Origin of the sequence: Bacillus sp. FJAT-29937, assembly GCF_001509555.1 — a bacterium.
In the GTDB taxonomy this organism is placed as follows: domain Bacteria; phylum Bacillota; class Bacilli; order Bacillales; family Cytobacillaceae; genus Cytobacillus.
The window spans coordinates 1-55,004 of the sequence record NZ_LMAS01000018.1 but is presented as its reverse complement, the minus strand read 5'-3'; the positions used below and the strand labels follow the sequence as shown (position 1 = coordinate 55,004).

The following is a 55,004-nucleotide window of genomic DNA, read 5'->3' as shown; positions in this document are numbered from 1 at the left end:
TAAGCTTTTCAGCGCCGATGGTAGTTAGGGGCTGTCCCCTTGTGAGAGTAGGACGTCGCTAGGCAAAAGAAAGAACAGCTGTAATGGCTGTTCTTTTTTTGTTTGGCCATTTTTTATTTTTGTTTGGCGGACACCAGGTACGTTAATAGTACAAAAATGGGGTAAATGTTAATGTTTGAGGACACAGCTTCCGCTAATTCATTTATTTTCAGTGATTTCCTTGTGTTTTTTGATAATAGCGAACCCTGTGTCCGTATAGCCTCTAAAATAGATCATTTAATGAAAATAACGGATTCAGTGTCCGCACAAATCCCCTCAACTATCCATTTCTACAAAATTAACCAAAGCAAAAATAAAAAGCCCCAAATGGAGCCCACATTAAGAAAGTAATTCTGGATTTGTGATTTTTTTCAGCTGTTTTAAATAATACTTATATTTTGGATTGCTTGTATCTGTAGCAATTAAATCACTTTCGCAATCTGTACAGATAAAAGAAGTGTATAGATGTATGCCTCTTAATTTTGTTTGCTCGCAAATGACACACTTTTCCCCTATATGCTTCTTTGCTAATAGCGAACTCAATAACTCCACCTCCATACACCAATTCTGTCCTAATTTACCATGTTGTATACAATCCTTTGAAAATTCAATTAAAAAGATTACTTGATTACTAATGTATGATAAAAGATGAATTTGGTTGTATGTCTTATTCAATTCTTTCCCATTGGCTTTTGTATTAGAAAGTATCGCAGTTCACTTCTATTTGGTAAAATAGATGGGATGATGAACAATATATTTGGTGATTATAGATGAATCAAAATAAAATGCCTATATTTGACGCTTTAAAAGCTCATATCGAACGCAGCCCTGTCTCCTTTCATGTTCCTGGACATAAATATGGAGGCCTTCTTCCTGATGGAGTGAAGGGTTATTTTCAGGAATTATTAAAGCTCGATGCAACAGAGCTTAATGGACTGGATGATCTTCATTCTCCAGAAGGGATTATTTTAGAAGCTGAAGACCTGCTGTCCCACTTCCATGGCACAAAAAGAAGTTTTTTCTTAGTGAATGGCTCAACTGTTGGAAATTTGGCGATGATCATGGCCGCAATTGCAGAAGATGATACTGTGCTTGTCCAAAGAAATTGCCACAAGTCGGTTTTAAATGGAGTACAGCTTGCAAAGGCCCATCCTGTTTTTCTAGGTCCGGATTTCGATGAGGAATGGGGTGTCGCAGGTGGGATATCTCTTCAAACTGTGAAATTGGCTATGGATGAGTATCCTGATGCAAAGGCCATTATTCTTACATATCCCAATTACTATGGGATGGTTAATGATATAGAGGAAATCATTCAGTATTCTCATACTAAAGGGATTCCCGTTTTAATTGATGAGGCACATGGTGCTCATTTTGCAGGAAACGAAATATTCCCACGGTCAGCTGTGCAATTAAGGGCTGATATAGTTGTTCAGTCAGCTCATAAAACACTTCCTGCTATGACAATGGGAGCCTATCTTCATTTTAATAGTGAAATTCTTTCAGAAAGAAGAGTCAGTGACTATCTTCAAATCCTGCAATCCAGCAGCCCCTCCTATCCCATTATGGCGTCATTAGATATGGCGAGGCACTATTTGGCTGCTTATTCAAATGAGGATGCAAGTGATCTTCTTCTAAAGATAGCTGAATTTAGAAAGAAATTGCAGCAAATAAGGGGCATTCAAGTACTGGATTACCAAAATGGCAAAGGGGATCCGCTCAAAATAACGATTCAATCCACCACATCATTGAGTGGATATGATTTGCAGAGCTTGCTCGAGGGCATAGGAATCTTTGCTGAAATGGCTGACCCCTATAATGTACTGCTTGTTTTTCCTTTATTAAAAAAAGATATGGATTTTTCTATCGAAGAGATAATTAAGCGTTTTGAGACAGCTCTTCAACCGATCCCAAATACGCGGAGGAGCAAGATAGTAAACAGCATTGACAAACCGGGAATTTCAAAGCTGAGCTTAAGTGTGGAGGAGATGAGAAGCATAACAAGCCAATCCATCCCCTTGGAAGAAGCAGTCGGTCAAATAAGTGCACAATTGCTTATTCCTTATCCTCCGGGTATCCCATTATTATTTCCTGGGGAAAAAATTCGAACGGAAGATATCGATTTTATTAAATTACTGCTGAAAACAGGCGCCAGATTTCAAGGCGGAGACAGTTTAAAATCTGGAAGAATAGACATATTTCCCAAATAATTTAATATATTATGATTGAATCATCTTGGAGGTTAGCGATTTGAAAAAAGGTATTTTTATAACGATGGAGGGTCCTGATGGGGCTGGGAAAACAACCATCATTAACATGCTTGGCTCAAGACTAGAAGCAGAAGGCTATCAGGTTATGCAAACGAGAGAGCCGGGTGGAATTGATATTGCTGAGCAAATTCGAAATGTCATTCTGGACAAGAACAATACAAAAATGGACCCCCGAACCGAGGCCTTATTGTATGCGGCGGCACGAAGGCAGCATCTTGTTGAAAAAGTCATGCCAGCTCTTGAAAAAGGTTATGTTGTTTTATGCGATCGATTTATTGATAGCTCCCTAGCTTATCAAGGCTATGCGAGAGGATTAGGAATGGATGAAGTGTTTTCTATTAATCAATTCGCCATTGAGGGAATGATGCCCCAAGCGACGTTCTATTTTGATATTGAACCAGAGGCAGGTCTTGAAAGAATCAACCGGCACAAGGACCGGGAAGTCAATCGTCTTGATCTTGAAAATGTAGAATTTCACCACAATGTACGCGAAGGTTACTATAAGCTAATAGAAGGTCATCCTGAACGGATTTATAAGATAGATGCGTCTCAATCAATAGAAGAAGTTTATAAGGCAGCTGAAGAAAAGATAAAAGAGATAATCCATCAGGAAGAATAAATGGAGGAGGGTGACTATTTATATGCGTATCACCCTCTTTTTTGCACCCAAGAATTTAGTCATGATGGATAAAGCATGTTAGTTCGTTAAAAAATTGCTATAATGAATGTAGTAAGGTAATTTTAGAAAAGTGGAACAAATGAAAGGGGATGAGAGAATGAAACTAATATTAGCGGTTATTCAAGATCAAGACAGCAATAAATTAATGAATGCATTGGTAAATAATAATTTCCGGGCAACAAAACTTGCGAGTACTGGCGGCTTTCTAAAATCAGGGAATACAACCTTTATGATTGGAACAGAGGATATTCGTGTTGACAGGGCACTGCAAATTATTAAGGAAAATTGCAAATCGAGAGACCAGCTAGTGGCCCCTATCTCTCCCATGGGAGGAAATGCTGATTCATATGTTCCCTATCCAGTTGAGGTCGAGGTCGGCGGAGCAACCGTCTTTGTACTGCCAATTGAAAATTTCCAGCAGTTTTAATAGAATTTTATTATAAAGAATTAAAGTGGTGATGACAGTGGTCAAAACGTGGGAAGACCTAGAAAGCATGCAGCCTGTTGTTTTGAAAATGTTTAAAAATAGCATCTTGAAGGATAGGCTTGCCCACGCTTATTTGTTTGAAGGAATGAAAGGAACTGGCAAACGGGATGCCGGAAGTCTTTTAGCCAAAAGTGTTTTTTGCCACTCACCCATTCAATGCTATATGCCTTGTGAGGCTTGTGTAAACTGCAAAAGAATTAATAATGGGAATCATCCTGATGTTCATTTTGTTGAACCAGATGGACTGTCCATAAAGAAGGCTCAAATTCAGTCTCTTCAAGAGGAATTTTCGAAAACAGGTGTGGAATCCAGGAAAAAATTATATATGATTGTTCATGCTGATCGAATGACTGTAAATGCTGCCAACAGCTTACTTAAGTTTCTTGAAGAACCACATCCTCATACAATGGCGATTCTGATGACAGAGCAGGCACAGAAAATACTCCCTACTATTCTTTCTCGCTGTCAAACTATTTCATTTCAGACGTTATCACCTGAAAAAATGATTGAAAGTCTTAAACTAAATGGGGTATCGGCGCAAACGGCTCCATTAATTGCCCAACTTACCAATAATATAGATGAGGCAATTGAGTATAGTCAGGATGATTGGTTTGTACAAGCACAAAAAATAGTGTTAAAATTATATGAAGTGCTTAAGAAAAGTCCTTTAGAGGCGATGGTGGCTCTTCAGGATGATTGGTTTAAGCATTTTAAAGAGAAAGAACAGTTAGATATAGGTCTTGATTTATTACTTCTAATCTTTAAGGATTTATTATATATACAGCTCGGCAAGGAAGGTCAAATTGTTTATCTAAATGAGAAAGCACGGTTAGAACAGTTTGCGTTGCAATCCTCTAGCAGACAAGTATCGGAGCAGATGACAGCTATTTTGGAAGCAAAGAGGAAATTGCATGCAAATATGAATCCGCAGCTGTTAATGGAACAGCTTGTGTTGAAATTGCAGGAGGGGTCTTCATTTGTATGATGTAGTAGGAGTCCGCTTTAAAAAAGCGGGCAAGATATATTATTTTGATCCCGGCGGGCTAGAGATAGAGAGGGATGACTTTGTCATTGTGGAAACAGTCCGTGGTGTGGAATATGGCAAGGTTGTTGTTCCACCGAAAAAAGTGGATGAGCATGATGTCGTTCTGCCCTTAAAAAAGGTTCTGCGCATCGCGGATCAAAAGGATAAAATGATTGTCGAAGAAAATAAGCAGGCTGCGAAAGAAGCTTATGAGGTTTGCAGTGAAAAAGTTAGTACTCATCATTTAGATATGAAACTAGTTGATGTTGAATATACATTTGACCGAAATAAAGTCATCTTTTACTTTACGGCTGATGGAAGAGTAGACTTCCGGGAGCTCGTTAAGGATCTTGCAGCGATTTTCCGTACAAGAATAGAATTGCGTCAAATAGGTGTGAGGGATGAAGCAAAAATGCTAGGCGGCATTGGCCCTTGTGGAAGAATGCTATGCTGTTCTACTTTTCTAGGCGACTTCGATCCAGTGTCCATTAAGATGGCAAAGGACCAGAATCTCTCCCTGAACCCAACAAAAATATCTGGCTTATGCGGACGCCTGATGTGCTGTTTGAAATATGAAAATGATGAATATGAAGAAGCAAAAGCCCAGCTGCCTGACCTTGGTGAATGGATCCAGACACCAGAAGGTCCTGGCAAAGTAGTAGGGTTAAATATTTTAGAACGGGTGCTGCAAGTGGATGTAACGGCTGCTGAACGCGTACTTGAATATACTTTAGAAGAATTAGTAAAACAGGGTGCTGTATCAGTTCAATCCACAGATTAATGAGGTGGAAACGTGGATAAAAAAGAAATTTTTGATTCAGTAAGTAATATGGAAGCCCAAATTGGACAGTTATATCAACAGCTAGGTGAGTTAAAGCAGCATTTGGCAGAAATACTAGAAGAGAATAATGCTTTAAAGCTGGAAAACGAGCATTTAAGACGCCGTTTGGAATTAACGACAGATCAAGAAAAGACGACAGTAAAAAAGGGGTCGACAGCCGCCTCGTCGGTGGATTCCGCTGATTATAGAACAGCTGATATTGGAGAAGGCTATGATAATCTTGCCCGTCTTTATCAAGAGGGTTTTCACATATGTAACCTCCATTTTGGAAGCCCGCGAAAAGAGGGAGATTGCCTGTTTTGCTTGTCTTTTCTTAATAAGAAGTAATTTTTTGGCCTTCCTCTTAAAGGGAAGGCTATTTTTCACATGGAGGAAAGAAAATGGATATATTAAAAGGGGACGAGCGTTTAGATTATTTGCTTGCGGAGAATCTGCGTATTATTCAAAGCCCGACTGTGTTCTCCTTTTCACTTGACGCCGTTTTGCTTGCCAGGTTTGTTCATGTGCCGATTCAAAAGGGCCGATTAATCGATCTATGCAGTGGGAATGGTGTGATTCCGTTATTTTTGAGCATGAGATCAAAAGGCTCTATTGTAGGGGTTGAAATTCAGGAACGGCTTTTTGATATGGCAAAGAGAAGCATCGAATATAATCAATTGGAAGATCGGCTTCAGATGATACACGGGGATATTAAGGAGATCACAAAGGAGCTTGGCTTTGGAAAGTTTGATGTTGTTACTTGTAACCCGCCTTACTTTCCGACTCCCTCATCGGAAGAAATTAATGAGAACGAGCATTTAGCCATTGCCCGCCATGAAATTCTCTGTACACTGGAGGATTCGATAAAGGCTTCAAGCGATTTAGTTAAGCAGGGCGGAAAGGTAGCGTTTGTCCATCGGCCAGGAAGGCTCTTAGATATTGTGACACTGATGCGAAAATATAAATTGGAGCCAAAGAAAGTCCAATTTGTTTATCCGAAGCAAGGGAAGGAAGCAAATACATTATTAATAGAAGCAACTAAATACGGCAGTCCCGATTTAAAAATCCTGCCCCCTTTAATTGTCTACCAGGATAATAATGAATACACCCCTGAAATAAGGAAGATTTTATATGGAGAATAATCACCTTTTCTATGTGCTGCAGTGCAGGGATCATTCGTTGTATGCAGGCTATACGAATAATCTAGAAAAGCGGATCATGCTTCACAATGAAGGAAAAGGGGCAAAGTATACAAGGGGGAGAGGACCGGTCAGGCTTGTATTCTCAAAAGCGTACGATAATAAAAGTGATGCCTTAAAGGCAGAATATGAATTTAAGCAATGGCCGAGAAAAAAGAAAGAAGAATACCTCATTAATGAGACAGGTGGTACATATGTGGCAGCAAAAAAGCTTTGATAAGGAAGACAGTAAGGGAATTTTGTATTTAGTGCCGACCCCTATTGGGAATTTAGAGGATATGAGCTTTCGGGCGATACGTATAATGAAGGAAGCAGACTTTATTGCGGCTGAGGATACAAGAAATACGAAGAAGCTATGCAATTATTTTGAAATAGATACCCCGATCATTAGCTATCATGAACATAATAAAGCGGTGAGTGGAGAGAAATTATTAGAAAAATTGGCAGGTGGAGCGAAGATTGCGCTTGTGAGTGATGCTGGAATGCCAACGATTTCTGACCCAGGGTATGAGCTGGTCACTGCTGCAGTGGCGGAGAAATTGACAGTTGTTCCGCTTCCAGGTGCGAATGCGGCTTTAACTGCACTTATTGCATCAGGACTTAACCCGCAGCCCTTCTATTTCTATGGATTTTTAGAGCGGAAAAAGAAAACGAAAAGAAAAGAGCTTGAGGAGCTTTCAAAAATTACCGCCACTACGATTCTATACGAAGCCCCACATCGTTTGAAAGAAACCCTTACACTTATTGAAGAACAAATGGGGAATAGAAAGATCGTTCTTTGCCGCGAATTGACAAAAAAGTTTGAGGAGTTTATTCGCGGGACCGTGAAAGAGGCTTTAGAATGGGCAACATCTGAAGAAATTAGAGGAGAATTTGTTCTGATTCTTGAAGGTTCATCAGAGAAAGAGCAAGAAGAGGGAGAGATTTGGTGGGAGGATTTATCCATTGAGGCTCATGTGGAACATTATATGAATGATAGCGGAATGAATAGTAAAGAAGCGATTAAGCAAACAGCAGCCGACCGAGGCATGAATAAGAAAGAGGTTTACCATGCCTTTCATGTTAAATCAAATGAGAACGAAGAGTAAAAAAAGAAGCTTCTCTGCGCAGAGAAGCTTCTTTCTATTATTTTACAAGTTCAAATCGGTTTTGAATTTCACTTAATAATTGTTCTGCACCTTCACGGCTAACAATTAGCTTGCCATTAGCTAATTGGATGTTATCGTCAGAAACTTCCCCAGTTACTAGGCAAGTCATGTTTGGCTTGTATTTCTTAAGGATGATGCGATCGTCATCTACGTAGATTTCTAAAGCATCCTTTTCAGCAATATCCAATGTACGTCTTAATTCGATAGGAATAACCACGCGACCAAGTTCATCAACTTTACGAACAATACCTGTAGATTTCATATTAAAATTCTCCTCCCAAATCTTAAAATATATATTTCTATAATTGTACTTTCGCCAATATTCGACAAAATCTTTATTAATTCAATAATACCAGCGTTTCCCAAATACGTCAATTACTTTATTTTTAATTTAATTAGAAGTTTTTACCTAATCCTACAAAGGTGATAACATCAAGGTTTGCTGAAATTAAAACGAATTTCCATGTTCGTTTGGTGAAAATTTGAACCTTTTGGATATAAAATATTATTATTATCAAAAAAATAATATTCGACAAATATCAACAGGACTCACACCATTTAACATAATAAAATACGAGAAGGAATTTACTTTTATAGGGATAAAGGTTTCGCAAATAAATTGAGGCCCTTGTCAAAAAAGTCCATGCACAATTGCAAACAAGCCAGCGAATTCATTTCAGTTAAATCAAATAAGCGGTGTCACACAATTTTAGGCCTTCAGTCATTCTATATTTGTTGCACAAATACTAAATATTAGGTATATTTTGATGGTATAAGAGGTTATGCTGACTTAATGAGTCGGTTTGCCCACATAGGTTCTAATTATGATAAGAAGCCTATATTTGGCACGTATTTCAGTTTAATCTCGTCCATTGTAAGGTCGGGATTTTTTTAGCTAAAGAGGAGGGGATATTGTGGGAGGTAAAAAGACGTTTTATCTTACTACACCAATTTATTATCCAAGCGGAAATTTACATATAGGCCACGCCTATACAACGGTAGCTGGCGATGCAATGGCTCGCTACAAGCGTTTGCGCGGATTTGATGTCATGTATTTGACAGGTACGGATGAGCATGGTCAAAAGATCCAGGAAAAAGCGGAGGAAAGTGGAGTTACACCCCAAAGCTATGTAGATGAAATTGTCGAAGGAATTCAGGTGCTTTGGAAAAAGCTTGATATTTCCTATGATGATTTCATTCGCACAACACAGGATCGCCATAAAGAGGTTGTTCAAAAAATCTTTGCTCAATTATTAGAGCAAGGAGATATTTATCTTGGGGAATATGAAGGATGGTATTGTACGCCATGTGAATCGTATTTCACAGAGCGCCAGCTGAAAGACGGGAACTGTCCGGACTGCGGAAGACCCGTTAACAAAGTAAAGGAAGAATCCTACTTCTTTAAGGTAAGTAAATATGCAGACAGATTGCTGCAATATTACGAAGAGAATCCTTCGTTTATTCAGCCGGAATCGCGTAAAAATGAGATGATTAACAACTTCATTAAGCCAGGCTTAGAAGATCTTGCGGTTTCTAGAACAACCTTTAATTGGGGAATTGAAGTTCCTGGCAATCCGAAGCATGTCATTTATGTGTGGATTGATGCTTTATCGAACTATATTACAGCTTTAGGCTACGGAACAAAGGATCCATCCAAATACGAAAACTACTGGCCGGCAGACGTGCATTTGGTAGGAAAGGAAATTGTTCGTTTCCATACGATTTATTGGCCAATCATGCTGATGGCTTTAGATTTGCCCCTGCCTAAAAAAGTGTTTGCCCATGGCTGGTTATTAATGAAGGATGGCAAAATGTCCAAATCTAAAGGAAATGTCGTGGACCCTGTCACCTTAATTGACCGTTATGGTTTAGATGCATTGCGTTATTATTTATTGCGTGAAGTTCCATTTGGATCGGACGGTGTGTTTACACCGGAAGGCTTCGTAGAAAGAATTAATTTTGATCTTGCGAATGATTTAGGAAACTTGTTAAATCGGACGCTGGCAATGGTAGATAAGTATTTTGGCGGGGTAATTCCAAAATATACTGGCTCAAATAGTGAGTATGATCAGTCCTTGCTTCAAGCAAATAAGGAAACGGTTCAGAAATATGAAGAGGCAATGGAAAATATGGAGTTTTCCGTAGCTTTATCGACCATTTGGCAATTAGTGGCCAAATCGAATAAATATATCGATGAAACACAGCCATGGTCACTGGCAAAGGATGAGGCAAAGACTGCTGAACTTGAAAGTGTAATGGCACATTTAGCAGAATCGTTAAGAAGAATCGCTATTCTCATCCAGCCGTTTTTAACAAGAGCGCCAAAGGAAATCTTTGCGCAGCTGAATGTAAATGAAGACAGCTTAACGGCTTGGGAGAGTTTAGAAGGATTTGGTTTAATTCCGGAAGGGACAAAAATCGCCAAAGGCGATCCTATTTTCCCTCGTCTTGATTTAAATGAAGAGGTAGAGTATATCAAAACAAAAATGCAGGGTTCAACACCAAAAGTGGATGAAGTGAAACAAGAGGAAAAGCCTGACAGTGAGGAAATCACCATTGATGACTTTATGAAGGTTGATCTGCGGGTAGCACAGGTTATTCATGCAGAACCAGTAAAAAAGGCAGATAAACTCCTTAAGCTTCAGTTAGATTTAGGTTATGAAAAGCGGCAAGTCGTTTCTGGAATTGCTCAATTTTACAAACCAGAGGACCTTATCGGCAGGAAACTTATTTGCGTAACGAATTTAAAGCCTGTTAAACTTCGTGGAGAGCTTTCAGAAGGAATGATCCTTGCCGGAAGCAAGGACGGAGAACTATCACTAGCAACCATAGCTGAATCGCTTCCATTAGGGGCTAGGGTGAAATAAATGATTTATAACATAGAAATGTTTCACGTGTAACATTAAACGTCAAACATTTCTATGTTTTTCTTTTATAAAATAATAATTTCTCACAAGATTAACGATAATATCAATGATATGAACGTGAAAGTATGGAATTTGTTATTTTTCAATAATGAATAAAGTAAGGCAATGCTATATTTGGAAAGTTACCCACTGATTGTATCAATTGTTACATATATGAAAGAAATGTTACCAAAATATAATTTATGTAAAGAGGGGAATTTTTGATGTTTTTCGACACCCACGCACATTTAAATGCCGAACAATATAATGATGATCTAAGAGAGGTTATTGACAGAGCATTGGAAGAAGGAGTATTCCGTATGGTTGTTGTTGGCTTTGACCGTCCAACCATTGAAAAGGCAATGGAACTGACAGAGCAATATGAATTTATTTACGCAAGTATTGGCTGGCACCCGGTTGATGCCATCGATATGACTGACGAGGATCTCCAATGGATTGAGGAGCTCTCAAGTCACCCGAAGGTTGTAGCACTTGGCGAAATGGGGCTTGATTATCATTGGGACAAGTCTCCAAAGGAAATTCAGAAGGAAGTATTTAGAAAACAAATTCAACTGGCGAAAAAGGTAAAGCTGCCAATTGTCATTCATAATCGGGATGCAACAGCAGATATCGTAGCTATTTTGAAGGAAGAGGGAGCAAGTGAAGTCGGCGGGATCATGCATTGCTTCAGCGGCAGCCCAGAAACGGCCAAGGAATGTGTAGAGATGAATTTCTATATTTCACTTGGCGGACCTGTCACCTTTAAAAACGCGAAGAAACCGAAGGAAGTAGCGGAAGTTATCCCAATGGACAAGCTATTAATCGAGACAGACTGCCCATATTTAGCCCCTCATCCTTATCGCGGGAAGCGGAATGAGCCTAGCTATGTGAAACTAGTAGCAGAACAAATTGCAGAAATAAAAAAGATCCCAGTTGAAGAAGTCGCAAGAATAACAACCGAGAATGCCAAAAGAATATTCGGCATAATTTGATAAAGAATTTTGTCGATTTTCTAGGGTACTTGTCCTATTTTTTCCTAGTTCTAAAAAGTTCTACATTTCCTTGTCCCATCATAGGATAACCATGTCGATAAGTCTCTCTTTCCTTTCACAAAAAGATTTTGCATAATAGGAAATACGTTTAGGAGAGGGCGGTGCTAAAAAAAGGAAAGTGAGAGAGAGTTGACAAAACTGTAAGATAGTCTATATAATCACTCCGAGAGAAAAGGAGGCGTTTTTCATCGTATTTCAAAACATGAAAAACCTGTTTTCCGAGTCTTTGAGTAAGAAGAGAATTGTCATTATTACTACTAGTTTCATAGTTTTTGCAGCTGCTCTAGGCTTCTTTATATTCGAATCAACAAAGAAAACGGTGGCAATGACATTAGACGGTCAGGAAAAGGTCATTAAAACACATGCGGGAACGATTCAAGAGCTTTTTAATGATTTAGACATTTCTTTACGAAAAGAGGATTATGTGTCGGTATCTCTTGACACGAAGGTGAAGGACAATTTAGAGATTGTTTGGGAGCCGGCAAAACAGGTTCACATTGTGAAAGACAACGAGAAGAAAACGATTTGGACAGTGTCCAAAACAGTAGAAGAGCTTTTGAAAGAACAGGAGATTACGATAACTGATCATGATAAGGTTCAGCCAAATCTCGAAGAGCAAATAAAAAATAAACTTGAAATAGTTGTCAATAAAGCTTTTGCTTTAACATTGTCGGATGGCGGGAAAGAGCAACAGGTTTGGTCAACTTCGACTACGGTCGCTGACTTTTTATCACAGCAGGGGATTTCGCTAAACGAACTAGATCGTATTGCACCCGGAGCGGATACAGTTGTCAAAAAAGACGACAAAATCCAAATCATTCGAGTAGAAAAAGTCACCGATGTTGTGGAAGAACCAATTAAATTTGCTGTTGTAACAAAGAAGGACAGCAGCCTGGCTAAAGGTTCCGAAAAGATCGTTAATCAAGGCAAAGAGGGCTTATTAACGAAGGAATATGAAGTTGTATTAGAAAACGGCAAGGAAGTTTCAAGAACATTATTAAACGAGAAAACCGTTCAGGAAAAACAAGATAAAGTGGTTGCTGTTGGAACGAAGCCTTTAGCTGTTAATAGGGTTGCATCCCGCGGCGAAACAGGCGGGACGGAAATCTATGTGTCCTCAACGGCATATACAGCTCATTGTAACGGCTGTTCAGGCAAAACCGCGACAGGCATTAATCTGCGTGCTAATCCCGATGCGAAGGTGATTGCAGTAGATCCTAGAGTCATCCCTTTAGGCACGAAAGTTTATGTAGAGGGCTACGGGTATGCGATTGCTGCGGATACCGGCTCTGCTATTAAAGGAAACAAAATCGATGTGTTTTTTGCTACTAAGGGAGAAGCTTATCGCTGGGGACGCAAAACAGTGAAAATTAGAATCTTAAATTAAATTTTTTCAAAGTGCAGGGGACCCCTAAATCCTCTGCATTTTTTCTTTTTTTCTTTCTTTCGACTTTTCATATATAATTAAAATCGTTATTTAACCAATCATATATACAGACGTATAAGGTTACAAAAATGTTTCAACTTTTTCTCAAATATTTTATTTTTATTTTAAATGTCTCTAAATGTCTCTAAATGAAATGTGGAACCAGATAACAGGAGGGTTTATGAAAATAAAAGAAATCATCGTGGTCGAAGGGAAGGATGATACGACTGCGATTAAAAACGCACTCGATGCGGATACAATTGAAACAAATGGCTCTGCCATCAATCAAGAAACATTAGAAAAAATAAAGCTTGCCCAAAAGACAAGAGGGGTCATTGTATTTACTGATCCAGATTATCCGGGGAAGAAAATCCGTCATACAATCAAAGAGCATGTACCTGGCTGCAAGCATGCATTTATAGAAAAAAAGGATGCTTTACATAAATACGGGAAGGGTGTTGGTGTCGAACACGCTTCCCCTGAGATGATACGGCAGGCTCTTCGCGAGGCCCACCTCATGCATGAAGAGGTGAAGGAAGTCATCACTCAAGAGGACTTGCTTGCTGCTGGCCTAATTGGCGGCACCGGAGCAAGAGAAAGAAGAGAGAAGCTAGGAAGGCTTTTAAAAATTGGATTTACAAATGGAAAGCAGCTGCATAAAAGTTTGATGATGTTCCAAATTAGCAAAGAAGAGTTTGCGGCGGCTATTCAGGCGATCCTTCAGGAGGAAGAACATGCATAAAGATATAGCAACCCCGGTAAGAACCCGTGCTATCCTTGAAAAATACGGGTTTTCCTTTAAAAAGAGCTTAGGACAAAATTTTTTAATTGATACGAATATTCTCAGAAGAATTGTCGATCATGCCGAGTTAACAGAAGAATCGGCAGCGATTGAAATTGGCCCTGGGATTGGTGCTTTAACAGAGCAGCTGGCGAAAAGAAGCAAAAAGGTAGTGGCTTTTGAAATTGATCAGCGGCTATTGCCGATTTTACAAGACACCCTTTCCCCTTATTCGAATACAAAGATCATTCATGAGGATGTACTGAAAGCGGATGTAAGAGGAATGATTGAATCAGAATTAGCGGGAATGGATGATATCATGGTTGTTGCTAATCTTCCCTATTACGTGACAACGCCGATTATTATGAAGCTGCTTGAAGACAAGCTGCCAATCAGGGGAATTGTTTGTATGCTTCAAAAAGAGGTGGCAGACCGAATTTCTGCTAAGCCGGGTACAAAAGATTACGGATCCCTTTCCATCGCGATTCAATACTATACAGAGGCTGAGACGGTTATGATTGTTCCGAAAACCGTATTTATTCCCCAGCCGAATGTCGATTCGGCTGTTATTCGTTTAACGAAACGGAAGGAACCGGCTGTTTCCGTCCAGAATGAGGAATTCTTTTTTCAAATTATTAGGGCAAGCTTTGCGCAAAGGCGAAAAACCTTATTAAATAACTTAACAAGCTATTTGCCGGATGGGAAACAAAAGAAGGAAGACATTCTTGCTGCATTAGAGCAAGCAGAAATTGAACCTGGCCGTAGAGGGGAAACGTTATCCATTGAGGAGTTTGCCCGGTTAAGTGACCATTTAGCTGCCATATTTTCTTAAGACTCGCCATTGGCGGGTCTTTTGTGCAGAAAAGGGTTTTATTAAAGCACATGTTTTTAGACGGATGCATAATTTATGAGAGAACTAGACTATATTCTTTAGAAGGCCTCCATGCATTGGCAGTTTTAGGGTGCCATATGAGGCTTGATGGGGCTAATTGGAGTGACTTTAGTTGAACATAAATATTATGGATATTGTCGGGAGGGTTTCATACCATTGTGATATTCTGTTTCGGGTCATCGATTTTCGAGAACAGAATGGGCAGAAACATGCCATCCTTTATGGGGAAGACATTCGGCTAATTGCAGACGCGCCTATTGAGGATTTAATTACGATTAGTCCATCGACAAGGGCAAAGATGGCTGAAGAGTATCATTCCATGGAAGAGCAGTCTCTCCAGCTATTCCGTCAGGATGTCGAGCTGATCAAGCAAAGACAAGAGTATGAAGCAACAGACGGCTACAGCAAATCATTGAGCTACTTTCAAATGCCTGGAAGAGTCCTCCATCTTGATGGGGATCCGGCTTATTTAGAAAAATGCTTAAATTTATATGAAAAAATAGGTGTTCCAGTGACTGGCATACATTGCAATGAAAAGGAGATGCCGCTGAAGATTGGGCAGCTAATAGATTACTATAGACCAGATATTCTTGTGATCACCGGCCACGATGCCTATTCAAAGGCAAAGGGGAAGAAGACAGATATTAATGCTTATCGCCATTCTAAACAATTTGCACAAACAGTTAGAGAAGCAAGAAAGAAAGTCCCGCATTTAGATCAGCTAGTCATTTTTGCAGGCGCATGCCAATCCCATTTTGAATCCATCATTCACGCAGGCGCTAATTTTGCCAGCTCCCCATACAGAGTGAATATTCATGCACTAGACCCGGTGTATATTGTGGCAAAAATCAGTTTTACCCCTTTTATGGAGCGAATAAATGTATGGGATGTTTTGCGCAATACCCTAACAGGAGAAAAGGGCCTAGGCGGAATCGAAACAAAGGGAGTTTTGAGAACAGGCATGCCATTTAATAGTGAACATCATCATGAGTCTTAATTGATAAACCGTTCTTAATTGGGGCGGTTTGTTTTTTTCTGTGTGGAAATTAATTGTCGTTGGTTTCAGCAGAACTTGTCCTTTATGTACGAAGTAATAACCAGCGCAGAGAAATGAAGCCAACGACATTTATACATTCTAGGTTGCATGCAGGATTTTTATAGAAAAAGTTGGCATATTTCTTTGAAAATAGCATACATATTCTAAGATGAAGAAGGATAAGCTAAAAATGTTGAAAAATAGAAGAAATTGTGGACGAAAATATATTGACAATCTTTTTTAAAGACTGTTATAATTTATATTTTTATTTGACTCCACTGTGTCAGTGTGATATACTTAACATAGTGAGGTGGAACGAATGGCAAAAACATTATTGGATATCAAAAAAGCTCTTGATTCAAACCTTGGGAAAAGATTATTACTCAAGGCTAACGGTGGAAGAAGGAAGACGATTGAGCGTTCAGGTGTTTTAGCAGAAACGTACCCTTCTGTATTTGTGATTGAGCTGGACCAGGATGAAAATGCGTTTGAGCGCGTATCCTACAGCTACGCAGATGTACTTACAGAAACTGTTCAAATTACATTCTACGAAGATACAACAGGACGAGTTGCTTTAAATTAACATAAATTTTTTTTGCACCAAAGCGGCGAACAAATGTTTGTCGCTGTTTTTCTGCAAAAAAAACGCTTTAACCCTAATGTTTAAACATGGAACGTTCATACTATAATTATCGCAGTGTGAAAGGAGATGTTAATCATAGGCAGGCGAAAAGGGATTATGACGGAAGGCTTTAAAGAGGAGCTAGCAAAGGAACTTGGCTTTTACGATGTTGTGCAAAAGGATGGCTGGGGCGGCATTACGGCAAAGGATGCTGGAAATATGGTTAAACGTGCAGTCGAAATTGCGCAGCAAGGCCTAAAGAATAATCGGTAATCTTTTGAAGCTTAACGTAAACTGTATATATAACAGATTGTGATTAATAACGAAATGGATTCACTGCGATGTGCCGGGGCTAATGCTCCGGCACTTTTTTTAAAGAAATTTTGATAAAAAGAATAACTTTTTATGAAGAAAGTCTAATCAGGACGTCTTACTTTTGTTGTTTTGTGGTAAAATAGGACAAAAAATGGAGACGTTTTGTCAAAGTAGGTGAAAATATTGAAGATCTTAGTAAAGGCACCGGCTAAAATTAATTTATCTTTGGATGTCTTGCATAAACGTGAGGACGGCTTTCATGAAGTTGAGATGATTATGACAACCATTGATTTAGCCGATCGCCTTGAATTAACATTATTAGAGCAAGAGGACATCAAGATCATATCCCATAACCGTTTTGTACCGGATGATCAGAGAAATCTTGCTTATCAAGCGGCGCTTCTTTTAAAAGAGCGGTTTCAGGTGAAAAAGGGAGTCGCGATTACGATTGAAAAGGCCATCCCAGTCGCTGCTGGGCTTGCCGGTGGGAGCAGTGATGCTGCTGCTGTATTAAGAGGGCTGAATAAGCTTTGGGGTCTTGGATTAAGTTTAGATGAACTCGCTGTGATTGGTGCGGAGATTGGCTCGGATGTTTCATTCTGCGTTTACGGAGGAACGGCCCTTGCAACTGGAAGAGGAGAAGTGATTAAAGAACTTCCTGCAGCGCCGACTTGCTGGGTCATATTGGCTAAACCCTTTATCGGGGTGTCAACAGCAGATGTGTATCGCAGACTTCAATTAGATGGAGTGAACCACCCGAAAACAAAAGAAATGATCCAGGCAATAGAAGCTGGAAGTTATGGACAGGTTTGCGGCCTAGTTGGAAATGTGCTGGAGGACGTGACCTTCCGGCTGCATCCTGAGGTAGCCCAAATTAAAGAGCAGATCAGAAGATTTGGTGCTGACGCTGTTTTGATGAGCGGCAGTGGGCCGACTGTATTCGGACTTGTTCGCCATGACTCTAGAATGCAGCGAATTTATAACGGTTTGAGAGGATTCTGTGATCAGGTATTCGCGGTAAGAATGCTTGGAGAACGACATAGACTTGATTAAATCCGTATGATAATGGTATATTAACAATAGAATATTCGGATTTGGGGGTCCTATGATGAAGTTTCGTCGAAGTGAGCGTTTAATTGATATGACGAATTATTTATTAGAACATCCAAGACAATTGGTTTCATTAACTTATTTCTCTGAAAGATATAAATCAGCTAAATCCTCCATCAGTGAAGACTTAGCGATCATTAAGGATACATTTGAACAACGGGGAATTGGAACGTTACAAACGGTTCCGGGTGCAGCAGGCGGTGTGAAATTTCATGTTAAAGTTTCGAATGAGGAAGCAAAATCATTTATTTCGGAGCTTTGTGAGTTAATTGCCAGCCCTGATCGGTTACTGCCTGGTGGTTATTTATACATGACTGATATAATAGGAAATCCCTCTATTGTAAATCGCGTCGGGCGTTTATTTGCTTCGGCTTTTGAATCAACGCCCATTGATGTTGTCATGACTGTAGCAACGAAGGGGATTTCTTTAGCTTATGCAGTAGCCAATTATTTAAATGTCCCTGTTGTCATAGTGAGAAAGGACAGTAAAGTTACAGAAGGCTCAACGGTCAGTATTAATTATGTATCTGGATCATCCAGCAGATTATCAACGATGATGCTTTCAAAGAGAAGCTTAGCAGAAGGTTCTAGAGTGCTTATTGTCGATGACTTCATGAGAGGCGGAGGCACCATCAATGGAATGGTCAGCATGCTAGAGGAATTTAAAGCGTATGTTGCGGGCATAGCTGTTTTAGTGGAAGCAGAAAAGGCAGAGGAACGTCTCGTGGATGAATATTTATCTCTCCTGCGACTATCAGATGTGGATGAAAAGGAAAAGAAGATCAATGTGAATGAAGGTAATTATTTTAATAAATAAATGATTATCAAATTATATTTGAGGGGGATACAAATATGAAATATGTTCAAACTGCAAGTGCACCAGCGGCGATTGGTCCGTATTCACAAGGAATCATCGTAAACAACTTATTTTACAGCTCAGGTCAAATTCCGTTAACGGCTGAGGGGGCCCTTGTGGAAGGAGACGTTATCGCTCAAACTCATCAAGTATTCAAAAATCTCCAAGCTGTACTTGAAGAGGCAGGCGCGTCTTTAGAAACAGTTGTAAAGGCAACCGTATTTATTAAAAACATGGACGAATTTGGTGCTATTAATGAAGTATACGGTGAATACTTCCATACTCATAAGCCCGCACGCTCTTGTGTGGAAGTTGCCCGCTTGCCTAAGGATGTTTTAATAGAAATTGAAGTAGTAGCTCTTGTAAAATAGAAGATAAAATAAAAAAACAAGCCCGCTAAAATTCACGGGCTTGTTTTTTTATTTAGGTACAAAGCTCGTAGTTCGGATATTTTTGTTATTTATTGTATAAATTTTAGTATAAAAGTCATAATGGATATGGGGTATTAAATAGAACTTTATCATTTGGAATAAAAGATTCTAAAAATTTTTTCGATTCAAGCAGGAAAAACTGAGGATATGTGGAATTAAATAGAGTAAGATGTGTATCTTCTAGAAAAGGTGGTGAACAGAATGGAAGTAACTGACGTAAGATTGCGCCGCGTTAATACAGATGGCCGTATGAGGGCGATTGCCTCTATTACTTTAGATCATGAATTTGTTGTTCACGATATTCGAGTAATCGATGGGAATAATGGATTGTTTGTTGCAATGCCTAGCAAACGTACTCCGGATGGCGAGTTTAGGGATATTGCTCACCCTATTAACTCAGGAACACGGGGGAAAATCCAAGAGGCTGTATTATCAGAATACCACCGCTTAGGTGAATTAGAAGTTGAATTTGAAGAAGCGGGAGCTTCCTAATAATAAACAACTAGAGCCTACTTCATAAGTAAGGCTCTTTTTTTGTTGTTGATTGTATGTGGCCTCCCTCTCCTAATTCCCCATTTCACATCATTTCAAACCTATCATTTCTATGAAAAAGCTCTGCAATCTTCCACTAACCTTCCTTCAAATGGAAATCATTCGATATTTATCGTGTAAAAAATATGTAGTTTTTTGTCATTCCTTGAAATAAGACCGTTAATAAGATATATTTTTAAATGGACAAAAAGGTTTTTAGAAAGAAAAATGCGGATGGAATGAACATCTAATGTATTCGTAAATAAGTGAGTAAACCAATATAATGATAAAGGAGTATTGGGGGCTTCACGCTGCCTTAATTTGTTCCGAAGGCGCTTGCGCTTTTCTAGAAATGGGCGATATTATATATTTCACTTGAAATGGAGGCCTGTCTGTGTATAATCGTTATGCGGTCATCTTAGCCGCGGGCCAAGGGACGAGAATGAAGTCTAAGCTTTATAAAGTCCTGCATCCTGTGTGTGGAAAGCCGATGGTTCAACATGTGGTTGATCAAGTATCGAAGCTTAATATAGAAGAAATTGTAACAATCATTGGCCATGGGGCAGAATTGGTACAGGCACAGCTCGGTGATCACATTAAGTATGCACTGCAGAAGGAACAGCTAGGAACGGCTCATGCTGTCATGCAGGCAAAGGAAATGCTTGATGGAAAAGAAGGCGTCACGATTGTCGTTTGTGGAGATACTCCGCTCATCACACATGAAACAATGGAGGCCCTTTATAAACACCACGAGGACAAAGGTGCTAAAGCAACGGTACTGACTGCTTGGGCCGACAATCCTGCTGGCTATGGACGCATCGTCCGAAATGAAAGCGGACATGTTGAGAAAATAGTTGAGCATAAAGACGCAACAGAAGAAGAACGAAAGATTCAAGAAATTAATACGGGTACTTATTGCTTTGATAATCAAGCTTTATTTCAAGCCTTAAGTCAGGTAAGTAATGATAATGTCCAGGGCGAATACTATTTGCCGGATGTGATTGAGATTTTGAAGAATGAAGGATCTTCTATAGCCGCTTTCCAATCAGCTGAATTTGAGGAGACTCTTGGTGTGAATGACAGGGTTGCTCTTTCTGAGGCAGAACGATTGATGAGAAAGAGAATAAATGAGTTCCATATGCGAAATGGCGTATCAATCATCGACCCATCCAATACGTATATTGATTGTGATATTTCGATTGGAATGGATACGGTCATATACCCTGGCACAATTATTTCTGGCAAAACAGCGATCGGATCTAATTGTGTCATTGGTCCTCACAGTGAGATTTCAGATTGTACAGTTGGTGATCATACGACAATCAGACAATCTGCAGCCTTTGACAGTCAAATTGGTTCCGATGTCCAAATTGGGCCATTTGCCCATATCCGTCCGAAATCTGACATACATGGGCATGTGAAAATTGGAAACTTTGTTGAAGTGAAGAAAGCTGTTTTCGGTGAGGGAAGTAAGGCATCTCATCTAAGCTATATAGGGGATGCTGAAGTCGGCCGCGATGTAAATATTGGCTGCGGAACGATTACAGTTAATTACGATGGGAAGAATAAATACTTAACAAAGATAGAAGATGGAGTTTTCGTAGGCTGCAATTCTAATCTCGTGGCACCAGTAACCATTGGGGAAAACGCCTATGTTGCAGCGGGTTCAACGATAACGGAGGATGTTCCTGGAGGGGCTTTATCCATTGCAAGGGCGCGTCAAGTAAATAAAGAGAATTATGCAGAAAAATTAAATGGCAAGAAATAATTCAGGTGGAGGCTTAACATGTCCAATCAATATTTAGATCCAAATTTAAAGGTTTTTAGTCTTAATTCTAACCGTGAACTGGCAAAAGAAATTGCTAATGTGATCGGAGTCGAGCTTGGGAAATGTTCAGTGCAGCGTTTTAGCGATGGAGAAATTACGATTAATATCGAAGAAAGCATTCGTGGATGCGATGTTTATGTGATTCAATCTACAAGCTCTCCAGTGAATGAACATTTAATGGAGCTCCTCATTATGATTGATGCCCTAAAACGTGCATCAGCAAAAACAATTAATATTGTTATGCCTTATTATGGATATGCGCGTCAAGATCGTAAAGCAAGAGCTCGTGAACCAATTACAGCTAAGCTAGTTGCAAACTTACTTGAAACAGCAGGTGCAACACGTGTAATTACACTTGACTTACACGCTCCGCAAATTCAAGGTTTCTTCGACATTCCAATTGACCATTTGATGGGTGTTCCAATTCTTTCTGAATACTTTAAAGATAAAGCGATGAATAGCGATGTTGTCATCGTATCACCAGACCATGGCGGTGTAACGAGAGCAAGAAAGCTAGCTGAACGATTAAAGGCTCCGATTGCTATTATTGATAAGCGCCGTCCGAAGCCGAATGTAGCGGAAATTATGAATATTGTTGGACATATTGATGGAAAAGTAGCGATCTTAATTGATGATATTATTGATACGGCTGGAACAATTACACTAGCTGCAAATGCACTAGTTGAACATGGTGCGTCTGAAGTATATGCATGTTGTACACATCCAGTATTATCAGGTCCCGCTATTGATAGGATCCAAAACTCCTCTATTAAAGAGTTAGTTGTGACAAATTCAATTGCCCTACCAGAAGAAAAGAAGACAGAGAAGATCGTTCAGCTTTCAGTTGCGCCTCTTATCGGAGAAGCAATCATCCGTGTACATGAGGAGCAATCTGTAAGCACACTATTTGATTGATTTAAATATTATTAACATTAGACAGGCTTGCTAAATAGCATGCCTGTCTTTATTTGATCCACAATGTTATACTAAATATTGTTAGAAGGTTTAGACTCCCCCCATTTAGGGCATTTTTTATATAGAGTCTTGATTAATGTAATAAGGAAAGGGGACCTACTTATGACAACTGTTTTACAAGCAAAGGAAAGAAATGAATTTCGTGGCTCGGTCTTAACGCGTATTCGGCAAGAAGGGAATATTCCTGCTGTCGTCTATGGGGCCAAGATTGAAAGTCAATCGATTTATTTTAATGAGAAGGATTTCACGAAAGTAATCCGTCAAGTGGGCAGGAATGGCGTCATTTCATTGGATCTAAGCGGTAAGAAGCATAATGTAGTGTTAAGTGACTATCAGGCAGACCCGATAAAAAATGAGATTATTCATGTTGACTTTCTTGCAGTAGATATGAACCAAGAAATTACTGCTAATGTCCGTATTGCTCTTACTGGAGATGCAGCAGGAGTGAAGGATGGTGGTGTTATGCAGCAGGCTTTACATGAAGTTTCTGTTACAGCTACACCGGATAACATCCCTCAATCTGTTGATGTCGATGTAACTAGTCTTCAGGTTAATGAAACGTTAACAATTGGTGATATAAAAACAAACCTCAACTATGAGATCAATAACGAGGAAGAGGAAGTCATTGCTTCTATTCTTCCGCCTAGACAGGAAGAAGAAATTCATAGCGGTGAACAGCAGGCTGGTGGAACTCCGGAAAATGAAGAAGGCAGAGAAACTAAGGCTAGTGAATAATAAAGGTTAAAAGATAAAGTTCCTTGCAATGAATAACGGGCTGACCCAAAAAAATGATTGGTCAGCCCTATTTTCACGTTCAGCGCTTGTAACTTTATAAGAAGAGGTGAAATCATGAAGCTAATAGTAGGGCTAGGGAACCCAGGAAAGCAGTATGAGAAAACAAGGCATAATATTGGCTTTGAGGTCATTGATGCACTTTCAGAAAAGTTTAATATCCCTCTTGATCAGGCGAAATTCCAGGGAGTTTATGGAGTTGGTCATGTAAATGGAGAAAAGGTATATTTATTAAAGCCGCTTACATATATGAACCTTTCTGGTGAATCTATTGTTCCGTTAATGGACTATTTCGAAATTGACAATGATGAGCTTGTTGTTATTTATGACGATCTAGATCTCCCGGTTGGAAAGATTCGGTTAAGGCAAAAGGGCAGTGCCGGAGGGCATAATGGAATCAAGTCCACCATCGCACACTTGGGTTCACAAGAGTTTAACAGAATAAGAGTTGGAATTGACAGGCCCCCGAGCGGGATGAAAGTGCCTGACTATGTGTTAGGGCGATTTTCAAAAGAAGAGCAGGAGCAAATGGGTGAAGTCATCAAAAGATGTTCAGATGCATGTGAGGAATGGATTTCTAAGCCGTTTTTACAAATCATGAATGAATTTAATCAATAATTCCTCATATATCTCTACTTTTTTCATAAGATAGGATATCATTCTTATTATGCTTTATATGCTATTGCCGAATGAATAAGTTCCTTCAGAAACGCTCATACTATTAATACAAGAGTGTATTATAGGAGGAACAGGCATGGCTATACATTATCATTGCCGCCATTGTGGGGTGGAGATTGGTAAGATTGAAGATACCGACATTCACACAGAGCAATTAGGCTTTCATTTATTAAATCATGAGGAACGCCAAGAGATGATCACGTACGATATGGCGGGCAATCTTCAGGTAAAGGCCATTTGCGAGGATTGTCATGAATTACTGCAGCGAAATCCAGAATACCATCAGCATGATTTTCTAATTCAATAACAGGCTTTGGACATCCATCCAAAGCATTTTTCTATTTTATCTATAAATTGAAAATAGGGGTCATCCCCCTTAAGAAAGGGAGGGTAGTCATGAAAGGGCTAAAAGATATGATTAGTGGGCAAGATGATCTGCAATCCGTCTTGTCTGGAATTAAGGAAGGGCTTAAGGAGCAGTTAATATCAGGCTTATCCGGTTCCGCAAGAACTTTGTTTCTATCATCTGTCTATGAGCAAACACGAAGGCCGGTATTAATCATCACACATAATCTTCTGCAGGCACAAAAGCTTTATGATGATATCGTTCATCTCGTAAAGGAATCAGAAGTGTTTTTATATCCGGCTAATGAATTAATTGCCGCTGAAATTAGTATTGCCAGTCCAGAATTAAAGGCACAGCGAATCGAAGTATTAAATTATTGGAGTAAAAGTAAAAGTGGTCTGTTAATTGCTCCAATGGCAGCCTTAAGAAAAATTCTCCCGCCAGCCTCTCTCTGGAGAGAAAGTCAGCTTACTTTAAAGGTAGGAGATGAACTTCAGGAAGAGCAGCTTTTGACATTCGTCCAAATGGGCTACTCGCGTGTGAGCATGGTTTCATCTCCCGGTGAATTTAGTGTAAGAGGCGGAATTATTGATATTTATCCATTAACAGAATCCGATCCCATTCGAATTGAATTATTTGATACAGAAGTAGATTCGATTCGATCGTTTTCATTGGAAGATCAACGGTCTAAGGAGAAGCTATCTGAAGTTACAATCGGTCCCGCAACTGAATATCCATTAACAAATGAACACTATCAGAAAATGATTGAAAAGATTGAAGCGGGATTAGGCACAAGCCTAAAGAAGTTAAAGGATGAAAAAGTAAAAACATTGCTCACACAGAACATCGGATACGAGCTTGAGCAATTAAGAATGGACAGCAAGCCAAGCCAGCTATTTAAATATCTCTCTTTTGCATATGAAAAAGAAAATAGTTTAGTAGACTACCTTCCAGAAAATGCGCTGATTTTCGTTGATGAAATTAGCAGAGTTCAGGAAATGAATGACTCTCTGGAGAAGGAAGAGGCCGAGTGGTATACAAGTCTATTAAGTGAGGGGCAAATGATCCATGATGTGAAAATATCCCATAATTTAAAGGGGTTTTTGCAGCAAAAGAAACAGCCGCTCATTTATTTGTCATTGTTTCTAAGACATATTCCGAATACAAATCCGCAAAATATTATTAATATTTCGTGTAAACAAATGCAGAATTTCCACGGTCAAATGAACGTTCTCAAAGGGGAAATTGATCGATGGAGAAAAGGGAATTATACTGTCATTTTTTTAGGGTCTGATGAAGAAAGAATTAAGAAGCTTCAAAGGGTATTGGAAGACTATGAAATTGAAGCATTTTCTATCGGAAAGGACCAGCCGCTCCTTTTAGGAAAGGTCCAAATTATGGCGGGCGGTCTGTCGACTGGATTTGAGCTGACAAGTCAAAGATTTGCGGTCATTACAGAAGAAGAGCTCTTTAATAAAAGAACGAAAAAGCAGCCCCGCCGTCAAAAGCTGTCTAATGCGGAACGGATTAAAAGCTATTCCGAGTTAAAAGTTGGCGATCATGTCGTTCATGTGAATCACGGGATAGGAAAATATTTAGGAATTGAAACACTTGAAATCAATGGGGTTCATAAGGATTATCTCCATATTCGTTATCAGGGTACGGATAAGCTTTATGTTCCAGTCGAGCAAATTGATCTTATTCAAAAATATGTAGGCTCCGAAGCAAAGGAACCTAAATTATATAAGCTTGGCGGAAGCGATTGGAAGAGGGTTAAGAAGAAGGTTGAATCCTCTGTCCAAGATATTGCGGATGACTTAATTAAGCTTTATGCAGAGCGAGAAGCATCGAAAGGACATGCTTTTAGCCCAGATGGGGAGATGCAGCGGGAATTCGAGGCAGCCTTTGCTTATCAAGAAACAGAGGACCAGCTTCGTTCCATTCACGAAATCAAGAGAGATATGGAAAGAGAGCGCCCGATGGACCGGTTATTATGCGGGGATGTAGGCTATGGGAAAACAGAAGTGGCGATTCGTGCTGCCTTCAAAGCGATAGCCGATGGGAAACAAGTTGCTTTCCTTGTTCCGACCACGATTCTGGCCCAGCAGCATTACGAAACAATGAGAGAACGCTTTCAGGATTATCCGATTGAGGTCGGACTGCTAAGCCGATTTAAATCTAGGAAACAGCAAACAGAAACGATCAAAGGTTTAAAGGCGGGGACTATTGATGTGGTAGTCGGGACTCATCGTATTCTTTCAAAGGATATTTCGTATCGAGACCTAGGACTGCTTATTGTCGATGAGGAACAGCGATTTGGTGTCACACATAAGGAGAAAATCAAACAGTTGAAATCAAATGTAGATGTTCTAACATTAACGGCTACACCTATTCCTAGAACTCTTCATATGTCGATGCTTGGCGTGCGTGATTTATCGGTCATCGAAACTCCTCCGGAAAATCGTTTTCCGATTCAGACGTATGTGATGGAGTATAATGGAGGAATTGTACGAGAAGCGATAGAAAGAGAGCTTGCTCGCGATGGGCAGGTTTATTTCCTTTATAACCGAGTAGAGGATATCGAACGGAAAGCAGAGGAAATTTCGATGCTTGTTCCAGACGCAAGAGTGACCTATGCCCATGGGAAAATGACCGAAAATGAGCTCGAATCAGTTATGTTAGGTTTCCTTTCCGGCGAATATGATGTCCTTGTGAGTACGACAATCATTGAGACTGGAGTAGACATCCCCAATGTCAACACGCTCATTGTTCATGATGCCGATAAAATGGGGCTGTCACAGCTTTATCAGCTGAGAGGAAGGGTCGGCCGTTCTAACCGGGTTGCCTATGCGTATTTCACCTATAGAAAAGATAAAGTATTAACTGAGGTAGCTGAGAAGCGGCTCCAGGCGATCAAAGAATTTACAGAGCTCGGCTCCGGATTCAAAATTGCCATGCGTGACCTGTCCATTAGGGGCGCAGGAAACTTATTAGGTGCTGAACAGCATGGCTTCATTGATTCAGTCGGATTTGATTTATACTCGCAAATGCTGAAGGAAGCAATCGAGAATAGAAAAGGCAATATAGAGCTTGAGAATAAGCAGAGGCTCGAAATTGATCTTGAATTAGATGCTTATATTCCTGATTCTTATATTTCAGATGGTCATCAAAAAATTGAAATGTATAAGCGCTTTAGAGGTGCTTCAAGTATAGAGGATATCGAGGAGCTTCATGAGGAAATGATCGACCGCTTTGGTGAATACCCTGAAGAAGTCGCTTATTTATTCCAAGTCGCACAAATGAAGGTTCTTGGAGAGCTCGCCGGAGTTGAAACGATTAAACAGAGTAAACAAGAAATATTGATTCTGCAGTCAGAAAAGGCAAGTGAACGAATAGACGGACCGAAAATCTTTGAAATCACGAGCAAATTTGGGCGCACAGTAGGGCTTGGAATGGATGGGAAAAAGCTCAAGGCTGTCCTCCATGTAAAAGGAATCAAACCAAATGAATGGTTAAAAATAGCCTTTGAAGTTGTACAAGGGATGAAGGATTCCATCAAGGAACAGCAAAGTCAGGCATTATAAATGATTATGAACCTAAAACGATATGCGACAGAACAAATGGCCAAAAAAGCTTTCAAAAATGTTTATTCTTGAAAACGAAGGGTATTGCATTAGAAAACCTGAAATTTTTTCAAAGGTCAAAACGATTCAGATGATTTTCCCGAGTTTTAATGAAAAGATAAACTCCAGAAAAAATAATTGAACGTGTATAGAACTTTCCATATGAAAGATACTAAGTTCAAACATGGCGATGTATTCAATTTCTCCCAATTTTGAATCATGGCCAGATAAGAAAAGCTGAAAATTGCGCGCTTTCAGTGCGGGACTCCAACCTTGGCCTTATACTTTAGTACAATGCGCCATAATCGGACATCTGTCTGAATTTGGAAAATCCTTTTTCTTATTTCAAAAAAAAATCATCAGATGAAAGTGAGGCAACATTGGATGAAAGCAACTGGTATTGTTCGTCGAATCGATGATTTAGGGCGTGTGGTTATTCCTAAGGAAATTCGCAGAACGCTGCGTATTCGTGAAGGAGACCCATTAGAAATTTTCGTTGACCGCGATGGAGAGGTCATTTTGAAGAAATATTCACCGATCAGTGAACTAAGCGACTTTGCAAAAGAGTATGCCGAGGCACTGTTTGACAGCTTAGGAAATCCAGTATTAATTTGTGACAGGGATACATATATCGCTGTTGCAGGGGGCTCCAAGAAGGAATATTTAAACAAAAACATTAGTGAATTAGTTGAGAAGTCGATGGAGGACCGCAGTTCCGTTCTCATTAATCAGTCAGGTGATTACTCTCTCGTTGATGGTCATAATGAAGCCATTTCTTCCTATACCATTGGACCAATCATTGCAAATGGAGATCCAATTGGTGCTGTGATCATCTATGCTAAAGAAGATACGTTAGGAGAAGTTGAGCAAAAGGCTGTTGAAACAGCTGCAGGATTTCTGGCAAGACAAATGGAATCATAAGGTGAAACTTCCATCAGTGGGCCTCCATATAATTGGGGGCCCACTGATGGTTTTTTTTAACAGCGTAAAACGGATTCAGTCAATAATCGTCCTGAGCCATGATATAATACTTTCGAATGTAAGATTTGGAAGGAGAGGGGAAATGGGGCCCGAGAAAAAAGCTAAAGAATTATTTAAAGGGGCTTTCATTTTAACTTTTGCCGCATTAATCGTCAAAATATTAAGCGCCGTCTACCGCGTACCGTTTCAAAATATTGTGGGAGATGTTGGTTTTTATATTTATCAGCAAGTTTATCCGTTTTATGGAGTTGCCCTTGCTTTATCTACATATGGTTTTCCGGTCGTGATTTCTAAGCTTTACACAGAGCTTTCGAGCAAGAAGGAAAAAAACGGGGTACAGCATCTATTTATCACGTCAGCCCTCATATTATTTATAATCGGTTTTATTTGTTTTGCTTTTCTTTTCTGGGGAGCAGCCTGGCTGGCGGCTCAAATGAAGGACCCCAATCTTGCGATTTTATTGAAAGTCATTTCAGTTACCTTTTTAATTTTCCCTGTAGTTGCATTGCTGCGAGGCTTCTATCAAGGGAGAGGGAATATGGTTCCTACAGCTATATCCCAAGTGGTTGAGCAATCCATAAGAGTAATCACGATTTTCTTTGCCGCCTTTTTGCTGACAAGTAAGGGATATAGCTTGTACGTAGTAGGAGGAGGAGCGGCGTTCGGCTCTGTAACAGGCGGAATCGCCGCGATAATTGTTCTTATCACCTTTTATTGGATAGGAAGGCGTAAATCTCATCTTCCTTTCGCGAAATTTGATATTCAAAAAAACATACAAATAGCCAGGGCTCTTTTGGTTCAGGGATTTGCCATATGCGTAAGCAGCTTGCTCCTTGTGTTTTTGCAAATGGCAGATTCTTTAAATCTGTATTCGATGCTTATTTCTTCTGGAGTAGATGCTCTTGAGGCGAAAGAGCTTAAAGGAATTTATGATCGAGGTCAGCCGCTTATTCAGGTTGGGATGGTCGTTGCCACTTCGATGTCATTATCATTAGTTCCGATTATTACAAGTGAAAAATTAAAGTCAAACTTTGCATTTATGCATGATAATATTCGGCTGGCGCTCAAAATCGCCTTGTTTGTAGGAGTCGCGGCAACAATTGGCTTGTGGAGTATTATTCGTGCCACAAATATTATGCTGTTTGAAAACAGCGAGGGTTCAGAAGTTCTGGGGATTTTGAGCATGATGATCTTATTAAGCTCCATCATTATGACTGTTACCGCTATATTACAAGGCTTAGGCATTATTCTTTTTCCAGCGTTTGTTATTCTCAGCAGCTTTTTGTTGAAATACGTATTGAATGCGATACTTGTTCCGCTATACGGGACAATAGGAGCAGCGGCAGCCTCGTGTTTGACCTTAAGTTTCATTATGGTTTTCTTGCTCGTTAAGCTTCGAAGCCAGGTAAGGACGCGGATTTTGAACAAACGATTTATCCTGATTATTGGAATAGCAGCTCTTTCTATGTTTATGGTTCTGCGTTTTTATTTATATATGACGGGTTATTTAACCGGCTTCGAAGAGGGGCGTTTGTTTAATGGCTTTCAGGCATTAAGTGCAGTGGCTGTAGGCGGATTTATTTATCTATGGATTGTATTAAAAGGGAATACCTTTAAAGAAAAAGAGCTTACGATGCTGCCATTTGGAAGCAAGCTGTTATTTTTTCTGCCTAAAAGGAATAGGAGATGAACGAATCAATGTCAAAAATCACGATACTTGGGTTAGGGGCCGGGGATTTAGAGCAGCTCCCTCTAGGGGTCTACCGTGCCCTGAAAAGCGCTTCCCCTCTATATTTGCGGACGAAAGAACATCCTGCCATCACGGAATTGGAGAAGGAGGGGCTTGAATTCACTTCATTTGATTCTATATATGAAAAACACGAGCAATTTCATGAAGTATATGAAGAAATTTGTTCGAGCCTGCTGGATGCAGCTTTAAGCGGTAATGTTACTTATGCAGTTCCAGGTCATCCGCTCGTTGCGGAACGCACTGTTCAGCTGCTGCTGGAGAGAGCGGAAGATCATGGAATAACGATAGAAATCGGCGGGGGGCAAAGCTTTATTGATGCCTTATTTCAGTCACTAAAAATTGACCCAATCGAGGGATTTCAGCTTCTTGATGGAACGAGCTTGAAGAAAGATGAGCTAGAAGTGAAGCATCACATGATCATTGGACAGGTGTATGATCAGTTTGTCGCATCTGAAGTAAAGCTCACACTAATGGATGTCTTGCCTTATGATTATGAGGTTTTCATTGTGACAGCCGCAGGTAGCAAGGAAGAGCAGATACGCAAGGTCCCTTTGTACGAATTGGATCGGGATATGGAGATAAATAATCTAACATCTATTTATGTTCCTCCTGTAACGGATGAGGCCATTTTGTATAAAAGCTTTTCCAAGTTGCGTGAGATTATTGCCGAGCTTCGCGGGCCAAATGGCTGCCCATGGGATAAAAAACAAACGCATGAAACGTTGAAGAAATATTTAATTGAAGAATCATACGAGCTTATTGAAGCGATTAATGAAGACGATATTGATCATATGGTGGAGGAGCTCGGAGATGTTCTGCTGCAAGTTATGCTTCATGCGCAAATTGGAGAGGATGACGGCTTTTTCTCCATTGAAGATGTCATTGAAGGAATTTCCGGAAAAATGGTACGCCGCCACCCGCATGTATTTGGGGATGTAACCGCTGAGACAGAAGAGGATGTATTAAGAAACTGGCAGGATATTAAGCAGGAAGAAAAGGGCCAATCAGAGGAAAAGTCGATCCTTGACGGAATAAGTAAATCGCTTCCCAATTTAATGGCCGCAGCTGAAATTCAAAAAAAGGCGGCTGGTGTTGGTTTTGACTGGAAGGAAGTCGGGCCAGCTTGGGAGAAAGTAAAGGAAGAGCTTGGTGAATTTGAATTAGAGGCTGAAAAAGGAAGCAAGCAAATAGTGAATGAGTTTGGTGATATCCTATTTGCTATTGTGAATATTGCACGTTTTTACAAAATTGATGCTGAAGAAGCTCTGTTTTTAACAAATCAGAAGTTCAAACGCCGCTTTGCCTATGTAGAAAAGAAGGTGAAGGAGAGCGGAAGGAGCTTTGCTGATTATGAGTTAGAGCAATTAGATGAATTCTGGGAAGAAGTAAAACGGTTGGAGAGGAGTCCAGACAATGAGACTAGATAAATTTTTGAAAGTATCCCGATTAATCAAAAGAAGAACGCTGGCAAAAGAGGTTTCCGATCAAGGAAGAATTCTTGTGAATGGCCAGCAGGCAAAGGCTAGCACGGTTGTTAAGGTCGGGGATGAGTTAGTTATACGCTTTGGGCAAAGAGTAGTCACAGCCAAAATTGACCGTATTCAAGAAACGACGAAAAAAGAAGAAGCAGCAGAAATGTATTCGATTGTAAAAGAGGAAAAGGCCGGCACCGAGGAATAAGCACCTCCCTTTCTGTTTGTCTAGCTCCAGCACCTAGGGGCTCGCCGACTAAGTACGCCACGTCCTGTGGCAAAGTCGGCACTAGTACGTCCTGTACGTCGGAGGTCATAAGCCAAGTTGACATGAAGGTAAAGACCAACCTTCCTGCCAACTCGTCTTATGCTTGTCGCCCCTGACCGAGGTGCTTACGCTTTTCTATGTTCTAAATCTTGTCCTTCTCTCATAACATGTACAAAAAGCTTGTACTTTGTGATTGTGAGGGGATGTAAGGTGAGCCAATATTATGAGCAAAATTCAACAAAGTCGAATGTTCAGGACCACGATGTTATTATGCGTGGAAGAAGGCTTTTGGACATTACAGGGGTTAAGCAGGTAGAGAGCTTTGATAATGAGGAATTTTTATTAGATACTGTAATGGGGTTTCTGGCGATTAAAGGACAGAATTTGCAGATGAAAAACCTTGATGTCGATAAAGGGGTTGTCTCTATAAAAGGGAAAATATTTGATCTCGTTTATTTAGATGATCAGCATGGGGATAAGGCTAAAGGCTTCTTTAGCAAGCTATTCCGATGACTTTATCGACACAATTTATGACCATGCTAGCCATGATTGGCATGGGCAGTGCCTTTGGCGCAGCTCTTGATACTTACAACCGCTTCCTCAAACGCAGTAATCGCAAAAGCTGGATCGTATTTATCAACGATATCCTCTTTTGGGTTGTACAAGGGCTGGCTATTTTTTATATTTTATTTATCGTCAATCGCGGTGAGCTGAGATTTTATATATTTATTGCCCTTTTATGCGGCTTTGCGGCCTATCAAAGTTTATTTAAAGGATTATATCTGCGTCTTCTGGAGATTTCTATCTCGGTAATTGTCGCTATTTATCGCTTTTTTTTAAAACTATTCCATTATCTAATCTATAAACCAGTAAGAGGACTCATATTTGCTGTTATTTCTTTGCTTTTAATGATAAAAAGGGTCCTATTTGCTCTTCTAAAATTAATATTCAGGATTATTTTATTCGTATGTAAGATTATTCTTCTCCCTTTCAAGTGGCTTTCGTTGTTATTTTGGAAAGTTTTGCCGAAAGGGCTTAAAAAATCAGTCGAGAAGATTTATAATAGAATGGCAGGACTTTTAATAAAGACAAAGAATCATTTAACTAAGTGGATGACCATCTTGAAAAAATATAAAAAGTAAGGAGGGGTGCGAAATGGGGGCTGTCAAGAAAAGGAATGTAGCCAAAATTCAAACAAGCTATGTGAAGCAGCAGGAGGCCGAAGAAATTCATGCGGGAAGGAAGAGACGACTCTTATATAGAAGATTAACAGTCTTCTTCACGGGTGCCATCGCTCTATCTTTTTTCATGATATCCACGCTCGTTTCGCAATCCTCAACGATTGAAGCAAAGACAGCTGAGAAACAAAGGCTTGATCAGGAATTGGCTTTATTAGAGAAAAAGGAAGTGGCCCTGGAGGAGGAAATTGTCAAGCTGAATGATGATGAATACATTGCCAAGCTTGCGAGAAAGGATTACTTCCTTTCGGAAAACAACGAGGTCATTTTTAATTTGCCTGAGGTAAGGGAAAAAGAGGAAAAGAAGGATTCACCATCTAATTAGACCTTGTATTGAACTCTTTTCTTAAGTTCGGTATAATATGTAGTAAGTATTTTTATATCTTTCAAGGAGGCAATTTCTTTTTATGTCAATCGAAGTGGGCAGCAAGTTACAAGGAAAGGTAACAGGAATTACAAATTTCGGAGCGTTTGTGGAGTTACCGGAAGGCTCAACAGGTCTGGTGCACATTAGCGAGGTCGCTGACAATTATGTGAAGGACATCAATGATCATCTTAAAGTTGGTGACCAGGTCGAAGTAAAAGTTATTAATGTCGAAAAGGATGGAAAGATTGGACTTTCCATTAAAAAGGCAATTGATCGGCCTGAAAGACCAGTAAGACCAGAAAGACCGGATCGACCTGAAAGAGGCGAAAGAAGAGAGTCTAGAGGAGGACATTCACACTCCCAACGTCCACGTCAAGGCAGAGCAAACGATAACCGTCCATCAAGAGAAAATTTCGAATCTAAAATGGCTCGTTTCTTAAAGGATAGTGAAGATCGTCTGTCATCATTAAAACGTAATACTGAATCGAAGCGTGGGGGAAGAGGCGCTAGACGAGGTTAACTTGCTGCTTAGTTGATATATATTTTTAATTTTGCAGGGTTGAACGTTTATGATTCCCATTCAAGACAAGTCTTAAAGGACTTGTCTTTTTTATTTTTTTATAGAATATTTTGTTCCCTTTTTGGGCTTTACGGGGAAATGAGTCGAACGAAAAATAGAAGCCTGTCCGCTATTTTGACAAACTTCTAGTCTCGATGAATTTATAATTAGCAGAACGATAAAGGATGGGGAGTGTAATCAAATGGCAAAGGTAGAAAGGAATTTAGTCGAGCCGATCGGAGAAGTAAATTTAGACAGACCAAAATTGGAATTTGCAAAAGGATTGAATAAATTTCAGTTATGGATGGAAACCTTTTTCTTCAAAAAAGGCTATCTTCTGTTGCTGATTGGTTTTTTACTTGGCAGAGCGTTAATTTTGGCCAAGCTTACTCCTTTTAGTCTCCCGTTTTTTGCTGCGGTTTATTTCATCAGAAGGGATAAAGCCCCCCTCGCATTAGTCGGATTAATTGCTGGTGCTGCGACGATTTCCATCCCAAATGCGGTATCCGCTTTTGGAATTACCTTTATGTTTCTATTTATCTTTCGAATAGCAAAGAAGTGGCTCCATAATGAAATGCGAGCATTGCCATTTTTTGTATTCCTTACCTTGCTGGGCGGAAAGTTATTAGAGGATTTTATTTTGACAAAAACGCTGACTCTCTATGACGGAATGATGGCCGGAGTGGAAGCGAGCCTCGGCTTCATCCTCACACTTATTTTTATCCAAAGCATTCCGCTGTTATCGATCAGCAAGCGCCGGCAATCGTTGAAGACGGAAGAGATTGTCTGCTTAATCATTATGCTTGCTTCTGTTATGACGGGTACGATTGGCTGGACGGTCTACGATCTTTCTGTTGAACATATTATGTCGAGATATCTAGTTCTGCTTTTTGCCTTTGTTGCCGGAGCAACTGTGGGGTCAACAGTTGGAGTGGTAACAGGCCTAATCTTCAGCCTTGCGAATGTTTCCAGCTTCTATCATATGAGCTTGCTAGCGTTTGCGGGCCTTCTTGGCGGTCTATTAAAGGAAGGGAGAAAAATAGGCGTTGCCGCTGGATTAATGATTGCTACTCTATTAATTGGGATGTACGGGGAAGAAAGCAGCAATCTATTAAAAACGGTATTGGAAACGTCCGCTGCAATTTTCCTGTTTCTTCTAACTCCTCAAGCATTAACAGCCAAGCTCGCCAAGCATATTCCGGGCACACCTGAGTATGCCGCTGAACAGCAGCAGTATATGCGGAAAATGCGTGATGTTACTGCTCAAAGGGTGGCTCAATTTTCAAATGTCTTTCAAGCCCTTTCAAAAAGCTTTTCCTCCTATGATGAGCCGACTGAATGGGAAGATGGCGAATCAGATAGGGAGCTTGATTACTTTTTAAGCAATGTAACGAGTAAGACCTGTCAATCATGCTTTAAAAAGGACCATTGCTGGACAAGAAACTTTGATACAACTTATGCGTACATGGAAGAGATTATGAATGATTTGGATGAAAATCACGGCGAACTTTCACCGCGACTTTCAAGAGAATGGGAGAAGCATTGTACAAGGTCGAAGAAAGTGACAGAGACGATTCAGCAGGAGCTCACCTTCTACTATGCAAATCAAAAACTTAAAAAACAGGTCCAGGAAAGCAGAAAGCTAGTCGCAGATCAATTGCGCGGCGTTTCAGAGGTGATGGGGGATTTTGCGAAGGAAATTCAAAGAGAGCGGGAAAACCATCATAAGCAGGAGGAGCTTATTCTAGAGGCTTTACAGGATTTTGGGATCCATATTGAACAAGTTGAGATTTATAGTCTTGAGCAAAGAAATGTCGATATTGATATGACCATTCCTTACTGCCAGGGGCACGGGGAATGTGAGAAGCTGATTGCCCCGATGCTTTCAGATATTTTGGGCGAATCGATTGTTGTGAATAAGGAGGAATGTTCAGCTTATCCAAATGGATTTTGCCACGTTACTTTCCGGTCTGCGAAGGCGTTTACGGTGGAAACGGGGGTTGCGCATGCTGCAAAAGGAGGCGGGTTTATCTCTGGTGACAGCTACTCTACGATTGAATTAGGCTGCGGGAAATTTGCGATAGCCATTAGTGATGGAATGGGAAATGGAGAGCGGGCGCATATAGAAAGCAAAGAAACACTTCAGCTTTTACAAAAAATCCTGCAATCAGGCATTGAGGAAAAAGTGGCGATTAAATCAGTCAACTCTGTCTTAACCTTGCGAACAACAGATGAAATATTCTCAACCTTAGACTTAGCGATGATTGATCTCCAAAACGCGGGAGTTGAATTCCTGAAAATAGGCTCCACCCCAAGTTTTATTAAAAGGGGATCTAAAATTCTAAAAGTCGAAGCTAGTAATCTTCCAATGGGCATATTTCCAGAGTTTGAAGTAGATGTCGTGAGTGAGCAGCTCAAGGCTGGAGATCTATTAGTGATGATGAGTGATGGGATCTTTGAAGGGCCGAAGCATGTAGAAAACTTCGACTTGTGGATGAAGAGAAAAATTAGTGAGTTAAAAACGGAGGATCCGCAAGATGTAGCTGATTTAATTATGGAGGAGGTTATCCGCTCAAGATCCGGATACATTGAAGACGACATGACAGTAGTTGTCGCCAAAATTAAACATAATACGCCAAAATGGACAAGTATTCCTGTCCACGCCTTGCGTAAAAAAGCCAATTAGTTAATTTAACCTAAATCATCCGAAAATATGTATAAATCCCCTTCTTAGAGTCGAAAATGGAGATAGATTTAATAATGGAGGGGAGAGCTTATGAAAACCGGCACGTTAAAGCAAATATTATTGATAACAGATGGATGCTCTAACCAAGGCGAGGATCCGATAGCGATGGCTGCCCTGGCAAAGGAGCAAGGAATTACTGTAAATGTCATAGGAGTTATGGAAAAAGACGTAATAGATGAAAAGAGCATGAGTGAAATCGAAGGGATTGCTATGTCAGGAGGTGGCATCAGTCAGATTGTCTATGCCAAGCAGCTTTCCCAAACGGTCCAAATGGTGACGAGGAAAGCGATGACGCAAACACTTCAAGGGGTTGTAAACCGTGAATTGCAGCAAATTCTTGGGGGTGCGAAAACAGTTGAGGATCTTCCGCCTGATCAAAGAGGCGAGGTTATGGAGGTTGTCGATGAACTTGGCGAAACCGTTGAGCTTGAGGTGCTTGTGTTAGTCGATACGAGCGCGAGTATGGCACATAAGCTGCCAACCGTGAAGGAAGCTCTGCTGGATTTATCATTAAGCCTGAATGCCCGTTCTGGAGAAAATCGTTTTTCAGTCTTCGTATTTCCGGGGAAAAAGAAAGAAGTCGAAAAGCTGCTGGATTGGTCCCCTAATCTAGGTGCCCTAACAAGTATTTTCGGGAAATTAACAACAGGCGGCATTACCCCGACAGGCCCTGCCTTACGCGAAGCCTTATCTCAATTCAAGAAAAAACGCTCATTAAGGAGTCTGCTTTCCCGTGATGATGAATCATTCTTTGAAGAATCAGTTTAAATTTAATCCAGGGACAGTTATCGAGGGAAAGTGGCATCACAACCGATATACCATTGTGAAAGAGCTAGGGTTTGGGGCGAATGGCATCGTGTTTTTGGCTAATTCCGGCGGTCAGCAGGTTGCGTTAAAAATAAGTGATAACGGAATGTCCGTAACATCAGAGGTAAATGTATTAAAATCCTTTGCAAAGGTCCCAGGCACAGCCCTTGGACCTTCTTTGCTTGATGTTGATGATTGGTTATGGAATGGAAGGCAAATATCCTTTTATGTAATGGAGTATATCGAAGGGCCGGATCTTTTAACGTTTATTCAGGAAAAGGGTCCATCCTGGACTGAGGTTGTCATCCTCCAGCTCTTAAGTGATTTACATAGGCTTCACGAAAGCGGATGGGTATTTGGCGACCTTAAACCAGAAAACTTAATTGTAACAGGCCCGCCGCCTAGAATTCGTTGTATTGATGTTGGCGGCACAACCATACAGGGAAGGGCCCTCAAGGAATTTACGGAGTTTTTTGACCGGGGGTATTGGGGGCTTGGCTCGAGAAAGGCTGATCCTGCCTATGATCTTTTCGCCGTTGCAATGATTCTAATAAATATTGCCTATCCGAAAAGATTTCACAAAACATCAGGTGATTTGAAACAGCTCATTTTTATGGTGAGGCAAAAGAAAGAGCTTCTGAAATTTGAAGGAGTAATCCTGCAGGCTTTACAGGGGAAGTTCACTTCAGCAGACGAAATGCGACAATCTATTTTCCAACTGAATCAGCCAGAACCAAAGTCTCAGAAAGTAAATAGAGCCCCGCAAAGGAAACAAGTACAAACAAATAATCCTACAGTTAGTCGTCAATCATATATAAAGAAGAAAAAGAGGGGGGGCGTTCTGGAATCCATTCTCATTTTTCTAATCATTTCCCTTTTATACGTCCTTTATATATATGGACAATTAGTGTAATTTTTGAAAAAAACATCGTGAAAATGTTATGCTTTAAGTAAAATCAAGAAGGACGAATCATATGCTAGATGCGAAAGTAAGAGCATTTCTTCAGCGTAAAGGCTTTATGCTAGCCAATAAGAAGCTTTTGATAGGTGTTTCAGGCGGGCCTGATTCATTGGCCCTTCTTCATTATTTATGGAGCAAAAAAGAGGCGTTAAATCTTCAAATTTTCGCTGCTCATGTTGATCACATGTTTAGAGGAGAGGAATCGTTAGCAGAAGCAAAATTCGTTCAGCATTTTTGCGAAGCTAGAAAGATTCCGTTTGAAATGGAACAAGTGAATGTTCCGTTATACATACAAGAAACAGGAAAAAGCTCACAGATTGCAGCGAGAGAGTGCAGATACCGCTTTTTTGAAAAAGTAATGAATAAACATAAAACAGATTATCTCGTATTAGGCCACCACGGTGATGATCAAGTTGAAACCATTCTTATGAGGCTAACAAGAGGGAGTTCGGGGGAAGCTAGAGCTGGAATAGCCTTTTCAAGACCTTTTGGCAATGGGCAAATTCTCCGCCCCTTTTTATGTCTCAATAGATGGCAAATAGAAAAGTATTGTCTGGAGCATGATTTGGACCCGCGGCAGGATCCCAGCAATGAAAAGGGGATATACAGCCGAAACCGTTTTCGCAAGGAAATTATGCCTTTCCTAAGAAAGGAAAATCCACAGGTTCACGAGCATTTTCAGCGTTTTAGCGAAGAAATTCAAAGCGATGAGTTTTTTTTGCAGGAATTAACTGTCCAAAAAATGAATAAAGTAATGGAAAAGAAATCTGCTCAGGAAATAATCCTAAATATAAAGGAATTTCAAGCAATGCCAATGCCTTTACAAAGGAGAGGTATTCAACTAATATTAAACTATCTTTATAAGAAAAAACCTGCGTCTTTATCTGCATTACATACAGAAAATGTTTTTTCATTAATGAGCAGTCCTCATCCATCCGGAACCCTTCATTTCCCAAACGGTTTGAATATTGTACGTTCATACGAAAGATGCCATTTTCTATTTCGTTCTCATTCCGTACAATCTTATCGTTTTGAAATAGCTGAACCCGGAAAGATTAAGTTGCCTAACGGCAGCAGTATAGCATTTGAATATACGAATGGTTCAGATGGGAGCTTGAAGCCTCATACCCTTCTAATAGATCGGAACTCCATCTCCTTGCCGATTATTATTCGCACAAGAGAAAATGGTGACCGTATGACATTGAAAGGGATGCAGGGGTCCAGGAAGGTAAAGGACATTTTCATAGATAAGAAGGTGCCGTTGCAGAAGCGAAACACTTGGCCGATTGTAACGGATAGCAAAGGTGAAATCTTATGGATACCAGGGATAAAGGAATCCCAGTATTCCATCGGTTCCCATCCTGATTCTAGTTATATCCTTTTATCTTATATGGAAAAATGATTTTGAATGTATGACAGTAAGTATAAAATTACATTTTATTACTAGCAATGATCTTCTAGGGGGCTCACGAAAGATGAAAAATGATATTGAAAAGGTACTAATTTCAGAAGAAGAAATTCAGGCGAAAATAAAAGCCCTTGCTGCTGAGCTGACAGAGGAGTACAAGGAACGCTTTCCCCTTGCCATTGGCATTTTAAAAGGGGCAATGCCTTTTATGGGTGATCTGTTAAAGCGTATGGACACATATTTAGAAATGGACTTTATGGATGTTTCCAGCTACGGGAATTCCACTGTTTCTTCAGGAGAGGTCAAAATTGTAAAAGATTTGGATACTTCAGTTGAAGGCAGGGACATTCTAATTATTGAAGATATTATTGATAGCGGCTTAACGTTAAGCTACTTAGTTGATTTATTCCGCTACCGTAAGGCAAAGTCCATCAAAATTGTCACTTTACTTGATAAACCAACAGGACGGAAGGCTGATCTTCATGCAGATTATGTTGGCTTTATTGTTCCTGATGAATTTGTTGTAGGCTATGGTTTGGACTACGCTGAAAAGTACCGCAACCTGCCATATATTGGCGTACTGAAGCCAGAAATATATAGTAACAACAATTAAGTTAAGAAACCAAGTTCATGACGATGAAGCTTCATAAGCATCTAGAATATTCCGAGTAATAAGAAGGGTAATTCCTTGAATTGTCGCAATTCACTATGCTACTATACATTATAGTTTGTTAACTGTGGGAGGAGGTAAGGGATGAATCGGATCTTCCGGAACACCATCTTTTATTTATTGATATTTTTAGTCATTATAGGTGTTGTCAGCTTTTTTAACGGCAATAATGAGCCGACTGAACAAATTTCTTACGATAAATTTGTCACTTACTTAGAAAGTGGAGAAATAAAGTCAATCACCATGCAGCCGGAAAGAGGCGTTTATGAAGTAAGAGGCCAGCTTGAAGGCTATGAAAAGGGAAAGTATTTCCTAACTTACGTGGTGAATAGTGATAATATCCTTGACCGTATTGATGCACTTGCTAAAGAATCGGAAGTAGATTTTCAGCCAGCGAAGGAAACGAGCGGCTGGGTCACATTTTTCACGTCCATTATTCCATTTATCATCATCTTCATTTTATTCTTCTTCTTGCTGAACCAAGCACAGGGCGGTGGCAGCCGTGTAATGAATTTCGGTAAAAGTAAAGCAAAGCTTTATGATGAGAGTAAAAAGAAAGTCCGCTTTAAAGATGTGGCGGGTGCAGATGAGGAAAAACAGGAGCTTGTAGAAGTTGTTGAATTCTTGAAGGACCCAAGAAAGTTCTCTGAATTAGGCGCAAGAATTCCTAAAGGGGTTTTGTTAGTTGGACCTCCAGGAACGGGTAAAACATTACTTGCACGTGCTGTTGCAGGTGAAGCAGGTACACCGTTCTTCTCCATTAGCGGATCAGATTTCGTTGAAATGTTTGTCGGGGTCGGTGCCTCACGTGTCCGTGATTTATTTGAAAATGCGAAAAAGAATGCACCATGTATTATCTTTATTGATGAAATTGATGCGGTTGGCCGTCAGCGTGGCGCCGGTCTTGGCGGCGGTCATGATGAACGTGAACAAACGCTTAACCAGTTACTAGTTGAAATGGATGGATTCGGTGCAAATGAAGGGATTATTATCATTGCAGCGACAAACCGTCCAGATATCTTGGACCCAGCCTTGCTTCGTCCAGGACGTTTTGACCGTCAAATCACAGTGGACCGCCCTGATGTGAAGGGTAGAGAAGCTGTTCTTAAAGTGCATGCTAGAAATAAACCTTTGGATGATTCAGTGAACCTGAAGGCGATTGCACAACGCACACCGGGCTTTTCTGGCGCAGATTTAGAGAATTTATTAAACGAAGCCGCACTTGTTGCAGCTCGTTCAAATAAGAAAAAGATAGATATGATCGATATTGATGAAGCGACAGACCGTGTTATTGCCGGTCCTGCTAAGAAAAGCAAAGTCATCTCGAAAAAGGAAAGAAATATCGTTGCGTTCCATGAAGCTGGCCATGTTGTAACTGGGGTTGTTCTTGAGGATGCAGAAATGGTCCATAAAGTTACTATTGTCCCTCGTGGCCAGGCAGGCGGATATGCTGTTATGCTTCCGAAAGAAGACCGATTCTTTATGACGAAGCCGGAGCTTCTTGACAAAATTGTCGGATTGCTTGGCGGACGTGTTGCTGAGGAAATTGTATTCGGTGAAGTAAGTACTGGAGCCCATAATGATTTCCAGCGTGCAACTGGAATTGCACGCAGAATGGTTACTGAATTTGGAATGAGCGATAAGCTCGGTCCGCTGCAATTCGGTCAATCACAGGGCGGCCAAGTATTCTTAGGCAGAGATTTCAACAATGATCAGAATTATTCTGATGCCATTGCCTATGAAATTGACCTAGAAATTCAGCGTATTATTAAAGAAAGCTATGAAAAGGCAAGAAAGGTTCTTACAGAAAATCGCAAGAAGCTTGATCTAATTGCCAATACCCTGCTTGAGGTTGAAACGCTTGATGCGGAGCAAATTAAGCATTTAATGGATCATGGATCACTGCCGGATCGCCCTGTCTCTAAGGAAGATGACGCATCTTCCAATGACGTTAAAGTAAATATTAACATCAATAAAGACGACAATGCGGTCACTGGAGAGATCCCTGAGACAAGAGAAAATTCATCGCCTGCGGAAATGGAAAACCCACCTGCAATTGGCGAAGATAAAAAGGAATAGTCTGGTAAAGGCGCCCGTTTTGGGCGCTTTTTTGTTTCTCATTACACCATCTCATTCAAGTTATGTTATGATGTTTTCAGTGAAAAAGCTGTTAAAACTCAAATATAAAAGTGGTGAGAATATTGATATTTGTTTTTGATATAGGGAACACGAATATGGTATTAGGTGTATATGATAGAGACGAGCTTAAATACCATTGGCGAATAGAGACAAACCGGCACAAAACAGAAGATGAATACGGGATTGTGATCAAGTCCCTGTTTGAACATGTGAATCTAACCTTTGCCGATATAAATGGAATTATTATTTCTTCAGTTGTCCCGCCAATCATGACAGCTCTAGAGCGAATGTGTGAAAAGTATTTTCATATTAAACCGCTGATTGTCGGTCCTGGAATCAAGACAGGATTAAATATTAAATATGAAAACCCAAGAGAGGTTGGAGCGGACCGAATCGTTAATGCCGTTGCAGCGATTCATGATTATGGCAGCCCGCTTATTATTGTCGACTTTGGCACAGCTACAACCTACTGTTATATTAACGAAAAGAAACAGTACATGGGCGGCGCCATTGCCCCTGGTATTGGCATTTCAACGGAGGCCCTATATTCTAGGGCAGCTAAGCTTCCTCGAATTGAAATTGCGCGTCCAGAGGGTATTATTGGGAAGAATACTGTTTCTGCCATGCAGGCAGGAATTTTATTTGGTTATGTTGGCCAAGTAGAGGGAATTGTAAAAAGGATAAAAGAACAGGCAAAAGATAGCCCTACGGTAATTGCTACTGGGGGATTAGCAGGGTTAATTGCGAAAGAATCAGCCGCTATTGATATCGTTGATCCATTTTTAACACTAAAAGGACTGCAGTTGATTTATAAGCGTAATATGGAAACCGCAAAATAAAAAACAGCGTGTGATAGCAACTGAAAGGGGTTTACAAATGAGTGATTATTTAGTGAAGGCCATTGCGTATAACGGACAAGTTCGCGCATATGCCGTTCGTACGACAGAGACGATTGGAGAAGCACAAAGACGGCACCATACATGGCCGACTGCGTCTGCCGCACTAGGCAGGGCAATGTCCGCAGGTGTGATGATGGGAGCTATGTTAAAAGGTGAAGAGAAAATCACCATCAAAATTGAAGGCGGCGGTCCAATCGGCCCCATTTTAGTAGATAGTAATTCCAAAGGTGAGGTGCGCGGGTATGTGACCCATCCTCAAACCCATTTTGACTTAAATGAACAAGGCAAGCTTGATGTCCGCCGCGCGGTCGGCACTACGGGGACTTTAACGGTTATTAAGGATATCGGAATGAAGGAAAACTTCTCAGGTCAGGTTCCGATTGTTTCAGGTGAATTAGGAGAAGATTTCACATATTACTTCGTCACTTCGGAGCAAACACCATCATCCGTAGGGGTAGGCGTTCTAGTCAATCCGGACAACACGATCCTTGCTGCAGGCGGATTTATTTTGCAGCTAATGCCTGGAACGAAAGACGCGACGATCAGTCAAATTGAAAATAGATTAAAAACAATTCCGCCAGTATCTAAGCTAATTGAACAGGGTTTAACACCTGAGGAGTTGTTGGAGGAGCTTCTAGGAAAAGAAAATATTAAAATCTTAGAAAAACTGCCTGTATCCTTTACTTGCACATGTTCAAAAGAGAGATTTGGAAATGTAATCACTAGTTTAGGCGATGAGGAAATACAGGATATGATTGAAAAAGAAGGAAAAGCAGAAGCACAATGCCATTTCTGCAATGAAATATATCATTATTCAAAAGATGAATTAGAGGAATTAAAAAGAAAAGCAGAGTAGACGGCTTTGGAGGAGAGTGAATTGAAGAAGGAGAGGTTGAAGAAGGATAAGCTGCGTTTCATTATTGTTGGGCTCATTTTGCTAAATGGCTTAACGATTGCTTTTTTTCTTGCAAAAGGCAGCTCAGTTAATCATGAAACTGTGGCGACTGTTGGGAAAGAGAAGATTACTCGTCAAGAATGGCTAGATGAAATGGAATCACGATATGGGAAAGAGGTTTTAATAGAGCTTATTGACCAAAAGGTGATTGAAACAGCCGGGAAAAAGTACGAAGTTAAAATATCAGATAAAGCAGTTGAACGTGAATTAACGATGTTCAAAACGATGTACGGGTCATCCGGAGGCTACCAAGCGTCTGACGAGAATAAATGGAGACAGCAAATAAAAAGCAGTCTTATGCTCGAGGAACTTTTGACAAGGGACGCAAATATCCCGGAAAAAGAAATAAAAAGTTATTACGAAAAAAATAAAAGCCAGTTTAACTTGCCTGACGCCTATCACATTTCTCAAATCATTGTCAAAACAAAGAAAGAGGCAGACCAGACGATAAAGGAATTAGAACAAGGCTCTAGCTTTTCTGTATTGGCAATGGAGCGCTCGATTGATGAATTCACAGCTAATTTTGGCGGAGATGCCGGGTATATTAACGAGGATACTGAACGCTATTCAAAGGCCTTAATTGATGTAGTTAAAAACCTTAAATCAGGCAAATGGAGCCAGGCAATCAAGGTGGATGATGGTTATGCCATTGTCATGCTTCACGAGCAAGTCAGAGGAAAAGAATACTCCTATAAGGAAGTGAAAGACCAAATCCGCCGACAAATTGCACTAGAGCAAATGGATTCACCTGTTTCTGCAAGGCCACTTTGGGATGAGTTAGATGTAGAATGGTTTTATGGAAAAACGGAAGCACATTAGTATACCTTTAGAGATGACTCGGGACGAACAGAGTCATCTTTTTTCGTGCGGAAATTAATTGTGGACAGGCATGATTTCAGTTGAAGAAGGATAGCTTAATGAAGAATAGGCGAAAGTATGAATTTTTGTATAAATAAGCCTTTTTTCATAGAAAACATTTGACATGGACGCCTATAAGTATTAAATTTTAATTAAACCAATAAATATACTCGGATTAAGGAGTGGGGAAAATGCCTCGTTTAGCAAATTCAATTGCAGAATTAGTAGGTCAAACACCGATTGTGAAGCTTAACCGACTTGTAGATGAAAATAGCGCAGATGTGTATGTCAAATTAGAATATATGAACCCTGGAAGCAGTGTAAAGGATCGGATCGCCTTAGCTATGATTGAAGCAGCAGAAGAGAGTGGTGCCTTGAAGGAAGGTTCAACCATTATTGAGCCTACGAGCGGCAACACTGGAATTGGTCTTGCGATGATTGCAGCCGCAAAAGGCTATAAGGCTGTCCTTGTCATGCCGGAAACAATGAGTATGGAGCGCCGCAATCTTCTTCGTGCCTATGGTGCTGATCTAGTGTTAACTCCAGGACCTGAAGGAATGAATGGGGCGATCCGCAAAGCTGAAGAGCTGGCGAAGGAGCATGGCTACTTTATGCCTCAGCAATTCGAAAATCCGTCCAACCCAGAAATTCATCGCCGTACAACGGGTAAAGAAATTGTCGAGCAGATGGGCGACCAGCTTGATGCCTTTATTTCAGGTATCGGTACGGGTGGAACAATCACAGGTGCGGGCAGCGTACTTCGTGAAAAATACGATAATGTAAAGATTTATGCTGTTGAACCAACTGATTCACCAGTTCTTTCCGGTGGAAAGCCTGGTCCGCATAAAATCCAAGGAATTGGTGCTGGATTCGTTCCAAAGGTTCTTAATACGGAAATCTATGATGAAGTCCTTAAGATTTCGAATGATGAGGCATTTGAATATGCACGTCTTGCAGCGAAGGAAGAAGGAATTCTTGGCGGAATTTCATCAGGAGCAGCTATCTCGGCAGCGTTAAAAGTAGCGAAAGAACTTGGTAAAGGGAAAAAGGTTCTTGCTATCCTTCCAAGTAACGGGGAACGTTATTTAAGCACACCGCTTTATCAATTTGAAACAGAATAATTAATGTAAAAGCAGTAGCTTAAAGTAGAGGCTGCTGCTTTTTGTATTTTTATCTGCGCCATCTTCATGTATGATGGAAAAAGATAAATATGTAGAGGTGAAAATCCTATGAAAAAATTCAACATACACGCCAAGAAAATTCATTTTTCTTTTGATCAATTTTATAAGCAATACCGGCATTTAGCTGAAGGTAAGCAGCATCATGTCATATTGGAAAGCGGGAGAGGGGGACAATACAGCATCGCTGCCTTTGACCCTGATGCCGTGCTAATCGGGAAACAATCGAAATTAGAAGTGATCCAATCAGATGGAAAACAGGTGCTAGAAGGCAACCCCCTTCACTTGCTGAAAGATTGGATGAGCCAGTTCGAAGTTGAAAGAGTAGATGGACTGCCTGACTTCCAAGGCGGAGCCATTGGATTGATCAGCTATGATTACGGCCGTTATATTGAGCGCTTGCCTAATATTGCAGAAGATGATCTGCAAATCCCTGATATCCATTTTTTAACTTTTAAAGAATGGTTTGTGTTTGATAAAGTACATAATGTTTTATGGATCATGTTTTTGTATGGGGAAAATAAAGATGAGCAATCATTGGAAGAGAAAGCTTCAGTGTGGGAGTCTCGTTGGACGGAAGAATATCCTCCATTACTTAAAAACAAACCTCGGAATGTAGAGGACAAGCTTGATGTTTCCGTAAGTGAAGGGGAATTTATTCAAGCTGTTGAAAAGGTGCAGGACTATATCTCTCGGGGAGATGTTTTCCAAGTCAACCTTTCTGTTCGTCAAAGCCGGCCAATTCGGGTTGAGGGCATTGATGTTTATGACCAGCTAAGGGTGCTCAATCCATCTCCGTATATGGGCTATTTTCACACGCCTGAGTACCAGCTTGTCAGCGCTTCCCCTGAATTATTAATTAAGAAAAATAATCAGGAAGTAAGCACTCGTCCAATCGCCGGCACTCGTTCTCGGGGCAGAGATGAGGCAGAGGATCTGAAGCTAGCGAATGAACTCATTGAAAATGAAAAAGAGCGGGCTGAGCATGTGATGCTTGTCGACCTAGAAAGAAATGATCTTGGGCGCGTTTGTGCTTTTGGCTCCGTTGAAGTAAACGAATTCATGGTCATCGAAAAATACTCTCATGTCATGCACATCGTTTCAAATGTGAGAGGAGAGCTTGCTGAAGGCAAGGATGGCTTTGACTTAATAGATGCTGTATTCCCAGGGGGAACAATTACAGGTGCTCCGAAAATCCGGACGATGGAAATTATTGAGGAGCTGGAGCCTGTAACGAGAGGGCCATATACTGGTTCATTAGGATGGATTAATTTTAACGGGGATGTTGAACTGAATATCATCATCCGCACGATGATTGTGAAAGATGGAAAAGCACATGTACAAGCAGGTGCTGGAATAGTTATTGATTCAAATCCAAAAAATGAATATGAAGAATCCTTGAAAAAAGCCATTGCCCTTTGGAAAGCGAAAGAAATGGCTGAACAGGAAGCAGGTGCATCAGAATGATTCTGATGATTGATAATTATGATTCATTTACGTATAACCTTGTTCAATATCTTGGCGAGATTGGCGAAGAATTACTTGTGAAAAGAAACGATGAAATCACCATTGAAGGGATTGAGGAGCTGAAGCCAAAGTTTCTGATGATCTCACCGGGCCCATGCAGTCCGAATGAAGCGGGTATAAGCTTAGAAGTGATTGAGTCATTTGCTGGCAAGATCCCGGTATTCGGCGTATGTCTTGGGCATCAATCGATTGCACAGGTGTTTGGCGGGGATGTTGTTCAGGCTGAAAAACTCATGCACGGGAAAACGTCTGATATTTATCATGATGGAAAAACTATTTTTGAAGGTTTGCCTAATCCATTTCCAGCAACAAGGTATCATTCATTAATCGTTAAAAAGGAAACCCTTCCTTCATGCTTAGAAGTGTCTGCATGGACCTCTGAGGGGGAAATAATGGCTGTCCGTCATAAAGAGCTTCCTGTTGAGGGTGTGCAATTCCATCCGGAGTCGATTATGACCGAGGCGGGGAAGGATTTACTAAAGAACTTTCTTCACTCTTATGGCAGATAGGGGGAGTGGCAATTGTATTTATATATGAATGGCGAGCTGGTTCGGAAGGAAGAGGCGTTTATTTCTCCATTCGACCATGGCTTTCTGTATGGGATGGGCTTGTTTGAAACGTTCAGAACATATAGTGGTCATCCATTTTTATTGGACGATCATTTGGAACGGTTGAACAATAGTTTGGATGTGTTAAATATTCATGTCCGATACACTCGTGAGGAAATCTTACAGGCCCTTCAGCTCCTTCTAAAGGTGAATAAATTAGAGGATGCATATTTTCGGTTAAATGTATCTGCGGGAATAGGGGAGATCGGGCTGCAAACAGAACCATACGATCACCCCAATTTGATTATTTTTGCAAAGCCTCTTCCTCCAAGGAATCCGATGCAGGAGAAAAAGGCAGTGACACTAAGATTAAAGCGCAATACACCTGAAGGATATGAAAGGCTAAAATCACACCATTATTTAAATAATATTTTAGCTAAAAGAGAAATAGGCAATTCCTCTGATTCTGAAGGGGTTTTTCTAACGAAGGAAGAGTTCTTGGCTGAGGGTGTTGTTTCGAATCTGTTTTGGATAAAGGATCATATTCTTTTCACGCCGGCAGTGGAAACGGGCATTTTAAATGGGATTACAAGACAGTTTGTTATCAAGATGGCTAATTTTATTGGGTTCGATATTCAAGAGGGCTTTTTTACAGTAGATCAGGCTTTAGAGGCAGACGAAATGTTTGTCACAAATTCCATCCAAGAAATTGTTCCAATCTCCTCGTTTGATGGGAAGGAAATGCCTGGAGCGTCAGGAGCAAAGGTAAAGGCTCTCCAAGAGCTTTATGAGCAGCAATGTACAAGGCTGTGGAGCAGACAAGATGTTTGAGGAGGTTTTGTCCTTGAAAAATGAAATTCAATGTGGACCTTATACATTAGATTACAGCAAGAAAACACTTATTATGGGAATCTTAAATATGACCCCTGATTCTTTTTCAGATGGCGGAAAGTTTAACCGCATGGATGAAGCGGTGGAGCGCGCTTTTCAAATGGTAAAGGACGGGGCTGATATTATTGATATTGGCGGGGAGTCAACACGTCCGGGATTCGATCCTGTGACAGTGGAGGAAGAGCTGGAAAGGGTCATCCCAGTGATAGAGGCTATCTCAAAAGAAGTAGAAGTTCCGATTTCAATTGACACATATAAAGCGGAAGTGGCTAGGCAATCGATTAAAGCCGGCGCTCACATTATAAATGATATATGGGGGGCAAAGGCTGATCCTGATATGGCCGGGGTTGCTGCCGATTTGCAGGTGCCGATTATATTAATGCACAATCGAACGAATATTGATTATACCGATTTTTATCGAGATGTTGTAAATGACTTATTTGAAAGCATTACTTTAGTGAAAAATGCTGGAGTTAAGGACGACAATATTATTTTAGATCCAGGCATTGGTTTTGCGAAAGGTTTAACCTATGACCTTGAAATGATGAAAAACCTGGATAAGCTCGTTTCATTAGGCTACCCAGTCCTATTAGGAACCTCCCGAAAATCTATGGTAGGGAAAGTTCTTGATCTGCCTATTGAAGAGCGGCTGGAAGGAACAGGTGCAACCGTTTGCTACGGAATTGAAAAAGGATGCCAGATTATCCGTATTCATGACGTTAAGGAAATGAAGCGAATGGCTGTTATGATGGATGCGCTTGTTGGGAAGGGGAGCTGATCTCGATGGATAAAATCACCTTAAAGAAAATGGCTTTTTACGGCTACCATGGTGTTTTTCCTGAGGAAACCTGCCTTGGTCAGCGCTTTTATGTAGATTTGGCAGTAGAGACGGATTTAAAAAAAGCTGGAGAAACGGATAATCTTAAGGACTCTATAAATTATGCTGAGCTTTATCAAGTTTGCAAGGATATTGTTGAAGGGAAGCCTTTTAAACTTGTAGAGGCTGTAGCTGAAAAGATTGCCGGGGAAATGCTTCATCATTTTGATACTATTTCCCAAGTGACCGTAAGAGTGATTAAGCCCGACCCTCCCATTCCTGGCCACTATGAATCGGTAGCAGTTGAAATCACAAGGAGCAGGGATAATGATTAATGAAGCTTACATAGCTTTAGGCTCGAATATCGGGGATCGGTTTGAGAGCTTAAAAGACGCTATTAAAAGTATTAATTCGGTGCCGAGTATACAGGTGGTAAATGTTTCATCCATTTACGAAACAGATCCGGTCGGATATGAAGAGCAGGATCAATTTTTGAACATGGTTATTCAAGTGAAAACAGACTTAAGCCCTTTTGAATTACTTAGCACCTGCTTAGAAATTGAAAACGACCTTGGCAGAAAAAGGGATATTAGATGGGGTCCTCGGACGATTGACCTTGACATTTTGCTGTATAATCAAGAGAATATTATTTCAGAGAAATTAACTGTTCCCCATCCTCGGATGCATGAAAGAGCCTTTGTCATCATTCCTCTTTTAGAGATTCATTCCGGCATCAAGCTTCCGACGATGGACACTCCTCTTCAAGATGCTTTAGAGGAAATTCCTGATAGAGAGGGAGTACGGATATGGAAGCAGATAAATGGGGAAGACGTATTCGCGCTTTTCGAAAATTGAAAGGCTATACACAAGAAGGATTTGCAAAAGGGTTAGGTGTATCTGTTTCCATTCTTGGAGAGATTGAAAGAGGAAACCGTATGCCTGCACCGGATTTAATAGAGCGGATTGCTGGCTTGCTAAATATTACCCTTGAAGATTTAGCGCCTCCTGAGGAAAATGAGTAATTATAGTCTGTAGTTTTTTAAGAAGGAGGTTGTGTCATTTGTTTAAGATTGGCGACATTGGGCTAAAAAACCGAGTCGTACTTGCCCCAATGGCTGGAGTATGCAACTCGGCATTCCGTCTGACTGTGAAAGAATTTGGCGCTGGACTAGTGTGCGCTGAAATGGTCAGTGATAAAGGAATTGTTTTGAAAAACGAAAAGACGATGAATATGCTTTATATAGATGAACGTGAAAAACCGCTAAGTTTGCAAATTTTCGGCGGTGAAAAAGAAACCTTGATTGAAGCGGCTCAATTTGTAGATAAAAATACAAATGCCGACATCATTGATATTAATATGGGCTGCCCTGTTCCGAAAATCACCAAATGTGATGCTGGGGCAAAGTGGCTGCTGGACCCGGACAAAATTTATGAAATGGTCTCGGCTGTAACGCAAGCAGTGGAGAAACCAGTTACTGTTAAGATGCGGATGGGCTGGGATGAAGATCATATTTACGCTGTCCGCAACGCTCAAGCTGTTGAAAGTGCCGGAGGAAAGGCCGTAGCTCTACATGGCCGTACACGTGTGCAAATGTATGAAGGAAAGGCGAATTGGGATATCATTCGTGAAGTAAAGCAGAACCTTAACATTCCTCTGATCGGAAATGGAGATGTTCAGACTCCTCAGGATGCGAAGCGAATGCTCGAGGAAACTGGTTGTGACGGAGTTATGATAGGCCGAGCCGCACTAGGGAATCCATGGATGATTTATCGTACTGTTAAGTATTTGGAAACAGGGGAATTAATGGGGGAACCAAGTGTTCGCGAAAAAATCGATGTATGCATCCTTCACCTTGACCGCTTGATTGCTTTGAAAAATGAGAATATAGCTGTCCGTGAAATGCGAAAGCATACAGCATGGTACTTAAAAGGAATCCGCGGAAACGCAAATGCAAGAAACGCCATCAATACTAGCGAAACAAGAGAGGATCTTGTTACCTTGCTGAATGCGATTGTTATAGACGCAGAAGAGAAGGAGCAAAGCCAAGTACAAGCTGGGTAAAGTTTGACATCACTAGCTTCTTTAACTATAATACTTTTGATACAAAGAGGACTGCCAGTGTATAAGCTGGCAGTTTTTATTCTATTTAAAAACTTTATTGGTGTGTGTGCTGCTTACTTTGTGTAAAATAATAAAAGTATATAGACTTTTAGATAACAGTTTTATGCTTTACATAAAAAGATTTGCAAATTGGAGATGATACAAGTGAGTCAGAATCATGAGGAATTAAATGACCAACTCATAGTCAGAAGGGAAAAAATGAATAGCCTGCGCGAGAAAGGGCTAGATCCATTTGGGAAGAGATTTGAACGTTCCCATCAGTCTCAGGAATTAATTGATCAATATGGAGAACTTGAAAAAGAAGAATTAGAGGAAAAAAACATTTCAGTCACAATTGCTGGACGTATTATGACAAAGCGCGGAAAAGGTAAAGCTGGATTTGCGCATATTCAAGACTTAACTGGCCAAATTCAAATCTATGTCCGTTTGGATTCTGTAGGGGAAGAGAGCTATGACATTTTCGATTCTGCCGATCTCGGAGATTTAGTTGGAGTATCCGGAACGCTTTTTAAAACAAAAGTAGGAGAGCTTTCTATAAAAGTACAAGCGTTTGAGCTATTAACGAAAGCTTTACGTCCACTTCCTGATAAGTTCCACGGACTTAAAGATGTAGAACAGCGCTATCGCCAGCGTTATTTAGATTTAATTATGAGTGAAGATAGTAAAAAGACGTTTGTGGCGCGCAGCCGTATTATTCAATCTATGCGCCGTTACCTAGATAGTCAAGGATATTTAGAAGTTGAAACGCCAATGATGCATTCTATTGCCGGCGGTGCATCAGCTCGTCCATTTATTACTCACCATAACGCATTAGATATGGAGCTCTTTATGAGAATAGCAATTGAGCTGCATTTAAAGCGTCTAATTGTAGGCGGCTTAGAAAAGGTTTATGAAATTGGCCGGGTTTTCCGAAACGAAGGGGTTTCGACTCGCCATAATCCTGAATTCACGATGATTGAACTATATGAGGCTTATGCTGATTACCGCGATATCATGAGTCTAACAGAAAACTTAATCGCCCATATCGCGCAAGAAGTGCTCGGAACAACTACTGTTCAGTATGGAGAATACGAAGTAGACCTTAAACCTGAGTGGAAACGACTCCATATGGTTGACGCTATTAAGGAATATACAGGAGTAGACTTCTGGAAAGAGATGTCTAAGGAAGAAGCTCATGCTTTAGCGAAGGAACATGGAGTTGAAGTAACGGAGCACATGCTTTACGGCCATATCGTAAATGAATTCTTTGAGCAAAAGGTAGAAGAAAAGTTAATTCAGCCAACATTCATTTTCGGCCATCCGGTAGAAATTTCTCCTCTTGCTAAGAAAAATGAGGAAGACTCAAGATTTACAGATCGTTTTGAATTGTTCATTGTGGCTCGCGAGCATGCGAATGCATTTACAGAATTAAATGATCCAATCGATCAAAGAGAGCGTTTTGAAGCTCAGTTAAAAGAACGTGAACAGGGCAATGATGAAGCTCATATGATGGATGACGATTTTATTGAGGCATTAGAATATGGTATGCCTCCTACAGGTGGATTAGGGATCGGGATTGACCGCCTCGTTATGTTATTAACGAATTCTCCATCTATTAGAGATGTACTTCTTTTTCCGCTCATGCGTCATCGTTAATAAAATACTAAAGGCAAGGCACACTAAAAAGGTGCTTTGCCTTTTTTATTGAAGATAGCCCTTTTTTACGGGGAGGAAATAATATGAATATTTTTACTTCCATATTATCCGAAAAAAATTTAAAAACCTATTGCACAATAGTATTTATGGTGGTATATTTATATCCGTTGCCGCAAAACGGCAGCAAAAAAAGATGAAAAAAGTTGTTGACTCAGCTTTTTGAATCTGCTATTATTAAAAAGTCGCTTCTGAGCGACAAGATAGTTCTTTGAAAACTGAACGAACAAAAACGTCAACGTTTTAGTCTTTTTATCAAAAAGACATTTATGAGCTAATCAACTCAAC

At 40.3% G+C, this 55,004-nt stretch carries 56 protein-coding genes; 54 read left to right on the top strand and 2 right to left on the bottom strand.

The window, feature by feature from the left end; translation table 11 throughout:
* Positions 1-378: 378 nt before the first annotated feature.
* Positions 379-582: a sigma factor G inhibitor Gin gene (locus tag AR328_RS21815; protein WP_066302031.1), complete on the bottom strand. Its 204-nt coding sequence runs from the start codon at positions 580-582 to the stop codon at positions 379-381.
* Between the two features lie 227 nt (positions 583-809).
* On the opposite strand from AR328_RS21815, the gene AR328_RS21810 reads away from it, so the two are divergent.
* The 9 genes from AR328_RS21810 to rsmI all read left to right on the top strand — a co-directional run bounded on the left by AR328_RS21810 (position 810) and on the right by rsmI (position 7,603).
* Positions 810-2,246, top strand: coding sequence for an aminotransferase class I/II-fold pyridoxal phosphate-dependent enzyme (locus tag AR328_RS21810; protein WP_066302029.1), 1,437 nt, complete (start codon positions 810-812; stop codon positions 2,244-2,246).
* A 40-nt stretch (positions 2,247-2,286) separates the two neighbouring features.
* On the top strand, positions 2,287-2,925 hold the full coding sequence (tmk, locus tag AR328_RS21805; protein ID WP_066302026.1) for a dTMP kinase: 639 nt from the start codon (positions 2,287-2,289) through the stop codon (positions 2,923-2,925).
* 157 nt (positions 2,926-3,082) lie between these two features.
* Positions 3,083-3,412 carry a cyclic-di-AMP receptor gene (locus AR328_RS21800; protein WP_066302020.1) on the top strand — a complete coding sequence of 110 codons (330 nt, stop codon included), beginning with the start codon at positions 3,083-3,085 and terminating at the stop codon, positions 3,410-3,412.
* A 37-nt stretch (positions 3,413-3,449) separates the two neighbouring features.
* The gene (gene holB / locus AR328_RS21795) at positions 3,450-4,457 is read left to right on the top strand and encodes a DNA polymerase III subunit delta' (protein ID WP_066302017.1); all 1,008 of its coding nucleotides are present in this window, start codon (positions 3,450-3,452) and stop codon (positions 4,455-4,457) included.
* Positions 4,450-5,277, top strand: coding sequence for a PSP1 domain-containing protein (locus AR328_RS21790; RefSeq protein WP_066302014.1), 828 nt, complete (start codon positions 4,450-4,452; stop codon positions 5,275-5,277). Before holB ends, AR328_RS21790 begins: the two co-directional genes overlap by 8 nt.
* Positions 5,278-5,289: 12 nt before the next feature.
* On the top strand, positions 5,290-5,664 hold the full coding sequence (gene yabA / locus AR328_RS21785; RefSeq protein WP_066302011.1) for a DNA replication initiation control protein YabA: 375 nt from the start codon (positions 5,290-5,292) through the stop codon (positions 5,662-5,664).
* 53 nt (positions 5,665-5,717) lie between these two features.
* Positions 5,718-6,458 (top strand): tRNA1(Val) (adenine(37)-N6)-methyltransferase, encoded by a 741-nt coding sequence (locus tag AR328_RS21780; RefSeq protein WP_066302008.1) that lies wholly within the window; start codon positions 5,718-5,720, stop codon positions 6,456-6,458.
* A complete protein-coding gene (locus AR328_RS21775; protein ID WP_066302003.1) occupies positions 6,448-6,732 on the top strand; it encodes a GIY-YIG nuclease family protein in 285 nt (94 codons plus the stop codon). The genes AR328_RS21780 and AR328_RS21775 overlap by 11 nt, the downstream gene beginning before the upstream one ends.
* A complete protein-coding gene (gene rsmI / locus AR328_RS21770; protein WP_066301998.1) occupies positions 6,710-7,603 on the top strand; it encodes a 16S rRNA (cytidine(1402)-2'-O)-methyltransferase in 894 nt (297 codons plus the stop codon). The genes AR328_RS21775 and rsmI overlap by 23 nt, the downstream gene beginning before the upstream one ends.
* Before the next feature lie 37 nt (positions 7,604-7,640).
* On the opposite strand, the gene AR328_RS21765 is transcribed toward rsmI, so the two are convergent.
* Positions 7,641-7,925, bottom strand: a complete 285-nt coding sequence (locus AR328_RS21765) for an AbrB/MazE/SpoVT family DNA-binding domain-containing protein (RefSeq protein WP_066301993.1) — start codon at positions 7,923-7,925, stop codon at positions 7,641-7,643.
* Positions 7,926-8,577: 652 nt separating this feature from the next.
* On the opposite strand from AR328_RS21765, the gene metG reads away from it, so the two are divergent.
* From metG to lysS, 45 genes are all read left to right on the top strand, one after another.
* Entirely contained in the window at positions 8,578-10,530 is a 1,953-nt protein-coding gene (gene metG / locus AR328_RS21760; protein ID WP_442854478.1) for a methionine--tRNA ligase, read from the top strand.
* Between the two features lie 263 nt (positions 10,531-10,793).
* Positions 10,794-11,561: a TatD family hydrolase gene (locus AR328_RS21755; RefSeq protein ID WP_066301989.1), complete on the top strand. Its 768-nt coding sequence runs from the start codon at positions 10,794-10,796 to the stop codon at positions 11,559-11,561.
* Between the two features lie 262 nt (positions 11,562-11,823).
* Entirely contained in the window at positions 11,824-13,008 is a 1,185-nt protein-coding gene (locus AR328_RS21750; protein WP_066301987.1) for a G5 and 3D domain-containing protein, read from the top strand.
* A 220-nt stretch (positions 13,009-13,228) separates the two neighbouring features.
* Positions 13,229-13,789 carry a ribonuclease M5 gene (gene rnmV, locus AR328_RS21745; RefSeq protein WP_066301985.1) on the top strand — a complete coding sequence of 187 codons (561 nt, stop codon included), beginning with the start codon at positions 13,229-13,231 and terminating at the stop codon, positions 13,787-13,789.
* Positions 13,782-14,660 (top strand): 16S rRNA (adenine(1518)-N(6)/adenine(1519)-N(6))-dimethyltransferase RsmA, encoded by an 879-nt coding sequence (rsmA, locus tag AR328_RS21740; protein WP_066301982.1) that lies wholly within the window; start codon positions 13,782-13,784, stop codon positions 14,658-14,660. Before rnmV ends, rsmA begins: the two co-directional genes overlap by 8 nt.
* 172 nt (positions 14,661-14,832) lie before the next feature.
* Entirely contained in the window at positions 14,833-15,717 is an 885-nt protein-coding gene (gene yabG, locus AR328_RS21735; RefSeq protein ID WP_066301979.1) for a sporulation peptidase YabG, read from the top strand.
* Between the two features lie 358 nt (positions 15,718-16,075).
* A complete protein-coding gene (gene veg / locus AR328_RS21730) occupies positions 16,076-16,339 on the top strand; it encodes a biofilm formation stimulator Veg (RefSeq protein ID WP_057776771.1) in 264 nt (87 codons plus the stop codon).
* 135 nt (positions 16,340-16,474) lie between these two features.
* Positions 16,475-16,651, top strand: a complete 177-nt coding sequence (locus tag AR328_RS21725) for a small, acid-soluble spore protein, alpha/beta type (protein ID WP_082677350.1) — start codon at positions 16,475-16,477, stop codon at positions 16,649-16,651.
* A 225-nt stretch (positions 16,652-16,876) separates the two neighbouring features.
* A complete protein-coding gene (gene ispE, locus AR328_RS21720; RefSeq protein ID WP_066301971.1) occupies positions 16,877-17,746 on the top strand; it encodes a 4-(cytidine 5'-diphospho)-2-C-methyl-D-erythritol kinase in 870 nt (289 codons plus the stop codon).
* Positions 17,747-17,801: 55 nt separating this feature from the next.
* Positions 17,802-18,620: a pur operon repressor gene (purR, locus tag AR328_RS21715; protein WP_066301969.1), complete on the top strand. Its 819-nt coding sequence runs from the start codon at positions 17,802-17,804 to the stop codon at positions 18,618-18,620.
* A 35-nt stretch (positions 18,621-18,655) separates the two neighbouring features.
* A complete protein-coding gene (locus AR328_RS21710) occupies positions 18,656-19,030 on the top strand; it encodes a RidA family protein (RefSeq protein ID WP_066301967.1) in 375 nt (124 codons plus the stop codon).
* Between the two features lie 261 nt (positions 19,031-19,291).
* The gene (gene spoVG, locus AR328_RS21705) at positions 19,292-19,582 is read left to right on the top strand and encodes a septation regulator SpoVG (RefSeq protein ID WP_053479353.1); all 291 of its coding nucleotides are present in this window, start codon (positions 19,292-19,294) and stop codon (positions 19,580-19,582) included.
* Positions 19,583-20,015: 433 nt separating this feature from the next.
* Positions 20,016-21,389, top strand: coding sequence for a bifunctional UDP-N-acetylglucosamine diphosphorylase/glucosamine-1-phosphate N-acetyltransferase GlmU (gene glmU, locus AR328_RS21700; RefSeq protein ID WP_066301965.1), 1,374 nt, complete (start codon positions 20,016-20,018; stop codon positions 21,387-21,389).
* A gap of 18 nt (positions 21,390-21,407) precedes the next feature.
* Positions 21,408-22,364: a ribose-phosphate diphosphokinase gene (locus AR328_RS21695; RefSeq protein WP_066301962.1), complete on the top strand. Its 957-nt coding sequence runs from the start codon at positions 21,408-21,410 to the stop codon at positions 22,362-22,364.
* Positions 22,365-22,526: 162 nt separating this feature from the next.
* Positions 22,527-23,159 carry a 50S ribosomal protein L25/general stress protein Ctc gene (locus AR328_RS21690; protein WP_066301959.1) on the top strand — a complete coding sequence of 211 codons (633 nt, stop codon included), beginning with the start codon at positions 22,527-22,529 and terminating at the stop codon, positions 23,157-23,159.
* Positions 23,160-23,273: 114 nt separating this feature from the next.
* Positions 23,274-23,834, top strand: coding sequence for an aminoacyl-tRNA hydrolase (pth, locus tag AR328_RS21685; protein WP_066301957.1), 561 nt, complete (start codon positions 23,274-23,276; stop codon positions 23,832-23,834).
* Between the two features lie 136 nt (positions 23,835-23,970).
* On the top strand, positions 23,971-24,201 hold the full coding sequence (locus AR328_RS21680) for an anti-sigma-F factor Fin family protein (protein ID WP_066301950.1): 231 nt from the start codon (positions 23,971-23,973) through the stop codon (positions 24,199-24,201).
* An 89-nt stretch (positions 24,202-24,290) separates the two neighbouring features.
* On the top strand, positions 24,291-27,824 hold the full coding sequence (mfd, locus tag AR328_RS21675; RefSeq protein WP_066301947.1) for a transcription-repair coupling factor: 3,534 nt from the start codon (positions 24,291-24,293) through the stop codon (positions 27,822-27,824).
* A 423-nt stretch (positions 27,825-28,247) separates the two neighbouring features.
* Complete coding sequence (gene spoVT, locus AR328_RS21670; protein WP_066301944.1) at positions 28,248-28,784, top strand: stage V sporulation protein T; 537 nt, start codon at positions 28,248-28,250, stop codon at positions 28,782-28,784.
* Positions 28,785-28,926: 142 nt separating this feature from the next.
* Positions 28,927-30,534, top strand: a complete 1,608-nt coding sequence (locus AR328_RS21665; RefSeq protein ID WP_066301939.1) for a putative polysaccharide biosynthesis protein — start codon at positions 28,927-28,929, stop codon at positions 30,532-30,534.
* An 8-nt stretch (positions 30,535-30,542) separates the two neighbouring features.
* Positions 30,543-32,021, top strand: a complete 1,479-nt coding sequence (gene mazG, locus AR328_RS21660; RefSeq protein ID WP_066301937.1) for a nucleoside triphosphate pyrophosphohydrolase — start codon at positions 30,543-30,545, stop codon at positions 32,019-32,021.
* Positions 32,008-32,274, top strand: a complete 267-nt coding sequence (locus tag AR328_RS21655; protein WP_066301932.1) for an RNA-binding S4 domain-containing protein — start codon at positions 32,008-32,010, stop codon at positions 32,272-32,274. The genes mazG and AR328_RS21655 overlap by 14 nt, the downstream gene beginning before the upstream one ends.
* Before the next feature lie 270 nt (positions 32,275-32,544).
* Positions 32,545-32,847 (top strand): sporulation protein YabP, encoded by a 303-nt coding sequence (gene yabP / locus AR328_RS21650; protein ID WP_066301926.1) that lies wholly within the window; start codon positions 32,545-32,547, stop codon positions 32,845-32,847.
* A complete protein-coding gene (gene yabQ / locus AR328_RS21645; protein WP_066301919.1) occupies positions 32,844-33,476 on the top strand; it encodes a spore cortex biosynthesis protein YabQ in 633 nt (210 codons plus the stop codon). Before yabP ends, yabQ begins: the two co-directional genes overlap by 4 nt.
* Positions 33,477-33,489: 13 nt before the next feature.
* On the top strand, positions 33,490-33,897 hold the full coding sequence (locus tag AR328_RS21640; protein WP_066301917.1) for an FtsB family cell division protein: 408 nt from the start codon (positions 33,490-33,492) through the stop codon (positions 33,895-33,897).
* A gap of 82 nt (positions 33,898-33,979) precedes the next feature.
* The gene (locus AR328_RS21635; protein ID WP_066301915.1) at positions 33,980-34,459 is read left to right on the top strand and encodes a S1 domain-containing RNA-binding protein; all 480 of its coding nucleotides are present in this window, start codon (positions 33,980-33,982) and stop codon (positions 34,457-34,459) included.
* Positions 34,460-34,700: 241 nt separating this feature from the next.
* Positions 34,701-37,184: a stage II sporulation protein E gene (gene spoIIE, locus AR328_RS21630; RefSeq protein ID WP_066301909.1), complete on the top strand. Its 2,484-nt coding sequence runs from the start codon at positions 34,701-34,703 to the stop codon at positions 37,182-37,184.
* Between the two features lie 90 nt (positions 37,185-37,274).
* A complete protein-coding gene (locus AR328_RS21625; RefSeq protein ID WP_066301906.1) occupies positions 37,275-38,012 on the top strand; it encodes a vWA domain-containing protein in 738 nt (245 codons plus the stop codon).
* Positions 37,981-38,964: a serine/threonine protein kinase gene (locus AR328_RS21620; protein ID WP_066301904.1), complete on the top strand. Its 984-nt coding sequence runs from the start codon at positions 37,981-37,983 to the stop codon at positions 38,962-38,964. Before AR328_RS21625 ends, AR328_RS21620 begins: the two co-directional genes overlap by 32 nt.
* A 61-nt stretch (positions 38,965-39,025) precedes the next feature.
* On the top strand, positions 39,026-40,414 hold the full coding sequence (gene tilS / locus AR328_RS21615) for a tRNA lysidine(34) synthetase TilS (protein WP_066301902.1): 1,389 nt from the start codon (positions 39,026-39,028) through the stop codon (positions 40,412-40,414).
* Positions 40,415-40,487: 73 nt separating this feature from the next.
* On the top strand, positions 40,488-41,033 hold the full coding sequence (gene hpt / locus AR328_RS21610; RefSeq protein ID WP_066301900.1) for a hypoxanthine phosphoribosyltransferase: 546 nt from the start codon (positions 40,488-40,490) through the stop codon (positions 41,031-41,033).
* 141 nt (positions 41,034-41,174) lie between these two features.
* Positions 41,175-43,169, top strand: a complete 1,995-nt coding sequence (ftsH, locus tag AR328_RS21605) for an ATP-dependent zinc metalloprotease FtsH (protein WP_066301897.1) — start codon at positions 41,175-41,177, stop codon at positions 43,167-43,169.
* Between the two features lie 122 nt (positions 43,170-43,291).
* Positions 43,292-44,068: a type III pantothenate kinase gene (locus AR328_RS21600; RefSeq protein WP_191969130.1), complete on the top strand. Its 777-nt coding sequence runs from the start codon at positions 43,292-43,294 to the stop codon at positions 44,066-44,068.
* Positions 44,069-44,105: 37 nt separating this feature from the next.
* Positions 44,106-44,984, top strand: coding sequence for an Hsp33 family molecular chaperone HslO (gene hslO / locus AR328_RS21595; protein ID WP_066301894.1), 879 nt, complete (start codon positions 44,106-44,108; stop codon positions 44,982-44,984).
* Positions 44,985-45,005: 21 nt separating this feature from the next.
* Entirely contained in the window at positions 45,006-45,902 is an 897-nt protein-coding gene (locus AR328_RS21590) for a peptidyl-prolyl cis-trans isomerase (RefSeq protein ID WP_231735077.1), read from the top strand.
* Positions 45,903-46,132: 230 nt separating this feature from the next.
* Positions 46,133-47,062 carry a cysteine synthase A gene (gene cysK, locus AR328_RS21585; RefSeq protein WP_066301889.1) on the top strand — a complete coding sequence of 310 codons (930 nt, stop codon included), beginning with the start codon at positions 46,133-46,135 and terminating at the stop codon, positions 47,060-47,062.
* Between the two features lie 108 nt (positions 47,063-47,170).
* Entirely contained in the window at positions 47,171-48,586 is a 1,416-nt protein-coding gene (locus AR328_RS21580) for an anthranilate synthase component I family protein (protein ID WP_066301886.1), read from the top strand.
* Positions 48,583-49,155 (top strand): aminodeoxychorismate/anthranilate synthase component II, encoded by a 573-nt coding sequence (gene pabA, locus AR328_RS21575; RefSeq protein WP_066301883.1) that lies wholly within the window; start codon positions 48,583-48,585, stop codon positions 49,153-49,155. Before AR328_RS21580 ends, pabA begins: the two co-directional genes overlap by 4 nt.
* Before the next feature lie 12 nt (positions 49,156-49,167).
* The gene (gene pabC / locus AR328_RS21570; protein WP_066301881.1) at positions 49,168-50,025 is read left to right on the top strand and encodes an aminodeoxychorismate lyase; all 858 of its coding nucleotides are present in this window, start codon (positions 49,168-49,170) and stop codon (positions 50,023-50,025) included.
* Positions 50,018-50,863, top strand: coding sequence for a dihydropteroate synthase (gene folP, locus AR328_RS21565; RefSeq protein WP_066301879.1), 846 nt, complete (start codon positions 50,018-50,020; stop codon positions 50,861-50,863). Before pabC ends, folP begins: the two co-directional genes overlap by 8 nt.
* A 5-nt stretch (positions 50,864-50,868) precedes the next feature.
* Complete coding sequence (gene folB, locus AR328_RS21560; protein WP_066301876.1) at positions 50,869-51,237, top strand: dihydroneopterin aldolase; 369 nt, start codon at positions 50,869-50,871, stop codon at positions 51,235-51,237.
* The gene (gene folK, locus AR328_RS21555) at positions 51,230-51,757 is read left to right on the top strand and encodes a 2-amino-4-hydroxy-6-hydroxymethyldihydropteridine diphosphokinase (RefSeq protein WP_066301874.1); all 528 of its coding nucleotides are present in this window, start codon (positions 51,230-51,232) and stop codon (positions 51,755-51,757) included. The genes folB and folK overlap by 8 nt, the downstream gene beginning before the upstream one ends.
* Positions 51,709-51,924, top strand: coding sequence for a helix-turn-helix domain-containing protein (locus tag AR328_RS21550; protein ID WP_066301871.1), 216 nt, complete (start codon positions 51,709-51,711; stop codon positions 51,922-51,924). The genes folK and AR328_RS21550 overlap by 49 nt, the downstream gene beginning before the upstream one ends.
* A 38-nt stretch (positions 51,925-51,962) precedes the next feature.
* On the top strand, positions 51,963-52,964 hold the full coding sequence (gene dusB / locus AR328_RS21545) for a tRNA dihydrouridine synthase DusB (protein ID WP_066301868.1): 1,002 nt from the start codon (positions 51,963-51,965) through the stop codon (positions 52,962-52,964).
* A gap of 195 nt (positions 52,965-53,159) precedes the next feature.
* Entirely contained in the window at positions 53,160-54,659 is a 1,500-nt protein-coding gene (gene lysS, locus AR328_RS21540; RefSeq protein ID WP_066302068.1) for a lysine--tRNA ligase, read from the top strand.
* Positions 54,660-55,004 lie beyond the last annotated feature (345 nt).

Bases quoted from the DNA above. Each gene is read 5' to 3' on its own strand.
- AR328_RS21640 (WP_066301917.1), top strand. From the start codon at position 33,490: ATGGGGGCTGTCAAGAAAAGGAATGTAGCCAAAATTCAAACAAGCTAT.
- AR328_RS21750 (WP_066301987.1), top strand. From the start codon at position 11,824: ATGAAAAACCTGTTTTCCGAGTCTTTGAGTAAGAAGAGAATTGTCATT.
- veg (WP_057776771.1), top strand. From the start codon at position 16,076: ATGGCAAAAACATTATTGGATATCAAAAAAGCTCTTGATTCAAACCTT.
- purR (WP_066301969.1), top strand. From the start codon at position 17,802: ATGAAGTTTCGTCGAAGTGAGCGTTTAATTGATATGACGAATTATTTA.
- lysS (WP_066302068.1), top strand. From the start codon at position 53,160: ATGATACAAGTGAGTCAGAATCATGAGGAATTAAATGACCAACTCATA.
- rsmA (WP_066301982.1), top strand. From the start codon at position 13,782: ATGCATAAAGATATAGCAACCCCGGTAAGAACCCGTGCTATCCTTGAA.
- AR328_RS21800 (WP_066302020.1), top strand. From the start codon at position 3,083: ATGAAACTAATATTAGCGGTTATTCAAGATCAAGACAGCAATAAATTA.
- rnmV (WP_066301985.1), top strand. From the start codon at position 13,229: ATGAAAATAAAAGAAATCATCGTGGTCGAAGGGAAGGATGATACGACT.
- AR328_RS21620 (WP_066301904.1), top strand. From the start codon at position 37,981: ATGATGAATCATTCTTTGAAGAATCAGTTTAAATTTAATCCAGGGACA.
- spoVT (WP_066301944.1), top strand. From the start codon at position 28,248: ATGAAAGCAACTGGTATTGTTCGTCGAATCGATGATTTAGGGCGTGTG.
- hpt (WP_066301900.1), top strand. From the start codon at position 40,488: ATGAAAAATGATATTGAAAAGGTACTAATTTCAGAAGAAGAAATTCAG.
- hslO (WP_066301894.1), top strand. From the start codon at position 44,106: ATGAGTGATTATTTAGTGAAGGCCATTGCGTATAACGGACAAGTTCGC.
- pth (WP_066301957.1), top strand. From the start codon at position 23,274: ATGAAGCTAATAGTAGGGCTAGGGAACCCAGGAAAGCAGTATGAGAAA.
- AR328_RS21710 (WP_066301967.1), top strand. From the start codon at position 18,656: ATGAAATATGTTCAAACTGCAAGTGCACCAGCGGCGATTGGTCCGTAT.
- AR328_RS21810 (WP_066302029.1), top strand. From the start codon at position 810: ATGAATCAAAATAAAATGCCTATATTTGACGCTTTAAAAGCTCATATC.
- folP (WP_066301879.1), top strand. From the start codon at position 50,018: ATGTTTGAGGAGGTTTTGTCCTTGAAAAATGAAATTCAATGTGGACCT.
- AR328_RS21775 (WP_066302003.1), top strand. From the start codon at position 6,448: ATGGAGAATAATCACCTTTTCTATGTGCTGCAGTGCAGGGATCATTCG.
- AR328_RS21695 (WP_066301962.1), top strand. From the start codon at position 21,408: ATGTCCAATCAATATTTAGATCCAAATTTAAAGGTTTTTAGTCTTAAT.
- folK (WP_066301874.1), top strand. From the start codon at position 51,230: ATGATTAATGAAGCTTACATAGCTTTAGGCTCGAATATCGGGGATCGG.
- tilS (WP_066301902.1), top strand. From the start codon at position 39,026: ATGCTAGATGCGAAAGTAAGAGCATTTCTTCAGCGTAAAGGCTTTATG.
- AR328_RS21580 (WP_066301886.1), top strand. From the start codon at position 47,171: ATGAAAAAATTCAACATACACGCCAAGAAAATTCATTTTTCTTTTGAT.
- spoIIE (WP_066301909.1), top strand. From the start codon at position 34,701: ATGGCAAAGGTAGAAAGGAATTTAGTCGAGCCGATCGGAGAAGTAAAT.
- ftsH (WP_066301897.1), top strand. From the start codon at position 41,175: ATGAATCGGATCTTCCGGAACACCATCTTTTATTTATTGATATTTTTA.
- pabA (WP_066301883.1), top strand. From the start codon at position 48,583: ATGATTCTGATGATTGATAATTATGATTCATTTACGTATAACCTTGTT.
- AR328_RS21550 (WP_066301871.1), top strand. From the start codon at position 51,709: ATGGAAGCAGATAAATGGGGAAGACGTATTCGCGCTTTTCGAAAATTG.
- yabQ (WP_066301919.1), top strand. From the start codon at position 32,844: ATGACTTTATCGACACAATTTATGACCATGCTAGCCATGATTGGCATG.
- AR328_RS21655 (WP_066301932.1), top strand. From the start codon at position 32,008: ATGAGACTAGATAAATTTTTGAAAGTATCCCGATTAATCAAAAGAAGA.
- AR328_RS21690 (WP_066301959.1), top strand. From the start codon at position 22,527: ATGACAACTGTTTTACAAGCAAAGGAAAGAAATGAATTTCGTGGCTCG.
- rsmI (WP_066301998.1), top strand. From the start codon at position 6,710: ATGTGGCAGCAAAAAAGCTTTGATAAGGAAGACAGTAAGGGAATTTTG.
- AR328_RS21625 (WP_066301906.1), top strand. From the start codon at position 37,275: ATGAAAACCGGCACGTTAAAGCAAATATTATTGATAACAGATGGATGC.
- AR328_RS21665 (WP_066301939.1), top strand. From the start codon at position 28,927: ATGGGGCCCGAGAAAAAAGCTAAAGAATTATTTAAAGGGGCTTTCATT.
- AR328_RS21765 (WP_066301993.1), bottom strand. From the start codon at position 7,925: ATGAAATCTACAGGTATTGTTCGTAAAGTTGATGAACTTGGTCGCGTG.
- cysK (WP_066301889.1), top strand. From the start codon at position 46,133: ATGCCTCGTTTAGCAAATTCAATTGCAGAATTAGTAGGTCAAACACCG.
- AR328_RS21680 (WP_066301950.1), top strand. From the start codon at position 23,971: ATGGCTATACATTATCATTGCCGCCATTGTGGGGTGGAGATTGGTAAG.
- AR328_RS21780 (WP_066302008.1), top strand. From the start codon at position 5,718: ATGGATATATTAAAAGGGGACGAGCGTTTAGATTATTTGCTTGCGGAG.
- mfd (WP_066301947.1), top strand. From the start codon at position 24,291: ATGAAAGGGCTAAAAGATATGATTAGTGGGCAAGATGATCTGCAATCC.
- spoVG (WP_053479353.1), top strand. From the start codon at position 19,292: ATGGAAGTAACTGACGTAAGATTGCGCCGCGTTAATACAGATGGCCGT.
- AR328_RS21755 (WP_066301989.1), top strand. From the start codon at position 10,794: ATGTTTTTCGACACCCACGCACATTTAAATGCCGAACAATATAATGAT.
- AR328_RS21635 (WP_066301915.1), top strand. From the start codon at position 33,980: ATGTCAATCGAAGTGGGCAGCAAGTTACAAGGAAAGGTAACAGGAATT.
- mazG (WP_066301937.1), top strand. From the start codon at position 30,543: ATGTCAAAAATCACGATACTTGGGTTAGGGGCCGGGGATTTAGAGCAG.
- folB (WP_066301876.1), top strand. From the start codon at position 50,869: ATGGATAAAATCACCTTAAAGAAAATGGCTTTTTACGGCTACCATGGT.